This window comes from Pseudomonas sp. RGM 3321 (assembly GCF_022836805.1).
Lineage (GTDB): Bacteria > Pseudomonadota > Gammaproteobacteria > Pseudomonadales > Pseudomonadaceae > Aquipseudomonas.
The window spans coordinates 1-56469 of the sequence record NZ_JALHBH010000117.1 but is presented as its reverse complement, the minus strand read 5'-3'; the positions used below and the strand labels follow the sequence as shown (position 1 = coordinate 56469).

General features: G+C 58.7%; 57 protein-coding genes (1 of these 57 only partly in view). 35 read left to right on the top strand and 22 right to left on the bottom strand.

Translation table 11 applies throughout. The features are described 5' to 3' along the window. The 6 genes from infB to RGM3321_RS20410 form a co-directional block, all read left to right on the top strand. Window positions 1-552 carry the final stretch of a translation initiation factor IF-2 gene (infB, locus tag RGM3321_RS20435; RefSeq protein ID WP_244394603.1) on the top strand. It extends 1974 nt beyond the left edge of the window, so only the last 552 of its 2526 coding nucleotides appear in the window; its start codon lies off the left edge, out of view; it ends in the stop codon at window positions 550-552. A 159-nt stretch (window positions 553-711) separates the two neighbouring features. Further along, on the top strand, window positions 712-1128 hold the full coding sequence (gene rbfA / locus RGM3321_RS20430) for a 30S ribosome-binding factor RbfA (RefSeq protein WP_054987359.1): 417 nt from the start codon (window positions 712-714) through the stop codon (window positions 1126-1128). A 3-nt stretch (window positions 1129-1131) separates the two neighbouring features. Beyond that, window positions 1132-2049, top strand: coding sequence for a tRNA pseudouridine(55) synthase TruB (gene truB / locus RGM3321_RS20425; RefSeq protein ID WP_004416157.1), 918 nt, complete (start codon window positions 1132-1134; stop codon window positions 2047-2049). 159 nt (window positions 2050-2208) lie between these two features. Then, complete coding sequence (gene rpsO, locus RGM3321_RS20420; protein WP_002555121.1) at window positions 2209-2478, top strand: 30S ribosomal protein S15; 270 nt, start codon at window positions 2209-2211, stop codon at window positions 2476-2478. Window positions 2479-2653: 175 nt separating this feature from the next. Then, entirely contained in the window at window positions 2654-4759 is a 2106-nt protein-coding gene (gene pnp, locus RGM3321_RS20415; protein WP_055006285.1) for a polyribonucleotide nucleotidyltransferase, read from the top strand. A 290-nt stretch (window positions 4760-5049) separates the two neighbouring features. Further along, window positions 5050-5403: a BON domain-containing protein gene (locus RGM3321_RS20410; protein ID WP_002555119.1), complete on the top strand. Its 354-nt coding sequence runs from the start codon at window positions 5050-5052 to the stop codon at window positions 5401-5403. Window positions 5404-5542: 139 nt separating this feature from the next. On the opposite strand, the gene RGM3321_RS20405 is transcribed toward RGM3321_RS20410, so the two are convergent. From RGM3321_RS20405 to RGM3321_RS20395, 3 genes are all read right to left on the bottom strand, one after another. Further along, complete coding sequence (locus RGM3321_RS20405; RefSeq protein WP_244394602.1) at window positions 5543-5917, bottom strand: DUF2845 domain-containing protein; 375 nt, start codon at window positions 5915-5917, stop codon at window positions 5543-5545. Next, a complete protein-coding gene (locus tag RGM3321_RS20400) occupies window positions 5877-8849 on the bottom strand; it encodes a DUF748 domain-containing protein (protein WP_244394601.1) in 2973 nt (990 codons plus the stop codon). Before RGM3321_RS20400 ends, RGM3321_RS20405 begins: the two co-directional genes overlap by 41 nt. A 123-nt stretch (window positions 8850-8972) precedes the next feature. Then, the gene (locus RGM3321_RS20395; protein WP_244394600.1) at window positions 8973-9989 is read right to left on the bottom strand and encodes a class I SAM-dependent methyltransferase; all 1017 of its coding nucleotides are present in this window, start codon (window positions 9987-9989) and stop codon (window positions 8973-8975) included. Between the two features lie 157 nt (window positions 9990-10146). Here RGM3321_RS20395 and RGM3321_RS20390 point away from each other — a divergent pair, with 157 nt between their 5' ends. Beyond that, window positions 10147-11721 (top strand): alkaline phosphatase D family protein, encoded by a 1575-nt coding sequence (locus RGM3321_RS20390; RefSeq protein ID WP_244394599.1) that lies wholly within the window; start codon window positions 10147-10149, stop codon window positions 11719-11721. A gap of 105 nt (window positions 11722-11826) precedes the next feature. Continuing rightward, entirely contained in the window at window positions 11827-12768 is a 942-nt protein-coding gene (locus RGM3321_RS20385) for an AEC family transporter (RefSeq protein ID WP_244394598.1), read from the top strand. Here RGM3321_RS20385 and RGM3321_RS20380 read toward each other — a convergent pair. The 6 genes from RGM3321_RS20380 to gatC form a co-directional block, all read right to left on the bottom strand. Further along, window positions 12765-13148: a carboxymuconolactone decarboxylase family protein gene (locus RGM3321_RS20380; protein ID WP_005733046.1), complete on the bottom strand. Its 384-nt coding sequence runs from the start codon at window positions 13146-13148 to the stop codon at window positions 12765-12767. The genes RGM3321_RS20385 and RGM3321_RS20380 overlap by 4 nt on opposite strands. Window positions 13149-13179: 31 nt before the next feature. After that, window positions 13180-14211, bottom strand: a complete 1032-nt coding sequence (locus tag RGM3321_RS20375) for a calcium/sodium antiporter (protein WP_244394597.1) — start codon at window positions 14209-14211, stop codon at window positions 13180-13182. 77 nt (window positions 14212-14288) lie between these two features. After that, entirely contained in the window at window positions 14289-14657 is a 369-nt protein-coding gene (locus tag RGM3321_RS20370; protein WP_057402169.1) for a septal ring lytic transglycosylase RlpA family protein, read from the bottom strand. A gap of 350 nt (window positions 14658-15007) precedes the next feature. Continuing rightward, window positions 15008-16453, bottom strand: a complete 1446-nt coding sequence (gene gatB, locus RGM3321_RS20365; protein WP_244394596.1) for an Asp-tRNA(Asn)/Glu-tRNA(Gln) amidotransferase subunit GatB — start codon at window positions 16451-16453, stop codon at window positions 15008-15010. 10 nt (window positions 16454-16463) lie between these two features. Beyond that, a complete protein-coding gene (gatA, locus tag RGM3321_RS20360) occupies window positions 16464-17915 on the bottom strand; it encodes an Asp-tRNA(Asn)/Glu-tRNA(Gln) amidotransferase subunit GatA (protein WP_244394595.1) in 1452 nt (483 codons plus the stop codon). Window positions 17916-17929: 14 nt separating this feature from the next. Then, entirely contained in the window at window positions 17930-18217 is a 288-nt protein-coding gene (gatC, locus tag RGM3321_RS20355; protein ID WP_002555109.1) for an Asp-tRNA(Asn)/Glu-tRNA(Gln) amidotransferase subunit GatC, read from the bottom strand. A gap of 205 nt (window positions 18218-18422) precedes the next feature. Between gatC and mreB the strand changes: the two genes are divergently transcribed. From mreB to tldD, 8 genes are all read left to right on the top strand, one after another. Beyond that, entirely contained in the window at window positions 18423-19460 is a 1038-nt protein-coding gene (gene mreB / locus RGM3321_RS20350) for a rod shape-determining protein MreB (RefSeq protein ID WP_002555108.1), read from the top strand. Window positions 19461-19643: 183 nt separating this feature from the next. Then, on the top strand, window positions 19644-20765 hold the full coding sequence (gene mreC, locus RGM3321_RS20345; protein WP_347880981.1) for a rod shape-determining protein MreC: 1122 nt from the start codon (window positions 19644-19646) through the stop codon (window positions 20763-20765). Beyond that, a complete protein-coding gene (gene mreD / locus RGM3321_RS20340; protein ID WP_244394593.1) occupies window positions 20758-21249 on the top strand; it encodes a rod shape-determining protein MreD in 492 nt (163 codons plus the stop codon). Before mreC ends, mreD begins: the two co-directional genes overlap by 8 nt. 67 nt (window positions 21250-21316) lie before the next feature. Then, window positions 21317-21919 carry a Maf family protein gene (locus RGM3321_RS20335; protein WP_244394592.1) on the top strand — a complete coding sequence of 201 codons (603 nt, stop codon included), beginning with the start codon at window positions 21317-21319 and terminating at the stop codon, window positions 21917-21919. Beyond that, window positions 21916-23373 carry a ribonuclease G gene (rng, locus tag RGM3321_RS20330; protein ID WP_004666200.1) on the top strand — a complete coding sequence of 486 codons (1458 nt, stop codon included), beginning with the start codon at window positions 21916-21918 and terminating at the stop codon, window positions 23371-23373. Before RGM3321_RS20335 ends, rng begins: the two co-directional genes overlap by 4 nt. Window positions 23374-23554: 181 nt before the next feature. Next, window positions 23555-27370, top strand: coding sequence for a YhdP family protein (locus RGM3321_RS20325; protein ID WP_244394591.1), 3816 nt, complete (start codon window positions 23555-23557; stop codon window positions 27368-27370). 48 nt (window positions 27371-27418) lie between these two features. Then, the gene (locus RGM3321_RS20320; protein WP_244394590.1) at window positions 27419-28264 is read left to right on the top strand and encodes a carbon-nitrogen hydrolase family protein; all 846 of its coding nucleotides are present in this window, start codon (window positions 27419-27421) and stop codon (window positions 28262-28264) included. A gap of 2 nt (window positions 28265-28266) precedes the next feature. Then, entirely contained in the window at window positions 28267-29706 is a 1440-nt protein-coding gene (gene tldD, locus RGM3321_RS20315) for a metalloprotease TldD (RefSeq protein ID WP_002555101.1), read from the top strand. 48 nt (window positions 29707-29754) lie between these two features. Here the strand turns inward: tldD and yjgA are convergent, their stop codons facing one another. Next, window positions 29755-30276: a ribosome biogenesis factor YjgA gene (yjgA, locus tag RGM3321_RS20310; RefSeq protein WP_003364101.1), complete on the bottom strand. Its 522-nt coding sequence runs from the start codon at window positions 30274-30276 to the stop codon at window positions 29755-29757. A gap of 107 nt (window positions 30277-30383) precedes the next feature. On the opposite strand from yjgA, the gene pmbA reads away from it, so the two are divergent. The 5 genes from pmbA (at window position 30384) to RGM3321_RS20285 (ending at window position 34971) form a co-directional block, all read left to right on the top strand. Beyond that, on the top strand, window positions 30384-31730 hold the full coding sequence (pmbA, locus tag RGM3321_RS20305; protein WP_244394589.1) for a metalloprotease PmbA: 1347 nt from the start codon (window positions 30384-30386) through the stop codon (window positions 31728-31730). A 367-nt stretch (window positions 31731-32097) separates the two neighbouring features. After that, window positions 32098-32493, top strand: a complete 396-nt coding sequence (locus RGM3321_RS20300; RefSeq protein ID WP_005744985.1) for a hypothetical protein — start codon at window positions 32098-32100, stop codon at window positions 32491-32493. Continuing rightward, window positions 32486-33862, top strand: coding sequence for a class II fumarate hydratase (locus tag RGM3321_RS20295; RefSeq protein WP_244394588.1), 1377 nt, complete (start codon window positions 32486-32488; stop codon window positions 33860-33862). Before RGM3321_RS20300 ends, RGM3321_RS20295 begins: the two co-directional genes overlap by 8 nt. 34 nt (window positions 33863-33896) lie before the next feature. Beyond that, on the top strand, window positions 33897-34358 hold the full coding sequence (locus RGM3321_RS20290) for a DUF2753 domain-containing protein (protein WP_244394587.1): 462 nt from the start codon (window positions 33897-33899) through the stop codon (window positions 34356-34358). A 1-nt stretch (window position 34359) separates the two neighbouring features. Next, window positions 34360-34971 (top strand): superoxide dismutase, encoded by a 612-nt coding sequence (locus RGM3321_RS20285; protein WP_244394586.1) that lies wholly within the window; start codon window positions 34360-34362, stop codon window positions 34969-34971. A 183-nt stretch (window positions 34972-35154) separates the two neighbouring features. Here RGM3321_RS20285 and RGM3321_RS20280 read toward each other — a convergent pair whose 3' ends face one another. The 10 genes from RGM3321_RS20280 to RGM3321_RS20235 form a co-directional block, all read right to left on the bottom strand. Next, window positions 35155-35427, bottom strand: coding sequence for an HPr family phosphocarrier protein (locus RGM3321_RS20280; RefSeq protein ID WP_244394585.1), 273 nt, complete (start codon window positions 35425-35427; stop codon window positions 35155-35157). 16 nt (window positions 35428-35443) lie between these two features. Beyond that, window positions 35444-36301, bottom strand: coding sequence for an RNase adapter RapZ (rapZ, locus tag RGM3321_RS20275; protein ID WP_002555093.1), 858 nt, complete (start codon window positions 36299-36301; stop codon window positions 35444-35446). Window positions 36302-36303: 2 nt separating this feature from the next. After that, window positions 36304-36768, bottom strand: a complete 465-nt coding sequence (ptsN, locus tag RGM3321_RS20270; RefSeq protein WP_244394584.1) for a PTS IIA-like nitrogen regulatory protein PtsN — start codon at window positions 36766-36768, stop codon at window positions 36304-36306. Window positions 36769-36779: 11 nt separating this feature from the next. Further along, entirely contained in the window at window positions 36780-37088 is a 309-nt protein-coding gene (raiA, locus tag RGM3321_RS20265; RefSeq protein ID WP_002555091.1) for a ribosome-associated translation inhibitor RaiA, read from the bottom strand. Window positions 37089-37163: 75 nt separating this feature from the next. Beyond that, window positions 37164-38657: an RNA polymerase factor sigma-54 gene (locus tag RGM3321_RS20260; RefSeq protein WP_244394583.1), complete on the bottom strand. Its 1494-nt coding sequence runs from the start codon at window positions 38655-38657 to the stop codon at window positions 37164-37166. 182 nt (window positions 38658-38839) lie between these two features. Beyond that, complete coding sequence (gene lptB / locus RGM3321_RS20255) at window positions 38840-39565, bottom strand: LPS export ABC transporter ATP-binding protein (RefSeq protein ID WP_244394582.1); 726 nt, start codon at window positions 39563-39565, stop codon at window positions 38840-38842. Next, window positions 39566-40114 (bottom strand): lipopolysaccharide transport periplasmic protein LptA, encoded by a 549-nt coding sequence (gene lptA, locus RGM3321_RS20250; RefSeq protein WP_002555088.1) that lies wholly within the window; start codon window positions 40112-40114, stop codon window positions 39566-39568. After that, window positions 40101-40673 carry an LPS export ABC transporter periplasmic protein LptC gene (gene lptC, locus RGM3321_RS20245; protein ID WP_002555087.1) on the bottom strand — a complete coding sequence of 191 codons (573 nt, stop codon included), beginning with the start codon at window positions 40671-40673 and terminating at the stop codon, window positions 40101-40103. Before lptC ends, lptA begins: the two co-directional genes overlap by 14 nt. 8 nt (window positions 40674-40681) lie before the next feature. Beyond that, a complete protein-coding gene (locus RGM3321_RS20240; RefSeq protein ID WP_244394581.1) occupies window positions 40682-41221 on the bottom strand; it encodes an HAD family hydrolase in 540 nt (179 codons plus the stop codon). Further along, window positions 41221-42195: a KpsF/GutQ family sugar-phosphate isomerase gene (locus tag RGM3321_RS20235; RefSeq protein WP_122259132.1), complete on the bottom strand. Its 975-nt coding sequence runs from the start codon at window positions 42193-42195 to the stop codon at window positions 41221-41223. The genes RGM3321_RS20240 and RGM3321_RS20235 overlap by 1 nt, the downstream gene beginning before the upstream one ends. A 304-nt stretch (window positions 42196-42499) precedes the next feature. On the opposite strand from RGM3321_RS20235, the gene RGM3321_RS20230 reads away from it, so the two are divergent. From RGM3321_RS20230 to RGM3321_RS20180, 11 genes are all read left to right on the top strand, one after another. Then, entirely contained in the window at window positions 42500-43309 is an 810-nt protein-coding gene (locus RGM3321_RS20230) for an ATP-binding cassette domain-containing protein (RefSeq protein WP_004656592.1), read from the top strand. Continuing rightward, the gene (gene mlaE / locus RGM3321_RS20225; protein WP_244394580.1) at window positions 43309-44106 is read left to right on the top strand and encodes a lipid asymmetry maintenance ABC transporter permease subunit MlaE; all 798 of its coding nucleotides are present in this window, start codon (window positions 43309-43311) and stop codon (window positions 44104-44106) included. The genes RGM3321_RS20230 and mlaE overlap by 1 nt, the downstream gene beginning before the upstream one ends. Beyond that, window positions 44106-44573: an outer membrane lipid asymmetry maintenance protein MlaD gene (mlaD, locus tag RGM3321_RS20220; RefSeq protein WP_002555082.1), complete on the top strand. Its 468-nt coding sequence runs from the start codon at window positions 44106-44108 to the stop codon at window positions 44571-44573. The genes mlaE and mlaD overlap by 1 nt, the downstream gene beginning before the upstream one ends. 19 nt (window positions 44574-44592) lie before the next feature. Further along, entirely contained in the window at window positions 44593-45243 is a 651-nt protein-coding gene (locus RGM3321_RS20215) for an ABC transporter substrate-binding protein (RefSeq protein WP_058400705.1), read from the top strand. Continuing rightward, window positions 45240-45545 (top strand): STAS domain-containing protein, encoded by a 306-nt coding sequence (locus RGM3321_RS20210; protein WP_005744995.1) that lies wholly within the window; start codon window positions 45240-45242, stop codon window positions 45543-45545. The genes RGM3321_RS20215 and RGM3321_RS20210 overlap by 4 nt, the downstream gene beginning before the upstream one ends. Before the next feature lie 114 nt (window positions 45546-45659). Next, entirely contained in the window at window positions 45660-45899 is a 240-nt protein-coding gene (locus tag RGM3321_RS20205) for a BolA family protein (protein ID WP_002555079.1), read from the top strand. 23 nt (window positions 45900-45922) lie between these two features. Next, complete coding sequence (gene murA, locus RGM3321_RS20200) at window positions 45923-47188, top strand: UDP-N-acetylglucosamine 1-carboxyvinyltransferase (RefSeq protein WP_057403084.1); 1266 nt, start codon at window positions 45923-45925, stop codon at window positions 47186-47188. A gap of 154 nt (window positions 47189-47342) precedes the next feature. Then, window positions 47343-47978, top strand: a complete 636-nt coding sequence (gene hisG / locus RGM3321_RS20195; protein WP_002555077.1) for an ATP phosphoribosyltransferase — start codon at window positions 47343-47345, stop codon at window positions 47976-47978. A 124-nt stretch (window positions 47979-48102) separates the two neighbouring features. Beyond that, window positions 48103-49449 (top strand): histidinol dehydrogenase, encoded by a 1347-nt coding sequence (gene hisD, locus RGM3321_RS20190; RefSeq protein WP_244394579.1) that lies wholly within the window; start codon window positions 48103-48105, stop codon window positions 49447-49449. After that, on the top strand, window positions 49449-50501 hold the full coding sequence (gene hisC / locus RGM3321_RS20185; protein WP_244394578.1) for a histidinol-phosphate transaminase: 1053 nt from the start codon (window positions 49449-49451) through the stop codon (window positions 50499-50501). The genes hisD and hisC overlap by 1 nt, the downstream gene beginning before the upstream one ends. A gap of 283 nt (window positions 50502-50784) precedes the next feature. Continuing rightward, on the top strand, window positions 50785-51237 hold the full coding sequence (locus RGM3321_RS20180) for a thiol-disulfide oxidoreductase DCC family protein (RefSeq protein WP_244394577.1): 453 nt from the start codon (window positions 50785-50787) through the stop codon (window positions 51235-51237). A gap of 24 nt (window positions 51238-51261) precedes the next feature. On the opposite strand, the gene algW is transcribed toward RGM3321_RS20180, so the two are convergent. Then, a complete protein-coding gene (gene algW / locus RGM3321_RS20175) occupies window positions 51262-52422 on the bottom strand; it encodes a Do family serine endopeptidase AlgW (RefSeq protein ID WP_244394576.1) in 1161 nt (386 codons plus the stop codon). Between the two features lie 111 nt (window positions 52423-52533). Between algW and RGM3321_RS20170 the strand changes: the two genes are divergently transcribed. From RGM3321_RS20170 to cysN, 3 genes are all read left to right on the top strand, one after another. Then, complete coding sequence (locus RGM3321_RS20170) at window positions 52534-53292, top strand: Nif3-like dinuclear metal center hexameric protein (protein ID WP_002555072.1); 759 nt, start codon at window positions 52534-52536, stop codon at window positions 53290-53292. A 153-nt stretch (window positions 53293-53445) separates the two neighbouring features. Then, on the top strand, window positions 53446-54363 hold the full coding sequence (gene cysD, locus RGM3321_RS20165; protein WP_002555071.1) for a sulfate adenylyltransferase subunit CysD: 918 nt from the start codon (window positions 53446-53448) through the stop codon (window positions 54361-54363). Window positions 54364-54373: 10 nt separating this feature from the next. Beyond that, on the top strand, window positions 54374-56272 hold the full coding sequence (cysN, locus tag RGM3321_RS20160; RefSeq protein ID WP_244394575.1) for a sulfate adenylyltransferase subunit CysN: 1899 nt from the start codon (window positions 54374-54376) through the stop codon (window positions 56270-56272). Window positions 56273-56379: 107 nt separating this feature from the next. Here cysN and RGM3321_RS20155 read toward each other — a convergent pair. After that, window positions 56380-56469, bottom strand: a 90-nt coding sequence (locus tag RGM3321_RS20155) for an integrase core domain-containing protein (RefSeq protein ID WP_146226174.1), incomplete at its 5' end; no start/stop codon positions are given.

Here is a 56469-nt window from a genome sequence, read left to right as displayed (position 1 = left end):
GCCCTCGGCGGCCTGGGTAACGACGAAGTGCAAGTGCGCGTAGTCGGTGGCGGTGTCGGTGGTATCACCGAGAGCGACGCCAACCTGGCACTGGCCTCCAACGCTGTACTGTTTGGCTTTAACGTGCGTGCCGATGCTGGCGCGCGCAAGATTGTCGAGCAGGAAGGTCTGGATATGCGTTACTACAACGTGATCTACGACATCATCGAAGACGTCAAGAAAGCCCTCACCGGTATGCTTGGCAGCGACGTCCGGGAGAATATCCTGGGTATTGCCGAAGTCCGCGATGTGTTCCGTTCGCCGAAATTCGGTGCGATCGCAGGCTGTATGGTTCTGGAAGGCACTGTCTACCGAAACCGTCCGATTCGTGTTCTGCGCGAAGACATCGTTATCTTTGAAGGCGAGCTGGAATCCCTGCGCCGCTTCAAGGACGACGCTGCCGAAGTACGTGCAGGCATGGAATGCGGTATCGGCGTCAAGAGCTACAACGACGTCAAGGTCGGTGACAAGATCGAAGTCTTCGAGAAGGTCCAAGTGGCTCGCAGCCTCTAAATCGCGAGCTTCAGGAGTCATGGTGGGAGCCTCGCATGCAAATGCCCTGCTTCCCCCATGGGCTCTAAACGCAACGCCCGGTCTGGCAATTGTCAGGCCGGGCGTTTGCCGCTTTCAGACTGTCAGGGTTTGGTCCCGGATCAGTAACAGGTAACAAGCATGGCAAAAGAATACAGCCGTACCCAACGTATTGGCGATCAGATGCAGCGCGAGCTGGCGCAACTGATCCGTCGCGAAATCAAGGACCCACGTGTGGGTCTGGTCACTATCACCGCCGTAGACGTCAGCCGTGACGTGGGTCATGCCAAGATTTTCATGACCGTCATGGGCCAGGACAGCGCGGAAGAGATCGCACAGACCATCAAGGTGCTCAACTCTGCCGCAGGCTTCCTGCGCATGCAGCTGGCACGCGAAATGAAGCTGCGCAGCGTGCCTCAACTGCATTTCCACTACGACGAAAGCGTCGTGCGTGGCGCACATCTCTCGGCATTGATCGAGCGTGCTGTGGCGCAGGACGGCCAGCATCAGGAAGGCTCGGCATCGTCAGATGCAAAGCCTGAAAGCAACGAGGAATAAAGGGTGGCTCAGGTCAAGCGTATACGCCGCAATGTCAGTGGGATAATCCTGCTCGACAAGCCACTGGGTTTCACTTCCAACGCCGCTCTGCAAAAGGTTCGCTGGCTGCTCAACGCCGAGAAGGCCGGGCACACCGGCAGCCTCGACCCCCTGGCGACAGGTGTTTTGCCATTGTGCTTTGGTGAAGCGACCAAGTTCTCTCAATACTTGCTCGATTCGGACAAGTCCTACGAGACTTTGGCGCAACTGGGTAAGACCACTACCACCGCCGACTCTGAAGGCGAGGTTTTGCTCACGCGCCCGGTGACCGTTGGTCGCGACGATATCGAAGCGGTTCTGCCGCATTTTCGCGGGCAAATCAGCCAGATACCTCCCATGTACTCAGCCCTCAAGCGTGACGGCCAGCCACTTTACAAGCTGGCACGTGCAGGGGAAGTAGTGGAGCGCGAGCCCCGTTCTGTTACTATTGCGCGCCTGGAATTACTTGCTTGCGAAGGCGACACAGCACGTCTGTCCGTCGATTGCAGCAAAGGCACCTATATCCGTACGCTGGTCGAGGATATTGGTGAAAAGCTCGGTTGTGGTGCTTACGTCGCAGAGCTGCGCCGTACCCAAGCGGGGCCTTTCACGCTGGCTCAGACAGTTACGCTGGAAGAGCTGGAGCAAGTGCATGCCGACGGCGGCAATGAGGCGGTTGACCGCTTCCTGATGCCATCGGACAGCGGTCTGCTGGACTGGCCGCTGCTGAAGTTTTCGGAGCACAGTTCGTTTTACTGGTTGCACGGGCAGCCAGTGCGCGCGCCGGACGCACCGAAATTCGGTATGGTTCGTGTGCAGGATCACGAAGGTCGCTTCATCGGTATCGGTGAAGTCGCCGAAGACGGGCGTATTGCGCCGCGTCGATTGATTCGGTCAGAGTGACCGGAACCAGTCCGTCCGCAGGCTAGCCTGCGAGCGGGGTGGAATGAGGATGGCTGTCAACAGGCACGGTCATACCTCCTTTTTTAATACGAGGATCTGTCCTCGGCCTGTTGGAAACGTTTCTCCGGAAGCGCTTCCTTGAACAAAAGGATTGCCCACATGGCACTCAGCGTTGAAGAAAAAGCTCAGATCGTAACCGACTACCAGCAAGCTGTTGGTGATACTGGTTCGCCAGAAGTGCAAGTTGCACTGCTGACCGCCAACATCAACAAACTGCAAGGCCACTTCAAGGCCAACGGTAAGGACCACCACTCGCGTCGTGGTCTGATCCGTATGGTAAACCAGCGTCGCAAGCTGCTGGATTACCTGAAAGGTAAGGACGTTAGCCGTTACAGCGCCCTGATCGGTCGTCTGGGTCTGCGTCGCTAATAACGACGTTGCTAGAGGTTGGTTGTCTGTCACGATCCGTCGGGTTTACCCGGTGGGTCTGGCAGGCTCCCAGCCTCAAGTTTTATCTGGGCTGTGGAAGGGGCCGATTCCCCACGCTGCCCAAGAATTCGCAAGAAACCAGTTCCCCAAGAGCCACAAAGAAAGGTAGGAAACCGTGAACCCGGTAATCAAAAAGTTTCAGTTCGGTCAATCGACCGTAACCCTCGAGACAGGCCGTATCGCCCGTCAAGCCTCTGGCGCAGTATTGGTCACCGTTGACGATGACGTCAGCGTACTTGTGACTGTGGTCGGCGCCAAACAGGCTGACGCTGGCAAAGGCTTCTTCCCTCTGTCCGTGCACTATCAGGAAAAAACCTACGCTGCCGGCAAGATCCCTGGTGGTTTCTTCAAGCGTGAAGGCCGTCCTTCCGAGAAAGAAACCCTGACCTCGCGCCTGATCGACCGTCCGATCCGTCCGCTGTTTCCAGAAGGCTTCATGAACGAAGTGCAGGTTGTCTGCACCGTCGTTTCCACCAGCAAGAAGATCGATCCGGACATCGCTGCGATGATCGGTACTTCGGCTGCTCTGGCCATTTCCGGTATCCCGTTTGACGGTCCGGTTGGCGCTGCGCGCGTTGCTTTCCACGAAAGCACCGGCTACCTGCTGAACCCGACTTACGAGCAACTGCAGGCTTCGAGCCTGGACATGGTCGTAGCCGGTACTTCCGAAGCCGTTCTGATGGTTGAATCTGAAGCCAAAGAGCTGACCGAAGACCAGATGCTGGGCGCTGTGCTGTTCGCCCATGACGAATTCCAAGTGGTGATCAACGCCATCAAGGAACTCGCTGCAGAAGCCGCCAAGCCTACCTGGGCCTGGCAGCCGAAGCCTGAGGCGACCGCACTGCTGGGCGCTATCCGTGCCGAGTTCGGCGACGCGATCTCCCAGGCTTACACCATCACTGTCAAAGCCGACCGCTATGCGCGTCTGGGCGAGCTGAAAGATCAGGTCGTTGCCAAGCTGGCTGTCGAAGAAGGCAGCCCGTCTGCCAGCGAAGTCAAAGCTGCTTTCGGTGAAATCGAATACCGCACCGTTCGCGAAAACATCGTCAACGGTAAGCCGCGTATCGATGGTCGCGATACCCGCACTGTTCGCCCGCTGAACATCGAAGTCGGCGTTCTGCCGAAGACTCACGGTTCGGCACTGTTCACCCGTGGCGAAACTCAGGCGCTGGTTGTTGCCACGCTGGGTACTGCGCGTGACGCACAGCTGCTCGACACCCTTGAAGGCGAGAAAAAAGACCCCTTCATGCTGCACTACAACTTCCCTCCGTTCTCGGTGGGCGAGTGTGGCCGCATGGGCGGCGCGGGTCGTCGTGAAATCGGTCACGGCCGTCTGGCACGTCGCAGCGTACAGGCCATGCTGCCGGGCGCTGACGTATTCCCGTACACCATCCGTGTTGTGTCGGAAATCACCGAGTCCAACGGTTCCAGCTCCATGGCTTCGGTCTGCGGCGCTTCCCTGGCACTGATGGACGCTGGTGTTCCAATGAAGGCACCGGTTGCCGGTATCGCCATGGGCCTGGTCAAGGAAGGCGAGAAGTTCGCCATTCTGACCGACATCCTGGGTGACGAAGACCACCTGGGCGACATGGACTTCAAAGTAGCCGGTACCTCTAAAGGTGTTACCGCGCTGCAGATGGACATCAAGATCAAAGGCATCACCGAAGAAATCATGGAAATCGCCCTGGGCCAGGCCCTGGAAGCTCGCCTGAACATCCTCGGTCAGATGAACCAGATCATCGGTCAGTCGCGTAACGAACTGTCGGCCAACGCTCCGACCATGATCGCGATGAAGATCGACACCGACAAGATCCGTGACGTGATCGGCAAGGGTGGCGCAACCATCCGTGCCATCTGCGAAGAGACCAAGGCTTCGATCGATATCGAAGACGACGGCTCGATCAAGATCTTCGGCGAGTCCAAGGAAGCGGCTGAGGCAGCACGTCAGCGCGTTCTGGGCATTACCGCAGAAGCCGAGATCGGCAAGATCTACGTCGGCAAGGTTGAGCGCATCGTCGATTTCGGCGCATTCGTCAACATCCTGCCGGGCAAGGACGGCCTGGTGCACATCTCCATGTTGAGCGACGCTCGCGTAGAGAAAGTGACCGATATCCTCAAGGAAGGTCAGGAAGTCGAAGTACTGGTACTGGACGTGGACAACCGCGGCCGCATCAAGCTGTCGATCAAGGATGTAGCCGCAGCGAAAGCGTCGGGCGTCTGATTGATTTAAGCAGCACTTGAAAAAAGGACTCTTCGGAGTCCTTTTTTTATGAGCGCAATTAGAGGGTTACAAACGGGGGCATGCAAACTGCTCGGTATAAACATGCATCTTGCAAGCCCGGGTTTGGACGAACGGGCAATCTGCACGACTCGGCAAAACGGTGAAAAACATAAGCAATTGATTTTAAAGGTTATTTCTTCTGTCTCATTTTTGGCACAGCGCTTGCGATATACCTGTTAACCCTGCCACCACATGCTGGTGCAGATTTTGAGAAAAACAGGAGTTATCGTATGAAGAAGTTCGCTATTGCCGCTGCTACCGCTACTGCCCTGACTCTGACCATGGCCAACGCTGCTTTCGCACAGACCTCGGCCCAAGCGCCAATGGTTCTGGCAGCTAACACCACTACTCAAGAAGTCAAAGAAGATACTTCTGACACCTGGATCACCACCAAAGTCAAAGCTGACCTGCTGACCGAAAAAGGCATCCCAGGTTCGGACATCAAGGTTGAGACCAACAAAGGCGTGGTTTCCCTGTCCTCCATGGTAAAAGTTACCGAAGCTCAGAAAAACACCGCCGTCGCCATCACCAAGAAAATCAAAGGTGTTAAAGACGTATCGGCTGCTGGCCTGAAAGCCGAGTAATCGAATACTGCTCATGAACAGCCGCAGTCATTGATTGATGGAAGGTTCATGCGAGGCTACAAGGATGTAGCCATTAAAGGCCCCGACTGAAGAGTCGGGGCCTTTTCTATGGCGGTGACAAACAGGCGCGGCGGTATAATCAGTTACGACGCTTGCTTTCAATCCTGACCAGGCGACCACCTTCGAAGCGCAGGTACTGATACATGCCGTTATCAGGTCCGTAGATCCACTCCTCAATCCTCACAGCCTCGGACCTTCGGTAGTTGCTATTGAAGGTCTCTTGAGTGCCCAGCACCTCCTGGCTTACGGGCTCTCCGCATTTCTGCTGCACTTCAAATGCCCGGTCCCCTGTGCTGACCAGCTGGTTACCACAGCGCAGGGTTGAAGTGGCATGTGACGAGGTGGCAACTGACCCGGCCAGGGTGGCGAGGGTCAGGTTGATCAGCAGTTTGATTCGGGTACGTACCAAGGCTTCATTCACTGTCGAGGTGGAGGGGGCTGATGACTTTACCATCTGGCTGAGCCTGACCCAGGTGGGCGTCGACGAAGTACACACGGGCGTCTTCCAGTTTGCCCTTGTCTACCAGGTAATCCTTGATGCTGCTGGCTCTGCCCTGACCCAGTTCACGTAGCAATACCTCATTGCTGCTCCAGAACTTGAGTACGGCGGCACGCATCTGGCTTGTACGTTGTTCCTTGCCCAGGTTTGCCCATTCAGCAGGCGGTTGCTGTTTCAGGCGTGTGCGATAGATACCTTCAAGCATGGGCGCTTTTTCGTCTTCCGGGACCTGTATCAAACCGGCTCTGGCTGGAACCTTGTCGCCGCGTCGCTGGAGAATCTTGTAATACGTGTACTGGTATTCCCGCTCCAGTCGCTGTTGAGCGATCAATGGACCATCACTGCTGGCAGCGCTGGTGCCTTCGATCTCCAGCTTCAGGTCCGGACGCTCCTTGAGCGCGACCGAGAGCTTGTCCAGGGCACTTTGCGCCTCTGCCGACAAATCACTGGAGCCCGGCGCGAAACTCACGCTGCCGAGGTCCTCGGAGCTTCCACCGGCGACCAGGCCGCCGAGCATCTTGAACGGAGCCTGCGCAGCACGCAGCACGAGATTGCGCAGGGTCTGCCAGACAATCGGCATCACGCTGAACTGCGGATTGTTCAGGTCGCCCTCGATGGGCAGCTCCAGAGAAATTCGGCCCTGCGTATCCTTGAGCAGCGCGACAGCCAGACGAATAGGCAAGTCCAGAGCATCCGGGCTATCGACCCGTTCACCCAGTTGCAGTTGCTCTACCAGCACCTTGTTCTGAGCCTTGAGCTGACCTTTGGTGATCAGGTAGTGCAAATCGAGGTTGAGCCTGCCCTTGCGGATCCTGAAGCCGGCGAACTTGCCGGAGTAGGGCGTCAGATTGGTGAGCTCGACGCGCTTGAAGCTGGTGGTGATATCGAGGCTGGCCATCGGGTCGAACGGATTGAGACTGCCTTTGATCGTCACGGGCGCATAGCGATCCACCTTGCCCTCAATGTCCACGGGGGCCGGTATGGGCTTGCGGTTATCGATAGTGCCGATGCGGCCGTTGAGCTGCTGCACGGCGGTGGCAAAGTTAGGGGTCAGGGTCATGTCGGCAAAGTTTGCCGAACCATCCTTGATATTCACTTCGCCGACGTGGATGGCCAGAGGATTCTCTGCCTTGGCCTTGGGTTGTGTTCTGGCTGGTTTTGGCTGCGAGGCAGTCTTGTCATCGGCCTGAGGAATCAGCAGGTCATCGACGTTGGTCGTGCGGTCTTCGTTGATCATGAAGCGCGCATAAGGCTGATCCATGTCGACTTTGGCAATCGAAAGACCGGTGCCGTGCTGGTAGTCCAGCCCTTCGAGTTGCAGTTGCTGCCACTTCAGGAAATCGCGCTGTTTGAGCGTGTCGAGCGTGTGAAGCTGATTGACCTGCGCTTTGCCGGTAACGCTGAACGCCAGCGGTTCAGTGCTTTTCAGGTTGACCGCCAGATCGCTACCGAGCATGCCGCTGCGCAGCTCCAGACGAATGAACGGGCTTATGTAAGCCTGGGCGATGCGCAGGTCGATATCGCGCGAAGTTACGTTGAGTTGTGCGCTGACCGGGTTGAGGTTCACATTGCCTGCTGCGGTCAGGTTGCCCTGCTTGCCCAGTCCGGTATCGAGCTTGAGCGTAAAGGGTGCCTTGTTCAGGCTGTCGAAATTCTGGATGTCCAGATTCAGCGGGCCAACATCCAGTGCAACGGGCTCTTGAGGTGCGCGATCTGCCAGATGGACCATGTAATTGCGCAGTTGCACATCGCGCAGCAACACCTGCCAGGGCTTGTTCTGGGCAACAGGTTGCGCGTTGGCTTTGGCAGCGTTCTCGGCAGTGGCGGGTGCTTCGGCAGCCTTTTCATCCACAGCCGGTGTTTGCGGTGCTGCTGGCCTGGCTGGCTGGCCGGCGAACAGTTTCTGCCAATCCAGTTGCCCGTCGGCTTCGCGCGCTGCCCAGGTTTCCAGCTTCTGGCTGCGGACCTTGCCTACGTTGACCAACTGCTTTGCCAGATCGACCGATGTTTCGCTGACGTCCAGGCGTTGCAGGCGTACCAGCGGGCGGCCGTCGGGGGCGTTCAGGGCGAAGGGTGCAACACTGGCCGAAACATTGGTCAGCTTGAGCTCGGTTTCCTTGGTCAGATTCAGGGTGTAGGCCGTGCTGAAATTCAGCACGCCGTCTTCAAGTGCCAGCGGCAAGGCATCACGCACGTAAGGCCACCACAGCTTCATCTTGCTGTCGGTGACTTTCAGCGTTCCATCGGAGGTGATCGGTATCAGACTGATACGGCCGACCCAGTCGATCTGCCCACCATCCGGACCTGCCGCGACCAGCGTCATGTCGGCATTGTCTTCGGGTAATGTGCTGAGGTTCTTGAGTTCGAAATTGAGTGTGTCGTAGAGAAATTCGATGGGCTGGCTGGGGCGCATATCCCGAAAGTGAACGTAGCCATCGGCCAGTTTGATTTCGTCGATACGCAGCGGGAAGGGTTTGCCGGGTGGCTCGTCCTTGGCAGGTTCGCTGGCTGGCAGCTTGAAAAGTTGCGCCAGATTGAGCTTGCCTTGCTTGTCGAACAACAGCTCGGTCTTGGGTTTGATCAGCTCGATGCGTTGCAGATGCAGGGCCCGTGTCCACAGGCTGTTGATTTGCAGGTTGGCATAAAGCTTTTCAAATGCGACCTGTTCCTTGCCCGGCGTGCCGATGTTCAGGCCCCAGAGCGTCAGCTCCAGTGTGTAGGGGTTGAATTCCAGGCGCTCAAGTTTCGCCGGCACGGTGGCGTAGTTGGCCAATTGCTGATTGGCGATCCGCAGAGCGACACCGGGAAGAATGAAGAACCCCAGCAAGCTGTAGAGCACGATCACAGTCAGCAAGGAGCCAAGTGTGCGTTTCAATCCTCTGGACATGGGCAGCGGCGTCTCTCTATTTTGGAAGCCCTTGGAGTATGGCATGCCTGTTCGGTTCCCAAGGCACTGCCGTCGCCGCTTGTAGGAACTTTCCGGCAGCGCTTTGCGATATCAGCCGCCGGGTCAGAGTTGCAGGATCAGCGTTTTCAGTGGTGGCCGATTATCCAGAGAAGGGAAGTCCTCGGCAGGAAGCATCTCCTGGCAGTCGCGTACCGGGCGTCCAGCCTTGGTGGCACAGCGTAATACCTGCTCACGCCAGTCCTGCATGCTGACCTTCGCAAGGTTGTTGCAGCAGATCAGTACCCCGCCGTCTGCCGTCGTCAACAGCGCTGGCTTGAGCAGGCTTTGATAGTCACGCAGCAGGTCAACGGTGCCGAACGCACTTTTGGCCCAGGCAGGAGGGTCAAGCAGGACCAGATCATACTGGCGCTGTTGCAGCTTCATGTAGCTGGGCAATTGTTGGCTACGGCGCGCTGCAATCGGCAGCCCTGCCAGTTGACGGATCGCCGGGAAATAATCCGACTGGATGAACTGCATGGGTGGCAGTTGCGGGTTAAGCGCGCCATTCTCTCGACCCACGGCCAGGTTGCCTTCGGCGAAGTCCAGATTGCACACCTCGCTCGCGCCACCGGCCGCAGCGCTGAGACCGACGCCGCAGGTATAGGCGAACAGGTTCAGCACGCTTTTACCGGCGCTGTGCTGTTTGACCCAGCCACGCGTGTTGCGCAGGTCCAGAAACAACAGCGGGTCCTGGCCTGCATGCCGGCCGCGGACCCGATAATTGAGTCCCCACTCATGCCCGATGTGGTCGGCCAGGGCCGCTTCGTCAGCCTTGTAGACGGTATCCTGGCGATCCACACGCGAGTTGCCTTGCGAGCGATCGTTATAGACCAGCAGCGTTTCCAGGCCCAGTCGCGCGTTTATCTGCTCGTGAAACGCAAGCAATGCATCGCGATCCAGGCGGGTGTGGAAGCTTTGTACCAGCAACTGCGGACCGTAGCGGTCGATGGTCAGCCCGCTGGCACCTTCCTGGCTGCCGTGAAACAGCCGATAGCAGTCCGTGCCCTGCTGATGCAGTTCGCCCAGCAACGATTGACGATTATCGAGGGCGACGCTGAGCGCCTGATTCAAGGAAGACATGCTGAGCGCCTCGGGCTGGAATAAGGCGCGGGAGTTTAACAGCTAGCGGGCGCTGAAGGTTTTTAGCGTCAGGTGCGTTATTCAGGCCCTGTGCTGTCATACAGCGCCAACATTCCCCTGTTACGGTACTTTTTTGCCTGTCAGCGAGGGGATAACCGTGAGCCAGTTCGATCTCAAGCGTCGCCGTGTCATCCAGGCCGTGGGGGCCGGTTTGCTGTTGCCGGGGCTTGCGCCTGCGGTGATCGCTTCGGTGCAGGACCGCCCGAAAATGGTCGATGGTGTGCAGTCCGGAGATGTGCTCGGCGACAAGGCCATGGTCTGGAGCCGCAGCGACCGGCCTTCGCGGATGGTGGTCGAATGGGACACACGCAGTATGTTTACTCAGCCCCGGCGCGTGGTGTCGGCGCTCGCCGATCAGCGTACCGACTTCACTGCGCGGGTCGAATTGAGCGGGCTGCCGGTCGATCAGGCGATTTTCTACCGCGTCTCGTTCGAGGATGCCCAGAGCGGTGTTGCCAGCGAACCCTGGTTCGGCCATCTGCGCAGCACGCCACAACAGCGTCGTGACATCCGCTTCGTCTGGAGTGGCGACACTGTGGGGCAGGGCTTTGGTATCAACCCTGACATTGGTGGTATGCGTATCTATGAGGCGATGCGCTTGCGTTTGCCGGACTTTTTTATCCACAGCGGTGAAACCATTTACGCCGACGGGCCAGTGCCCGAGCAGATCACCACAGAAGGCGGGCGGATCTGGCGCAACCTGACCACCGAGGCGAAAAGCAAGGTGGCGGAGACCCTCGACGAGTACCGTGGCAATTACCGCTATAACCTGATGGATGAAAATCTGCGCCGCTTCAACGCAGAAGTGCCGCAGATCTGGCAATGGGATGACCACGAAGTCACCAACAACTGGTCGCCCAGCAAGCAGCTTGATGAGCGTTACAAGGTCAAGGACATCCAGTTGCTGTCCTCGCGGGCCCGCCAGGCTTATCTGGAGTACGCGCCGCTGCGCTTGCAGGAAGCCGACAATGGCGGGCGCATTTACCGCAAGATTCCCTACGGTCCGATGCTCGATGTGTTTGTCCTCGATATGCGCAGCTACCGCGATGGAAATGATGCCAATCTGGCCGAAAAACCGGGCCCTACCACTGCGTTTCTTGGCCGCGAGCAACTTGACTGGCTCAAGCGCGAACTCAATGCGTCACGCGCGCAATGGAAGGTCATTGCTGCTGACATGCCCATCGGCCTTGGCGTACCGGATGGCGAGGTGAGCCCCGGTGTGGCGCGCTGGGAAGCCATCGCCAACGGCAATGACGGCCCGGCGCTTGGCCGCGAGCTGGAAGTTGCCGAATTGCTGGCGTACCTGCGCGTGCAGAAGATCCGCGATTGTGTCTGGCTGACGGCCGATGTCCATTACTGCGCCGCGCATCATTACCAGCCGGATCGTGCCGTGTTTCAGGACTTCGACCCGTTCTGGGAATTCGTCGCCGGGCCACTGAATGCGGGCAGCTTCGGTCCCAATGTACTGGACAAGACGTTCGGCCCGGAGCTGGTGTTCCAGAAAGCGCCTCCTGCGCAGAACACCTCGCCTTTCGCGGGTTATCAGTTCTTTGGCGAAGTGAACATCGACGGGCAGACCGGCGAGATGTCCGTTGCCCTGCGCGATCTTGATGGCGTTTCAGTATTTGAGCGCAAATTGCAGCCGACCGTGGAGGTCAGCCGTATTGTCTGACAGAAAATCGGGGTGGGGCAGGTAGGGCTTTCGGAAATTCCTTGCAACATGCTGGTCGTGTGTGGCCTATCATGAGCTACCTAACGACGGGACCGGGTGTGTTGCATGCTGGCTATTTTTCTCCAAACCCTGAACATCACCGCCCCGGTGTTTGCCATGCTGTTTCTGGGCGTATTGCTCAAACGCATCGGTGCTATCAACGACGCGTTTATCGTCGCGGCTTCCGGGCTGGTGTTCAACGTCACGATGCCTGCGCTGCTGTTTCTGGGCATCATTCACGCTGATTTGCACGCGGCTCTGCAACCCAGGCTGCTGATCTTTTTCAGCGTCGCGACGCTGCTGAGTTTCGCATTCGCCTGGGGCTGGGCGATCTGGCGCTGCCCGCAAGAAGAGCGTGGCGTTTACGTTCAGGGCGCGTTTCGTGGCAACAACGGGGTAATCGGCCTGGCGCTGGCGGCCAGTATGTACGGCCCTTATGGCATTTCCTTGGGGGCGATTCTGGCCGCGCTGGTCATCGTCTTCTACAACACGTTGTCGACAATTGTGCTGGCGGTTTACAGCCCGGTGATCAAGTCCGACCCGTGGAGCGTGTTCAAAAGTGTGCTGGCCAACCCGCTGATCATCAGCGTCATCATCGCCTCGCCTTTTGCTTACTTCAGCATAGGCCTGCCCAAGTGGCTGGAGACGTCCGGCAGCTACCTGGCGCAAATGACCCTACCGCTGGCGCTGATCTGCATCGGTGGCACGCTGTCGCTGGCCTCACTGCGTAAAAGTGGCAGTCTGGCGATCAGTGCCAGCGTCATGAAAATGATCACGCTGCCGCTGCTCTGCACGCTGGCCGCCTGGCTGGTCGGTTTTCGCGACGCGGAACTGGGCATTCTGTTCCTGTACTTCGCGAGCCCGACGGCCGCTGCCAGCTACATCATGGCGCGCACCGCCAACGGCAACTACGAACTGGCCGCCGCGATCATCGTCATCACCACACTGGCCGCAGCGGTCACCACCAACGTGGGAATTTTCATTCTGCAATGGGGCGGCTGGATCTAGTCCGGCTTTACGTAGCTGTCGATGACTTCCTGTGCTGCACGGAACGCGTCGATGGCTGCTGGCACGCCGGCATACACCGCGCAGTGCAGCAGCGCCTCGCGAATTTCCTCCACCGTGCAACCGTTGTTCAGTGCCCCACGAACATGGCCCTTTAACTCTTGCGGGCATTTCAGGGCGGTGAGGGTGGCCAGGGTGATCAGGCTGCGGGTTTTCAGCGGCAAACCCTCACGACTCCAGACGCTGCCCCAGGCATGTTCGTTGACGAAGTCCTGCAGCGGCTGGCTGAACTCGGTCGCGTTACCCAGCGCTCGGTCGACGTAGACATCGCCCATTACCTGACGACGGATCTGCTCGCCTTCGCTGATTGTCTTGTCTGTCATGGCATTCCCCTTGTATCGATGCGGGTTGAGGTCAGTGCTGGCGTCGCCATGCGCGGATCGTGCCCCAGGCAACGACAACGCCGAGCACAGGCAGAGCCAGGGTAAGCATTTTTGTCTCGAGCCTTTCGGCCAGTGCCATTCCGGTGCTGATCGCTAGAATATGCAGCCCGTACGTCAGGTACAACGACAGCAGAAACAGACCTTCCATGCGGTCTATCCGGTAGCCGGAATAGAACAGCGGCACACAAAGCAGCGAAACACCGAGCATGATCGGCAGGTCGAACACCATCGCATTCGGAGAGATCGTCAGCGGCACCGGGGCGAACAGTGCGGTCACTCCCAATACCCCCAGCAGGTTGAACAGGTTGCTGCCGATCACGTTCCCCACTGCAATATCCCGTTCGCCACGAAACGCCGCGATCATCGAGGTCATCAGGGCAGGCAGTGAGGTGCCAATGGCGATGATGGTCAGGCCGACAATGCGCTCGGAAAGCCCCAGATGGATGGCGATCACGACCGAAGCATCAACCAGCAGGTGCCCGCCAGCGGTCAGCAGCAGCAAGCCTGCGGCAAGCATGAGGATGCGCGTGAAGGTACGTGGTTTCTCTGTTGTTTCGGCATGGCCGTGGCGCGGTGTGTGACCGCCCTGGCGGATGATGACGATCAGGCAGACCAACAGCCCGGTCAGCAGCAGTGCACCGTCAAATTTGCTGAATTCGCCGTTCCATGATAGGCCGATGGCCAGCAGGCAGGCGCCGATCATCAGCGGAATATCGATGTGCAGCACCTGGCGGGCAACGCGTAACGGAATGATCAGCGCGCATACGCCAAGAATCACCAGGACATTGAAAATGTTACCGCCGATGACGCTGCCTACGGCGATGTCGGTGTTATCGGCAAACGCCGCTTGCAGGCTTACCGCCATTTGCGGCGCACTGGTGCCCATCGCCACCACGGTCAGGCCGATGATCAGTGGCCTGACCTTGAAAATCGCCGCCAGATGCACTGCCGCACGCACTGAAAGTTCTGCCCCGATCAGCAGCAATAGCAGGCCGCTGAGCATTTGAATGAGCGCGGGGGCGGGCAGGGCCGATAGCTGGAGAATACGAGTGTCCTTGTTGGTGTTGATCGGGGGTAAGGCTAATCGAGGGCCTGAACACGCACTGGCGCGGTGCCGCTACGCAGCATACCCAGTTGTTCGGCTGCTTCGCGAGAGACATCAATCAAACGACCACGCGTGTGAGGGCCGCGATCATTGATGCGTACGACCACTGACTTGTCGTTGTCCAGGTTAGTGACCTTGACGCGCGTGCCGAATGGCAACTGCCTGTGGGCGGCAGTCAGGGCGTTCTGATTGAAGGGTTCGCCACTGGCTGTGCGATTGCCATGATGGCGGGCACCGTAATAGGCGGCTGTGCCGGTTTCGTCATAACCGTGAGGGTCGATGATGTGATTGGCGCACCCTGCCAGTAACGTCAGCAGGCTGCAGGCAAAAATAAGGCGGCGCATGGGTTGGGTTCCTGAGTGCCGGAGTAGTTGTGGTTGACTCTCGTGCCAAGGCTCCATGCTGGCATGCATTTCCTGACGCTCCGCGTCACGACTCGGTGTCGCAGCGAGTACGCAACAGCGGACGCAGAGCGTCCAGAACTGCATTCCCACGCGGAGCGTGAGGAACGATAGGTGCGCGTGTTGCACCGCGTACCCAACAGTGGACGCAGAGCTTCCAGAACGGCACCCCCACGCTGGAGCGTGAAGCACGGTAGGTGCGCGCGAGGACGCCTATCGTGCCAATGCTCCGCGTTGGCATGCATTTCGTGACGCTCCGCGTCACAACTCTGTGTTGCACCGCGTACTCGGGATCAGCCTTCCAGCTTGGCCTTCAGCAGCTCGTTGACCTGCTGCGGGTTGGCCTTGCCTTTGGAGGCTTTCATTGCCTGACCGACGAAGAAACCGAACATCTTGCCGCGCTTGGCTTCATCAGCGGCGCGATATTGTTCGACCTGCTCCGCGTTGGCAGCCAGCATCTCGTCGAGCATCGACTCGATGGCACCGCTGTCGGTTACCTGCTTCAGGCCGCGTTTGTCGATGACTTCATCGGCACTGCCTTCGCCATTGGCCATCGCCTCAAACACCATTTTCGCGATCTTGCCGGAAATGGTGTTGTCGGTGATGCGCTTGAGCATGCCGCCCAGTTGTTCGGCACTGACCGGCGACTGTTCGATTTCCAGGTCCTGTTTGTTCAGCAGGCTGCCCAGTTCGACCATTACCCAGTTGGCGGCCAGCTTGGCGTCACCGCTGATGCTGACCACCTGCTCGAAGTAATCAGCCTGCTCGCGGCTGGAGGCCAGCACACTGGCATCGTAAGTCGACAGGCCGAACTGACTCTGGAAACGTTCGCGCTTCTGCGGTGGCAGTTCCGGCAATGTGGCGCGGGTTTCCTCGAGGAACGAATCCTCGATGATCACCGGCAGCAGGTCGGGGTCGGGGAAGTAACGGTAGTCGTTGGCTTCCTCCTTGCTGCGCATGGCGCGGGTTTCGTTGGTGTTTGGGTCGTACAGGCGGGTCTGCTGGATAACCTTGCCACCGTCTTCGATCAGATCGATCTGGCGCTGGATCTCGCTGTTGATCGCCTTCTCGATGAAGCGGAACGAGTTGACGTTCTTGATCTCGCAACGTGTGCCGAACTCGACCTGGCCCTTCGGGCGAATCGACACGTTGCAGTCGCAACGCAGCGAGCCTTCGGCCATGTTGCCGTCACAGATGCCCAGGTAACGGACAATCGCATGGATGGCCTTTACATAGGCCACGGCTTCCTTGGCACTGCGCATGTCCGGCTCGGAAACGATTTCCAGCAGCGGCGTGCCGGCACGGTTCAGGTCTATACCGGTCATGCCCTGGAAGTCTTCGTGCAAGCTTTTGCCTGCGTCTTCCTCAAGGTGCGCACGGGTGATACCGATGCGCTTGACCGTACCGTCTTCCAGAGTTATGTCCAGGTGGCCCTTGCCGACAATCGGCAGCTCCATCTGGCTGATCTGATAGCCCTTGGGCAGGTCGGGGTAGAAGTAGTTCTTGCGGGCGAACACGTTGTGCTGGCCGATTTCGGCGTTGACGGCTAGGCCGAACTTGACGGCCATGCGCACGGCTTCCTTGTTCAGCACCGGCAATACGCCAGGCATGCCCAGATCGACGAGGCTGGCCTGCGTGTTGGGCTCGGAGCCGAACGTGGTCGCGCTACCGGAAAAAATCTTTGATTGGGTCGAAAGCTGGGTATGAATCTCCAGCCCGATGACGACTTCCCATTGCATGTGTTTCTCCTCAGAAGCCTTCAGGTGCGCGAGTGTGCCAGTCGGTGACTTGCTGATACTGATGCGCCACATTCAAGAGACGGCCTTCCTGGAAATACGGAGCGAGCAGTTGCACGCCGACCGGTAGACCGTCGACGAAGCCAGCAGGCATCGACAAGCCGGGCAGGCCCGCCAGGTTGGCGGTGATGGTGTAGAAGTCTTCCAGGTATTCGGCAATCGGATCGTTGGTCTTGGCGCCGATCTTCCAGGCCGGGTTGGGCGTGGTCGGGCCGAGAATCACGTCGACATCGGCGAACGCGCTCATGAAGTCGTTCTTGATCAGGCGACGGATTTTCTGCGCTTGCAGGTAGTAAGCGTCGTAGTAGCCCGCCGACAGCGCATAGGCGCCGACCATGATGCGGCGCTGGACTTCCGGGCCAAAGCCTTCGGCGCGGGAGCGCTTGTACAGGTCGGTCAGGTCTTTCGGGTCTTCGCAGCGGTAGCCGAAACGCACGCCGTCGAAACGCGACAGGTTGGACGATGCCTCAGCCGGAGCGATGACGTAGTAGGCCGGAATTGCGTGTTGCAGGTTTGGCAGGCTGACTTCCTTGACGACCGCACCGAGTTTTTCCAGCTCCTTGACGCTTTCATGCACCAATTGCGCGATACGCGGGTCCAGGCCCGCGCTGAAATACTCTTTCGGCACGCCAATACGCAGGCCCTTGAGCGAGGTGTTGAGGCAGGCTGAGTAGTCCGGAACCGGCTCGTCGATGCTGGTCGAGTCCTGTGGGTCGAAGCCGGCCATGCCTTGCAGCAGCAGTGCGCAATCTTCAGCGGTGCGCGCCATTGGCCCTGCCTGATCGAGGCTTGAAGCGTAGGCAATCATGCCCCAGCGCGACACACGACCGTAGGTAGGTTTGAGGCCGGTGAGGTTGGTCAGTGCCGCAGGCTGGCGAATCGAGCCGCCGGTGTCGGTGCCGGTTGCCGCAGGTAGCAGGCGTGCAGCAACCGCCGCAGCCGAACCACCGGAAGAACCACCGGGCACGCATTCCAGATTCCACGGGTTTTTCACCGCGCCGTAATGGCTGGATTCGTTGGCCGAACCCATGGCGAATTCGTCCATGTTGGTCTTACCCAGCGTCACCGTACCGGCAGAGGCCAGTCGCGAAACCACAGCGGCGTCATACGGGGCCTTGAAATTGTCGAGCATCAGCGAGCCGCAGCTGGTACGAATGCCCTGGGTGCAGAACAGGTCCTTGTGCGCCAGCGGGGCGCCGAGCAGTGGGCCGTTCTCACCGGCGGAGCGCCGAGCGTCTGCCGCCTGGGCCTGAGTGATGGCCAGGTCTTCGGTGAGGCTGATGAAGCTGTTGAGCTGCGGGTCGAGCGTCGCGATACGCGACAGCAGAACGCGGGTCAGCTCTTCAGAAGAAAACTTTTTTTCGGCGAGTCCGCGAGCGATCTCGGCCAGAGTCATTTGATGCATGCAGGCGCTTTCCCTTACTCGATGACTTTCGGAACCAGATAGAGGCCGTCTTGGACCGCTGGTGCGATGGCTTGGTAAGTGTCACGGCGATTTCGCTCGGTGACGGCGTCTTCGCGCAGGCGCTGGGTGGCTTCCAGCGGGTGAGCCAGCGGCTCGATGCCAGTGGTGTCGACCGCTTGCATCTGATCGACCAGCCCAAGAATGCTGTTCAGTGCTTCGGTGGTACGCGGGATATCGGCGTCATTGAGACCCAGTCGGGCCAGATGAGCGATCTTTTCCACGTCGGAGCGTTCAAGCGCCATGGGGTATCTCCAGTGGAATGCTTATGGATTTGCTTTGTTGCCAATTGCGGAACACTATCGCGTTATTACTGTCTCAAGCCGCTAACGTCGAGGGTCGTGTTCGGAAAACCGCCAATTTAGCATATTGGCTCCTTGCCCAAAATCCCTGTCGTTGTTAGAGTTTGCCGCACTTTTTTTACCACGCGTTCCCTAGGGTCCCTTTCCCATGTTCAAGAAACTGCGTGGCATGTTTTCCAGTGATCTATCCATCGACCTGGGCACTGCCAACACCCTTATCTACGTGCGTGAGCGCGGTATCGTTCTGAATGAACCCTCTGTCGTTGCCATTCGTACTCACGGCAACCAGAAGAGTGTCGTAGCCGTCGGTACCGAAGCCAAGCGCATGCTGGGCCGTACTCCAGGCAACATTGCAGCCATTCGTCCCATGAAAGACGGCGTTATCGCCGACTTCAGCGTCTGCGAAAAAATGTTGCAGTACTTCATCAACAAGGTCCACGAAAACAGCTTTCTGCAGCCCAGCCCTCGTGTGCTGATCTGCGTTCCGTGCAAATCCACCCAGGTTGAGCGTCGTGCCATTCGCGAATCTGCCCTGGGTGCAGGTGCACGTGAAGTATTCCTGATCGAAGAGCCGATGGCTGCTGCAATCGGTGCCGGTCTGCCGGTGGAAGAAGCTCGCGGTTCGATGGTTGTCGACATCGGTGGCGGCACCACCGAAATCGCCCTGATTTCCCTGAACGGTGTGGTGTATGCCGAATCCGTACGTGTCGGCGGTGACCGTTTCGACGAAGCGATCATCACCTATGTGCGTCGTAACTACGGCAGCCTGATCGGCGAGTCCACTGCCGAGCGTATCAAGCAGGAAATCGGTACGGCCTACCCGGGCGGTGAAGTACGTGAAGTCGACGTCCGCGGCCGCAACCTGGCTGAAGGCGTGCCACGTGCGTTCACCCTGAACTCCAACGAAGTGCTCGAAGCGCTTCAGGAGTCACTGGCGACCATCGTTCAGGCGGTCAAGAGCGCTCTGGAGCAGTCGCCTCCGGAGCTGGCTTCGGACATCGCCGAGCGTGGTCTGGTCCTTACCGGTGGCGGTGCATTGCTGCGTGATCTGGACAAATTGCTGGCTCAGGAAACAGGTCTGCCGGTGATCGTTGCCGAAGACCCGCTGACCTGCGTGGCGCGCGGCGGTGGCCGTGCGCTGGAAATGATGGATAAGCACACCATGGATCTGCTCTCCAGCGAGTAATTCGCCGGGGTGCCTTTCACGGAGTCTTTTGTATGCAGGTAGCGTATGTGCTACCTGTATGCGTCGTGCTGACACCGAAACAGGGTGCCTATCCCTTTCATTTGTCCAGGCCGGTTACATACCGCATGAATAATTGCCAATCGAAGTTCGATCCAACGATCGTATGCCCCGGAGGAGCGGCCTATTAAACCGCTTTTCGCAAAAGGCCCGTCGCTGGGCGTACGTCTGCTGGTGCTGACCGTTCTGTCGGTTGCGTTGATGGTTGTCGACGCCCGCTTTACGATCCTCAAGCCCGTGCGCAGCCAGATGTCGATGGTGCTCATGCAGTCCTACTGGATCGTTGATCTGCCGCAACGTTTGTATCAAGGCGTTGCCAGTCAGTTCGGCAGCCGCACAGAGCTGATCGCCGAAAACGAAAAACTCAAGACCGAAGCGTTGCTCCTGCAAGGTCGCCTGCAAAAGCTGGCGGCACTGACCGAGCAGAACGTTCGTCTGCGTGAGTTGCTGAATTCTTCTGCGCTGGTCAACGAAAAGGTCGAGGTCGCCGAGTTGATTGGCATGGACCCGAACCCCTTCACCCATCGCATCATCATCAACAAGGGCGAGCGCGACGGCGTTGTGCTGGGCCAGCCGGTGCTCGATGCGCGTGGCCTGATGGGCCAGGTTGTCGAGTTGATGCCGTACACCTCGCGGGTCCTGCTGCTGACTGATACGACCCACAGCATTCCGGTGCAGGTGAATCGCAATGGTCTGCGCGCCATCGCCAGCGGCACCGGCAACCCCGAACGGCTGGAGCTTCGGCATGTGGCAGATACTGCCGACATCAAAGAGGGCGATCTGCTGGTCAGTTCCGGTCTGGGTCAGCGCTTCCCGGCTGGCTACCCGGTGGCAACGGTCAAGGAAGTGATTCACGACTCCGGCCAGCCGTTCGCAATCGTGCGTGCCGTGCCTACCGCCGCATTGAATCGCAGCCGTTATCTATTGCTGGTGTTCTCGGACGGTCGTTCGCCGGAAGAGCGCGCTGCCGACGCAGCACAAGCGCAGGAATCCATCGACAAGGGCATCGAGCCTTCGGTAATGGCGACCCTGCCGCCGCCGACACCTGCTTTCCCGATGTGGCCGCAGGCAACTGTTCCGGTATTTCCGGGCAGCACTGCAACGCATAAGCCTGCTGCGCAATCGACGACGCCAGCACAAGCACCAGCGGCAACGCCTGTGACACCGGCAAGGCCAGCCGCCCGGCCTGCTGCTTCCCAGCCGCCTGCTTCAAGACCTTCCACTGCTCGGGAGCCTATCGATGGTTAGTCATGTTTCCGGGCGCAATGGTTGGGTGGTCTGGCTGACGTTTGCGATCGGTCTGTTGCTGAGCGTTTCGCCGTTGCCGCAATTCATGGAAATCTTCCGGCCCTTGTGGCTGGCCCTGTTGCTGACCTTCTGGGTTCTGGCGCTGCCGCACAAATACGGTATGACCACTGCGTGGATACTGGGGCTGATGGAAGATGTGCTGTATGGCACATTGCTTGGCCAGAATGCGCTGATACTCAGCCTGATCACGTTTCTGGTGATGTCCCTGCAGCAGCGACTGCGTATGTTCCCCATGTGGCAGCAATGTCTGGTGCTGTTGGTCGTATTCGGTGTGGCGCAGCTTGCGCAGCTGTGGCTGAGTGCATTGACCGGTAACCGTCAGCCTACGCTGGCGCTGGTTTTACCCGCGTTGGTCAGTGCCCTGTTGTGGCCCTGGATCAGCTATGGCCTGCGTGGATTGCGCAAACGTTTGAAAATCAATTAAGCGCAAGGTGAGCGCGACGCCCCGCTGCGTCCCTGGCGTTCACCCGAACAGACACGGAGATGTCCTTATGCCCTCGCTTTATCTGGCTTCTGGCTCGCCGCGCCGCCGCGAACTTCTGACTCAGATCGGTGTGCCTTTTACCGTACTGAACGCTCAGATTGACGAAACCCCCTTCGACCACGAAACCCCGGCTGCCTACGTCGAGCGTCTTGCGCTTGGCAAGGCTCAGGCCGGGCTGTCTGTGCTGGCGGCCGAACAACAGGCCTGCGTCATGGGCGCGGACACGGCGGTGGTGCTTGATGGGCGCATTCTCGGCAAGCCGGTCGATGAGGCGGATGCTCTGGCCATGCTGACGGCGCTGTCCGGGCGCGAGCATGAAGTGATGACTGCCGTCGCGCTCAGTGATCGGCATCGCAGTGAAACCCGTATTGTGACCAGTCGCGTGCGTTTTCGCCCGATTCAACCCGGTGAGGCACAAGCCTACTGGGCCAGTGGCGAGCCTGCTGACAAGGCCGGAGGCTATGCCATTCAAGGGCTGGCAGCGATTTTCGTCGAGGGCCTGCAAGGCAGCTATTCTGGGGTGGTTGGTCTGCCTCTGTGTGAAACCGCAGAACTGCTTGGCCATTTCGGCATACCCTGCTGGCAATGCCTGGAAGGTGACGAGTCATGAGTGAAGAGATCCTGATCAACATCACCCCGATGGAATCACGGGTGGCAGTGGTAGAAAACGGTGTTCTGCAAGAGGTGCACGTCGAGCGTACCCAGCGCCGGGGCATCGTCGGCAATATCTACAAAGGCAAGGTAGTGCGGGTGCTTCCCGGCATGCAGGCGGCGTTCATCGACATCGGTCTGGACCGCGCGGCATTCATTCATGCATCGGAAATATCCATGCGTGAAGGGCCTGCCGTCGAGAGCATTGCGTCGCTGGTGCATGACGGCCAGAGCCTGGTGGTGCAAGTCACCAAGGACCCCATCGGCAGCAAAGGCGCGCGGCTGACTACCCAGCTCTCCATTCCGTCACGGTATCTGGTGTACATGCCGCGCACTGCGCATGTAGGCATTTCCCTGAAAATCGAGGACGAGGCCGAGCGTGAGCGACTGAAAAAAGTTGTCAGCGATTGCGTCGCCCTGGAAGGTATCAAGGAGGCCGGAGGCTTTATTCTGCGCACCGCTGCCGAAGGTGCCGGTGCTGACGAAATTCTCATGGATATCCGCTATCTGCGCAGGCTCTGGGATCAGATCGGCGAGCAGATCAAGACCGTCAGCCCGCCGACAGTGATTTACGAGGACTTGGGCCTGGCCCTGCGTACCTTGCGTGACCTGGTCAGCCCGCGCATCGAGAAAATCCGCATCGACTCGCGGGAAACCTTTCAGAAAACCACCCAGTTCGTGGCCGAGCTGATGCCGGAAATTGCCGACAGGCTGGAGCATTATCCGGGCGAACGGCCGATCTTCGACCTCTATGGGGTCGAGGATGAAATCCAGAAAGCTCTCGAGCGCAAGGTGCCGCTCAAGTCCGGTGGTTATCTGGTGGTCGATCCGGCCGAGGCGATGAGCACCATCGACGTCAATACCGGTGCGTTTGTGGGGCATCGCAACCTTGAAGAAACCATCTTCAAGACCAACCTGGAAGCCGCGACAGCCATTGCCCGGCAGCTGCGCCTGCGCAATCTGGGCGGCATCATCATTATCGATTTCATCGACATGGAAGACGGTGAACACCAGCGTCAAGTGTTACGCACGCTGGAGAAACAGCTGGAGCGCGATCACGCCAAGACCAATATCATCGGTATCACCGAGCTTGGCCTGGTGCAGATGACCCGCAAGCGCACCCGTGAAAGTCTTGAGCAAGTGCTCTGCGAGCCCTGCCATTGCTGTGCGGGCCGGGGCAAGCTGAAAACCCCTGAGACCATTTGCTATGAAATCTTTCGCGAGATCCTGCGAGAAGCCAGAGCCTATCAGGCGGTCGGTTATCGGGTTCTGGCCAATCAGCGTGTGGTTGACCGCTTGCTCGACGAGGAGTCGGGCAATGTGGCTGAACTGGAGAGCTTCATTGGCCGGACCATCCGTTTTCAGGTAGAAACCATGTACTCGCAGGAACAATACGACGTGGTGCTGCTCTGAGGGTGCTGATCGTTTGAAATATGATGACAAGTGCCCTTCGGGTTTCTGGCAGGTATGCCGTTTGATCGAGAATGATGCGTGGGAAACGAGCAAAACCTGTACCTGAACGCACCTGCACACCTGAGCCGGAATCGATTCGCCGATTCCGCTGCTTGCATCCCGCAGCGGAGGGCATCCTGAGATGGGACGTCTTCCTCGTTTTGTTGCAACCCTGACCCGTTGGGGTCTGAGCCTGTGCGCACTGATTTTGGTGCTCGCGGCGTTGTACGTAAGTCTCGGGCGTCAGCTTGCGCCGCTGGTTGCCGAATACCGTGTCGATGTGGAAACCAGGGCCAGCAGCGCGCTGGGCATGCCGTTGAGTATTGGCAGCCTGGAAGGCAGCTGGAGCCGGTTTGCCCCGGTATTTCTGGCCCACGACGTCATGGTCGGAGAGGGTTCCAGTGCTGTGCGTCTTGATCGTGTGAGGGTTGTTCCCGACCTCTGGGAAAGCCTGCTGGCGCGTCAAGTGCGTATTGCTCATCTCGAGGTGGACGGCCTGCAGTTCATGCTCAGGCAGGACAAGGAGGGCAACTGGTCGGTACAGGGCTTGCCAGTGCGCAACGACAGCCCGTTCGACCCCGGGCAAGTGCTTGAGCAGATGCAGATGGTCTCGCACTTGTCGCTGCTCGACAGCCAGGTCACTGTGCAACCGTTTGACGCTGCGCCGCTGACCCTGACCTATGTAAACCTCAGTCTGGCCACTGGCAGTTATCACCAGCGCCTTGATGCGCGCCTGACGCTGCCGGATGGCCAGCCGTTTGCGCTGAATGTGCGTTCGCGTATCCAGGCCAGTCAGTGGAAGGACGGCGAGGCAGATGTCTATGCCAGCCTGCCGCAAAGCGACTGGGCCAAGTGGCTGCCAAAAAGCCTCACGCGGGAATGGACACTGTCGAAGCTGCAGGCCGGTGGCGAGCTGTGGATGAGCTGGGGCAAGGGCACTGTGCAAAGTGCGACTGCGCGGCTTAATGCGCCGCATGTCAAAGGCGCTTATGCCGGTCGCAAACCCTCGACGGTCGACAACCTCGCGCTCAACGCCTGGTTTGCGCGCACCGACACAGGTTTCGACCTGAAACTCGATTCACTGGCGATGAGTCTGGGCGACAAGCGCTGGGAAAGCCGCCTGCAACTCACGCAAACCGCTGCGACGCCCGACAGCGAAGAACTCTTGCATGTGCAGGCCGATCGCCTGGACCTTACACCGCTCACGCCGCTGATCGACTCCCTCGCGCCGTTGCCGGAGAAAGCCATGGCAGTGGTCGACGGCCTCAAGGTGACGGGCGGGCTGCGTAACGTGTTGCTGGATTACCGGCCACAGGCAACCGGCGACAAGCGCTTGGGCTTTGCCGCCAATCTGGACAAGGTGGGTTTCAACGCCTATCGCGGGGCCCCGGCGGCCGAAAATGTCACCGGCGCCATCAGCGGCGATCTGGGCCATGGCGAACTGCGGCTCGACACCAATGACTTTATGCTTCATCTGGACCCTATCTTCGCCAAGCCCTGGCGCTACCAGAAGGCCAATGCCCGTCTGAACTGGAAACTCGATGATCAGGCGTTCACCCTGATCGCTCCGTATATCAAGGTGCTCGGCGACGAAGGCAAGATCGCGGCAGACTTTCTGATCAGGATTCATCTCAGCCATGATCAGGAAGACTACATGGACCTGCGGGTCGGCATGGTCGACGGCGATGGTCGTTACACCAGCAAGTATCTGCCTACAGCCCTCAGTCCCGAGCTCGATCGCTGGTTGCGTACCGCTGTGGTGAGTGGTGCGGTCAAGCAGGGCTTCTTTCAGTATCAAGGGTCGCTGAACAAGAGTTCGCCCGACACCGCGCGCGTCATCAGCCTGTTTTTCGATGTCAGCAACGCAACGCTGGCTTTCCAGCCGGGCTGGCCTTCGTTGACCGGTGTCGACGGCAAGGTCTACGTCGAAAACAGCGGCGTGCGAGTCAAGGCAAGCAAAGGGCAGTTGCTCGATACCAAAATAAGCAACGTGCTGGTCAATATTCCCCACGTCCCGGCAGGTCAGGACAGCCACCTGCTGGTCGATGGCAGTTTCTCCGGCAATCTGATCGATGGCCTGAAGATTCTCCAGCAAGCGCCCATCGGCACGGCCAGCACGTTTGCCGGATGGACCGGGGAAGGTCCGCTGGATGGCAAGCTGAAGCTTAATATCCCGCTGGCCAAGGGCGTCGAGCCAAAGGTTGTGGTGGATTTCAGTACCGACAATGCGCGTCTGAAGCTGGTCGACCCGGTGCTGGAATTGACCCGCCTCAAGGGCGATTTCCGCTTTGACAGCGCCAAAGGGCTGAGCGGCAAGGGCATCAAGGCGCAAGCATTTGATCGTCCCGTGACCGCAGAAATCTCCGCCGAAGGCAAGCCAGGCGACAACGTGACACGCATTGTGGCAAGCGGGCAGATTACCGTGAAGCGCCTGACCGACTGGTTGAGCGTTACCCAGCCGCTGCCGGTGTCGGGTGACTTGCCGTATCAGCTGCAATTGACTCTGGACAGCAAGGACAGCCCACTGGTGATCAACTCCACACTCAAGGGCGTGGCAATCGATCTGCCTGCACCGTTTGGCAAGACTGCCGAGGAGGAGCGTCCCAGCGAATTCCGCATGACCCTGCAAGGCGCGGAGCGCAGGCTTGGTGCGGCGTATAACGATCAGGCCAACTTTGCTTTTGCCGCACCGAATGGCAAATTTGCCGACGGTCGCGGCGAGCTTTATCTCGGGCGCGGCGGGGCGATAGTGCCGGACTCCAAAGGGCTGCGGATTCGTGGCGAATTGTCTGAGCTGGACGTAGCGCCCTGGCAGGAACTGGCTGGACGATATACCGGTAATGATCCGGGCGGCAGCGCAAAACAACTGCTTAACAGCGTCGACCTACAGATCGGCAAGCTGACGGCGATGGGCACCACGCTGGATAACGTGCGTGTTCAATTGCAGCGCAATGCCGCGGCATGGGCCTTGTCGCTGGACAGCGCGCTGGCCAAGGGCACTGCCTTGCTACCCGACGCGAAGTCCGCGCCGATCGGTATCAACATGCTCTACGTGCGACTGCCTGCGTCTGATCCGAATGCGGCGGTGGTCGAGAACGCGCCTGACCCTCTGGCGGATATCGACCCGCACAATATTCCTGCGCTGGACGTGAAGATTGCCCAGCTGTTTCAGGGCGACCAGTTACTGGGTGCCTGGTCGCTTAAAACCCGCCCGACGGCGACCGGTATGCGCATGTCCGACCTGAGTCTGGGGCTCAAAGGTATTTTGCTCGAGGGCGATGGTGCCTGGGAGGGCACTCCGGGGTCTAGCAGCAGCTCGTTCAAGGGGCGTGTGGCAGGCAAGAATCTGGCAGACGTGCTCAAGGCCTGGAACTTCGCGCCGACGGTCACCAGTGAAAGTTTCGAAATGAATGTCGACGGACGCTGGCCAGGTTCGCCTGCCTGGGTGGGTCTCAAGCGCTATTCCGGCAGCCTGGATGCGACGTTGAACAGAGGCCAGTTTGTCGAGGTAGAAGGCGGTGCTCAGGCGCTGCGGGTATTTGGATTGTTGAATTTCAACTCCATCGGCCGTCGCCTGCGCCTGGACTTCTCCGACCTGCTGGGCAAAGGGCTCAGTTACGACCGGGTCAAAGGGCTGCTGGTCGCCAGTGATGGCGTTTATGTGACCCGCAACCCGATTACCCTGACCGGGCCATCGAGTAATCTGGAGCTCAACGGTACGCTGGACATGGTCCGCGACCGCGTTGATGCGAAGCTGCTGGTGACCTTGCCGGTGACCAATAACCTGCCGATCGCCGCACTGATTGTTGGCGCGCCCGCCATTGGCGGGGCGCTGTTTCTGGTCGACAAGTTGCTGGGCGACAGGGTTGCCCGTTTCGCCAGCGTGCAATACAAGGTCGAAGGGCCCTGGAAGGAGCCGAAGATCACGTTCGACAAGCCATTTGAAAAGCCCCAGTAGCGCCTCATGGAGTACAGTGGTGGCCAGGTCATCAAGGAGCGGGTTGCCATGTCCTTTGCTGTGATTCAGATGGTCAGCCAGAGTGATGTCCAGGCTAATCTGGCCAGTGCTCGCCGGTTGCTGGAGCAGGCAGCCGAAGGCGGCGCGCGGCTCGCGGTGCTGCCCGAAAACTTTGTTGCGATGGGTCGGCGTGACGTAGCCGACATCGGTCGTGCCGAAGCTCATGGGCAAGGGCCAATCCTGCCATGGTTGAAACTGGCCGCTCGCGACCTCAAGTTATGGATTGTTGCCGGAACCTTGCCACTGCCGCCGGATGAGCGACCCGATGGCAAGGTGACGGCGTGTTCGCTGCTGATCGATGAACACGGTGAGCAGGTGGCCCGGTATGACAAGCTGCACCTGTTTGATGTGGATGTCGCTGACAATCGGGGCCGCTACCGTGAATCCGATGACTATGCTCATGGAAACAATGTGGTGGTCGCCGATACACCCGTGGGGCGCGTAGGGCTGACAGTCTGTTACGACCTGCGCTTCCCCGAGCTGTACACCGCGCTGCGGGAGGCTGGTGCTGAGCTGATTACCGCGCCGTCAGCGTTCACTGCGGTAACGGGGGCTGCGCACTGGGATATTTTGATCCGGGCGCGCGCCATCGAAACCCAGTGTTACGTGCTGGCGGCGGCACAGGGCGGGGTCCATCCGGGACCTCGCGAGACTTACGGACACGCGGCCATCGTTGATCCATGGGGCCGCGTACTGGCCGAGCAGGCACAGGGTGAAGCCGTGCTGCTGGCCAAGCGCGACAGTCAAGAACAGGCGTCCATACGGGCGCGGATGCCGGTGTCCAGTCACCGGCGCTTTTTTTCGCAGGACGCCATGCGGCCTGCTTCGGAGTGAATATGAGTGATCTGTCCTCAGTCAGCGAACACCTTCTGGCACCCGGCGGCCTTAGCCTCGACAGCCTGCAATCGGTGCTCGGTGAGCTTGCCGGTCCTGGTATCGACGCGGCCGATCTGTATTTCCAAGGCATGATCTCCGAGTCCTGGTCGCTCGAGGACGGCATCGTCAAGGAAGGCAGTTTCAATCTAGATCAAGGCGTGGGCGTGCGCGCTCAGTCGGGCGAAAAGACCGGTTTCGCTTACAGCAACGCGATCACTGAGGACGCACTGCGCACCGCTGCCCGTGCTGCCCGTTCCATCTCCCGCGCCGGACAGAATGGCCGGGTGCAGGCCTTCACCTCGCAGGACGTGGCCCAGTTGTACGCCCCGGATAATCCCCTGGAAGTGCTGAGCCGCGCCGAGAAGGTCGAACTGCTCAAACGCATTGACGTCGCGACTCGCGCGCTGGACTCGCGTATTCAGCAGGTGTCGGTGAGCATGGCCGGTGTCTGGGAGCGCATTCTGGTGGCCGCCGCCGATGGCAGTCTGGCCGCCGATGTGCGTCCGCTGGTGCGCTTCAACGTCAGTGTCATCGTCGAGCAGAACGGCCGCCGCGAGCGGGGCGGGCATGGCGGTGGCGGGCGTACGGATTACCGTTATTTCCTGACCGATGATCGTGCCATGGGCTACGCGCGCGAAGCGTTGCGTCAGGCGCTGGTCAACCTGGAAGCGATTCCGGCTCCGGCAGGCACATTACCGGTGGTACTGGGTTCCGGCTGGTCCGGCGTGCTGCTGCACGAGGCGGTCGGCCACGGTCTTGAAGGTGACTTCAACCGCAAGGGCAGCTCAGCCTACAGTGGGCGCATGGGCGAGATGGTTGCATCGAAACTTTGCACGATTGTTGACGACGGTACCCTCGCAGGGCGTCGCGGCTCGCTGAGTGTCGATGACGAAGGCACACCAACCGAGTGCACCACACTGATTGAGAACGGCGTGCTCAAGGGCTACATGCAGGACAAGCTCAATGCCCGCTTGATGGGTGTCGCACGCACTGGTAATGGTCGTCGCGAGTCCTATGCGCACCTGCCGATGCCACGCATGACCAATACCTACATGCTGGGCGGGCAGAGCGACCCGCAGGAAATCATCGCCTCGGTCAAGCGCGGTATTTACTGCGCCAATCTGGGTGGCGGTCAGGTGGATATCACCAGCGGCAAGTTCGTCTTTTCGACCAGCGAGGCTTATTTGATCGAGGACGGCAAGATCACTGCGCCGGTCAAGGGTGCGACCTTGATCGGTAACGGGCCGGAAGCCATGAGCAGGGTATCGATGGTGGGCAACGACCTGTCGCTGGACAGCGGCGTGGGGACGTGCGGGAAGGATGGCCAGTCGCTGCCGGTCGGTGTGGGTCAGCCGACGCTGAAAATCGATGCGATCACAGTGGGTGGCACGGGTAGCTGAAAGTGAGTCGGGGCTGGCCGCTTGCTGTTGCCGGCCCCGCGGTTGAAATCAACGCAAACCGCGTTGAAGTTCGTCCAGCTCACGGATGTATTTGAAGATTTTGCGGCTGGTGGCCGGCGGTTTGTTACGTGCGACTTCGTGTTGCGCCTGACGAATCAGCGAGCGCAGCTGCTGACGGTCGGCATCGGGGTATTCGACAACGAATTTCTCGAGGTCGGCGTCATCACCCGCGATCAGGCGATCACGCCAGCGCTCCAGATTGTGAAAACGTTCGTTGTATTGGCGAGTGGAGGCATCGAGTTGGTCCAGCAACACCAGAATGGCTTCCTGGTCCTGATCGCGCATCAGCTTGCCAATGAACAGAATATGCCGCTTTCGCGCGATGTTCGCCGTGTGCTTGGGCGCTTCGGCCAGGGCCTTGCGCAAAGCGTCGGTCAGCGGCAGCTTGGCCAGCACATCGGCTTTGAGTGTTGTCAGTCGCTCGCCGAGGTCGACCAGAGCATGCAGCTCTCGTTTGACCTGGGTTTTGCTTTTCTCCCCGTCGAGGGAGTCGTCGTAAGAATCAACCATGGGGGCAGTCCGCAAAGAAACGCCGCCATGATAACCAGTCGTGGGCCGCTTGTCCGGCCCGGTCGGTATTCGGCCTGTGCTGAAAGAAGAATTTGATGGAGAAAGTCATGAGTGCAACCCAAAGCGTCGGTCCGCAAGCCTTGCCCGAACTGCAGGAGCAGGTCGAGCAGATCATCGCCGAAGCCCGGCGTCAGGGCGCCAGCGCCTGCGAAGTCGCAGTGTCGGTGGATCGGGGGCTGTCGACATCGGTCCGTCAGCGTGAAGTTGAAACCGTCGAGTTCAACCGCGATCAGGGTTTCGGTATCACCCTGTATGTCGGGCAGCGCAAAGGCTCGGCCAGCACCTCGGCCACGGGTGCCGATGCCATTCGCGAAACCGTCGCCGCAGCACTGGCGATTGCCGAGCACACCTCCGAAGACGAAAGCTCCGGGCTGGCTGATGCTGCGCTGATGGCCAAAGAAGTCATGGATTTCGACCTTTATCACTCCTGGGACATAACGCCCGAGCAGGCCATCGAGAAAGCGCTGATCTGCGAAGCCGCGGCCTTCGACGCCGACAGCCGGATCAAGAACGCCGACGGCACCACCCTCAATACCCATCAGGGCTGCCGTGTGTATGGCAATAGCAATGGCTTCATTGGCGGTTACGCATCAACGCGGCACAGCCTCAGTTGCGTGATGATTGCCGAGGGTGAAGGCCAGATGCAGCGTGATTACTGGTACGACGTCAATCGCCAGGGCGAGTTGCTGGCAGACGCCCAGAGCATTGGTCGCAAGGCTGCGTTGCGTGCGGCGAGCCGCCTGGGTGCGCGTCCTGTGCCGACCTGTGAAGTGCCGGTGCTGTTTGCTGCTGAATTGGCAGGTGGTCTGTTCGGCAGCTTTCTCGGTGCCATTTCCGGTGGCAACCTGTACCGTAAATCGTCATTTCTGGAAGGTGCCCTGGGTCAGCGGCTGTTCCCTGAGTGGATGACCATTGATGAGCGTCCGCACTTGAAGCACGCAATGGGCAGTTCTGCGTTCGACAGTGATGGTCTGGCGACGTTTGCCAAGCCGTTCGTCGAAGGCGGCGATCTGGTTTCCTATGTGCTTAGCACTTATTCCGGCCGCAAGCTGGGCATGCCGAGCACCGCCAATGCGGGCGGGGTGCATAACCTGTTCGTCACCCATGGTTCGGAAGATCAGGCCGCGCTGATTCGACGTATGGGCCGTGGCTTGCTGGTGACCGAATTGATGGGCAGCGGACTGAACATGGTCACCGGCGACTATTCGCGGGGCGCAGCAGGTTTCTGGGTCGAGAACGGTGAGATACAATTCCCGGTTCAGGAAGTGACCATTGCCGGCAACATGCGTGACATGTTCAAGCAGATCGTCGCCGTTGGCAGCGATCTTGAACTGCGCAGCAACATCCGTACCGGCTCGGTGCTGATCGAGCGTATGACCGTAGCGGGTAGCTGAGCCAGGCGACGCTTCGCTGGTCCGCGATACCAGGTTTTGTAGGAGCGGACTCGTCCGCGAACTGCCGGGAACCGGCAGCAAAACCAGGCGCCTCGGTGCACCAGATACAGCCAAGGTGGCCTGTTTTAGGGCCGCTTTGCAGGCCTTCGCGGACAAGTCCGCTCCGACGCCCTCCGGGCCGAAGCAGCCCTTCGCTTGTCCAGGATATCCAGGTTTTGTAGGAGCGGACTCGTCCGCGAACTGCCGGGAACCGGCAGCAAAGCGGGCATCTCAGCACCTGTGTATGACGCACTCGCTCAAGATCACGCTTGTAATGATTCTTTATATCATTTAATAATGAATATCATTATTAAGATGAGCTGCGGTCATGGGGTCTGTTCTGCACGAACTGTCTTATCTGGAAAACTGGCGTGGATTGAGTCTGCGGATTCGTTGCGCCCTTGAGCCCGACGAGCCTCGGCTGATCGAGCATTACCTCGCCGAAGGGCGCTATCTGGCGCGTTTTACCGCCACGCCCCAGCCCATGATTGCCGAAACCACTTTCCGTCTTTTGATAGACACCGCACGCGATACGGCATTGCCGTGGCACTGGCGCTGCCTGTGTCTGGATCAGGCTTGGCGTCCGCTGCGTGATTTACAGGCAATCGCCTCCACGCCTGCGCGGCGTCAGCGCTGGCAAGCCTGTGTTCATCAACTGGCGACCTGCGTGCTACAGCCCTCGATTTCCCTCTCTGAACTGGTGCAAGGACATTGCGATGAGTAATACCCGTATCGAACGCGACAGCATGGGCCAGCTACAGGTCCCGGCCGAGGCCCTTTACGGCGCGCAGACTCAGCGTGCGGTGCAAAACTTTCCGATCAGCCATCAACGTATGCCCCGGCAATTCATTCGCGCCCTGTTGCTGGCCAAGGCGGCCGCAGCGCAGGCGAACCTGGAGCTGGAGCAGATCAGCGAGGGGCAGAGCGGGGCGATTGTCAGTGCCGTGAAGGACCTGCTGGCCAGTGACTACATGGCGCATTTTCCGGTCGATATCTTTCAGACCGGTTCCGGCACCAGTACCAACATGAACGCCAATGAGGTGATCGCCACACTGGCCACGCGCGTGCTGGGCGAAGAGGTCAACCCCAATGACCACGTCAACTGCGGGCAGAGCAGCAATGACATCATCCCGACCACGATTCATGTGAGCGCTGCACTGGCCCTGCACGAACAACTGCTGCCTGCGCTGGCCCATCTGGTGCAAGTGACTGAACACAAAGCCGAGCAGGTTCATGCCTTCGTCAAGACCGGCCGTACGCATCTGATGGACGCCATGCCCGTGCGCATGAGCCAGGTGCTCAACGGCTGGTCACAGCAGATTCGCGCCAACGTCGAGCATCTGCAAGGTCTCCAGCCGAGCCTGCAGTCACTGGCACAGGGCGGCACCGCAGTCGGTACCGGGATCAACGCGCATCCTGAGTTTTCGGTTCGTTTCGGTCGTCAGTTGAGCACGTTGACCGGTGTGCAATTCGCGCCCGGCAAGAACCTGTTCGCGTTGATCGGTTCGCAGGACACCGCGGTCGCGGTATCCGGCCAGCTCAAAGCCACGGCGGTGTCGCTGATGAAAATTGCCAACGACCTGCGCTGGATGAATTCGGGGCCACTGGCAGGGCTGGGTGAGATCGAGCTGGAGGCGTTGCAGCCGGGCTCATCGATTATGCCGGGCAAGGTCAACCCGGTCATTCCGGAAGCCACCGCCATGGTCGCCGCGCAAGTGATCGGCAACGACGCGACGATTACCGTGGCGGGGCAGTCCGGCAACTTCGAGCTTAACGTGATGCTGCCGATCATCGCCCAGAACCTGCTCAGCAGCATCGAACTGCTGGCCAACTCCAGTCGGCTGCTGGCTGACAAGGCGATTGCGAGCTTCAAGGTCAATGAATCCAAGCTCAAGGAAGCACTTTCGCGTAATCCGATTCTGGTGACGGCCCTCAACCCGATCATTGGCTATCAGAAAGCCGCCGAAATTGCCAAGACCGCTTACAAGCAGGGCCGCCCGGTCATTGACGTCGCCCTTGAGCACACCGATTTGCAACGCAGCGAACTGGAAGCGCTGCTCAACCCAGAAAAACTCACCGCTGGCGGTATTTGATTCCAGCCAGCCAACGTCCCCTGGAGGTATGACCATGCAGCATTGGAAACGCACCATCGAGCAGGCCAATCGCTGTTTCAATCTGGGCGAGTGGGTCGAAGCCCGCGAGCTGTACCTTCAGGCGCTGGCGTTGGCGCAAGTGTTGTTCGAGCGTTGGGCGGATGTCGACGAAGCCGTCGCAGCCTGTGTGATTTCTCACCACAACCTGGCTGACCTGCACCTGAGCCTCGGCCAGCCTGAGGAAAGCGCTGAATACCTGTGTGCCATTCATCAACATCTGTTGCGGACCATGCAGGATCAGCGTCTTCCTCCGGCGCTCCGTGAGGCAGCCTTGCGCCACAGCAGCAAAACCTACGCCGAGTTGCTGAGCTTTATCAGTGAACACGGCGAATACCCGCGCACTCATCGGCTGCTGAACAGCAGCAGCGAGCACGCGCGCTCATCGTTGCAGCGCCACTCGGCAGCCACTTCCGGACTTTTCTACGGAGCACATTGAAATGCCTTATACCTTGCCTACACTGCCTTACGCATACGACGCCCTGGAGCCGCACATCGATGCGCAAACCATGGAGATCCATTACACCAAGCATCACCAGACCTACATCAACAACCTTAATGCGGCGGTCGAAGGTACGGAGTTTGCTGACTGGTCCGTCGAGAAACTGGTGGCCAGCATCAAGCAGTTGCCTGAAAACCTGCGTCCGGCGGTCATCAACCAGGGTGGCGGCCACGCCAATCATTCGTTGTTCTGGGAAGTAATGGTGCCAGGCGGGGGCGGTTTGCCAAAAGGCCCTGTCGCCTTGGCCATCGACGAGCAGCTGGGCGGCTACGACAGCTTCAAAGCGGCGTTTACCAAAGCCGCATTGACTCGTTTCGGCAGCGGCTGGGCATGGCTGAGCGTCACCCCTGACAAAAAGCTGGTGGTTGAAAGCAGTGGTAATCAGGACAGCCCGCTGATGAATGGCAATACGCCGATTCTGGGTCTGGACGTATGGGAGCACGCTTACTACCTGCGCTATCAGAACCGTCGCCCCGAATACATCAACGCGTTCTACAACGTGATCAATTGGGATGAAGTGTCTCGACGTTATCAGGCCGCTCTGGTCTGACTCCAGTAACCGGGCCAAGGCAGCTTATGCGCTCAGGAGTATTCGCTATCAACGGTGTGCGGTTGTTGCGGCTCGTCGTAGGCACCGGGCTGCTGTTGGCCGGTATGGCGTTACTGATTGCTCACGGTTTGAGCTGGTTGCAGATGCACTGCTGGTGATCATGGAAGGGGCGTGTTTGAGGGCTTACTCGCCCTCATCAAACCTGTTGTTGATCAGTTCAACCAGGCCATCGAGCGCTTCCTGCTCGAATTCGCCTTCGGTTTTCAGATGGATCTCGGTGCCTTTGCCTGCCGCCAGCATCATCACGGCCATGATGCTTTTACCATCGACCATGGTCTGCTCAGAGCGGCCGACCCTTATCGTGCAAGGGAACTTGCCTGCGACGCCGACGAATTTGGCGGCAGCGCGGGCATGCAGGCCCAATTTGTTGATGATGGTGATTTGACGAGCGGGCATCGCAGTGAAAATCCTTTCAGCTAAGGTCGCGGTGGCGAACCTGAACGTTCTTGAGTGATTGTTGCAAGACCTGGCCGAGCCGTTCGGTCAGGTAGACGGAGCGGTGATGTCCGCCGGTGCAGCCGATGGCAATGGTAACGTAAGAACGGTTGCTGGCTGCAAACCGGGGCAACCATTTGTTCAGATAAGCGAAGATGTCCTGAAACATCTCTTCAACATCGGGCTGCACCGACAGATAGTCGATAACCGGTTGTTCAAGCCCGGAATGGTCGCGCAGTTCAGGCTTCCAGTACGGGTTGGGAAGGCAGCGCACATCGAACACCAGATCTGCGTCGACGGGCATGCCACGCTTGAAACCAAAGGATTCGATCAGAAACGCGGTGCCTGGCTCGGGTTTGTTCAGCAGGCGAAGCTTGAGTGCGTCGCGCAACTGATAGAGGTTCAGGTGGGTGGTGTTGATCTTCAGGTCGGCCAGATCGATGATCGGGCCCAGCAGCGTTGTCTCGTCGCGTATCGCCTCGGCCAGCGAACGATCTGCCGTACTCAAAGGATGGCGACGCCTGGTTTCCGAGAAGCGCTTGAGAAGGGTTGCTTCATCCGCATCCAGGTAAAGCACGTCGCACTGGATGTTGCGTGAGCGGACTTCATCCAGCATTTGCGGAAAGCGGGTCAGGTGACTGGGCAGGTTTCGCGCATCGATGGATACCGCCAGCAAGGGCTCGGCCAGTTCAGTATTGATCAGCGCTCGCTCGGCCAGTTCCGGCAGCAGTCCGGCAGGCAGGTTGTCGACACAGTAAAAACCGTTGTCTTCCAGCACGTCGAGGGCTGTACTTTTACCTGAGCCGGAACGGCCGCTGACGATGATCATGCGCATGTTCAGTTTCCGTTCTGCACGTCCAGCACTACTTGATAAAGCGCTTCAGCACTTTCGGCACCGCGCAGGCGCTTACGCATGTCTTTGTCATCAAGCATGCTGGCGATCTGGCGCAGTAACTCCAGGTGCTCATCGGTAGCAGCTTGCGGGACCAGCAATACGAACAGCAGGTCAACCGGCGCGCCGTCGATGGCGTCGAAATCCACGGGCGTAGCGAGGTGAATGACTGCACTGACAGGCTCGCTGCAGTCAGCAAGGCGACAATGAGGGATGGCAATACCGTTGCCGAAACCGGTCGAACCCAGTTTTTCGCGGGCAACAAGACTTGCGAATACCGTGTCCGAAACCATGCCCGGTACTTCACGACCGATCAGGTTGGCAATTTCTTCGAGTACACGCTTTTTACTGCCACCCGGCACGTTCACAAGCGAGCGGCCGGGGGTCAGGATATTTTCGATTCGGATCATTTAAATGGGCGTTAGCGAGCGGCCGCACCTTTGAGGATGCTTTGCTGCTTTTCCTTATGCTTGAGCAATTGTCGGTCTAGCTTGTCAGTGAGCAGGTCGATTGCAGCATACATGTCGTCATGTTCAGCATTGGCAACGACCTCTCCACCATGGATGTGCAACGTGGCTTCGATCTTCTGCTTGAGCTTTTCGACCGTCATCGTGACCTGCACGTTGGTAATCTTGTCAAAATGCCCCTCGAGCTTCTTGAGCTTGAGCTCAACGTATTCACGAAGGGGTTTGGTCACTTCCAGTTGGTGTCCACTGATGTTGACTTGCATACAGCTTTCTCCTTTGCCAGTGCATAAAGAGACAGGCATGGCGCCTGTCTCTGGGACGCTGTGGCTGGGCCTGCATCACATCAGTCGCTTACGCTCACTGGAAGGCGCTATCCCGAGTGACTCGCGGTACTTGGCGACTGTGCGACGGGCTACTTGAATGCCTTGTGCCTCCAGTAAACCAGCGATCTTGCTATCACTCAACGGCTTTTTCTGATTTTCCGCCGCAACCAGTTTTTTGATGATTGCGCGAATTGCCGTGGACGAGCATTCACCGCCCTCGGAAGTGCTCACATGGCTCGAGAAGAAGTATTTCAGCTCGTAAATGCCGCGTGGCGTGTGCATGAACTTCTGGGTGGTCACGCGCGAGATGGTCGACTCATGCATGCCCACTGCCTCGGCAATGTCGTGCAGGACAAGCGGCTTCATCGCCTCGTCGCCGTACTCAAGAAAGCCGCGCTGATGCTCGACGATCTGGGTGGCGACCTTCATTAGTGTCTCGTTGCGGCTTTGTAGGCTTTTGATGAACCAGCGCGCCTCTTGCAACTGGTTGCGCATGAAGGTGTTGTCTGCGCTGGTATCGGCCCGGCGCACAAAACCCGCGTATTGCGGATTGACGCGCAGGCGCGGTACGGACTCCTGATTGAGCTCAACCAGCCAGCGCTCGTTGTCCTTGCGCACGATTACATCGGGGATGACGTACTCGGCTTCTGTGGATTCGATTTGTGAGCCAGGGCGCGGGTTGAGGCTCTGGACCAGCTCGATGACCTGGCGCAGCTCATCTTCCTTGATCTTCATGCGCCGCATCAACTGGCCGTAGTCGCGGCTTCCCAGCAGGTCGATGTAGTCGGTGACCAGTCGCTGCGCTTCCGTCAGCCAGGGTGTTTTCGCTGGCAACTGGCGCAGTTGCAGCAGCAGGCATTCGCTCAGGTTTCGGGCACCGATGCCTGCCGGTTCAAACTGCTGGATGCGGTGCAGTACGGCTTCGATTTCGTCGAGCTCGATGTCCAGCTCGGGATCGAAAGACTCGAGAATTTCATCGAGGGTTTCGTCCAGATAGCCCTGGTTGTTGATGCAGTCGATCAGCGTGACAGCCACCAGGCGGTCCTTGTCGGACATCGGGGCGACGTTCAACTGCCACAGCAGGTGGCTTTGCAGACTCTCGCCTGCAGACGTGCGTGTGGTGAAGTCCCACTCGTCATCATCGTTGCTTGGCAGGCTGCTGGCGCTGGTCTGGTAAATGTCTTCCCAGGCGGTATCGACAGGCAGCTCATTGGGAATGCGCTCGCTCCATTCGCCATCTTCAAGGTTATCCACAGTAGGCGCGGATTCCTGATAGGTCGGCTCTTGAACGTCGGGATTGGGCTTTTGTTCGATGTTGTCGGCAAGCGGGTCGGAGTTGTCGAAGTCGTCGCCTTCTTCCTGCCGTTCCAGCATGGGGTTCGACTCCAGCGCCTCCTGGATCTCCTGCTGGAGGTCCAGTGTGGAAAGCTGGAGTAAGCGGATTGCCTGTTGCAGCTGCGGTGTCATCGTCAGCTGCTGGCCCATTCTCAAGACTAGCGATGGTTTCATGGCAGGGGCTAAACACCTTATTCGCCGGCGCGCATGCGCCATCTACTACAGGCGCCGAGGCGCCAACTTAAGCAAATTATATGCCTGAAACCTGTGCCTTTGCCTAGAGTGATATGACAAATAAAATATTGTCAACACACTGCACTGGCATCAATCGGCCGCCAAGCGCAAAGGGCAGTCGATTAAAGGCGGAATTCGTGGCCGAGGTAGACCTCTTTCACCAGTTGATTCGCCAGAATGGTCTCGGAATCGCCCTCTGCGATCAGCTGTCCATCGTTGACGATGTAGGCAGTTTCGCAGATGTCCAGCGTTTCACGGACGTTGTGGTCGGTGATCAGTACGCCGATACCCTTGGCCTTGAGATGGTGAATGATCTGCTTGATATCACCCACTGAAATAGGGTCTACGCCTGCGAACGGTTCATCCAGCAGGATGAATTTCGGCGCAGTGGCCAAGGCGCGAGCAATTTCCACACGGCGGCGCTCGCCACCCGACAGGCTCATGCCCAGGTTGTCGCGAATGTGGGTGATGTGAAACTCCTGCAAGAGGCTTTCGAGCTCCTTGCGGCGTGCTCCGGCATCGAGTTCGTTGCGGGTCTCGAGAATCGCCATGATGTTGTCTGACACTGACAGCTTGCGGAAAATCGAGGCTTCCTGCGGCAGGTAGCCGATGCCGGCTCGGGCGCGACCGTGCATGGGTTGATGGCTGACATCCAGATCGTCAATCAGCACGCGACCCTGATCAGCCTGGACCAGACCTACGATCATGTAAAAGCAGGTAGTCTTGCCGGCACCGTTGGGGCCCAGCAGCCCGACGATCTGGCCGCTGTCGATGGAAATGCTCACATCGCGCACTACCTGCCGGCTTTTGTAGCTTTTAGCCAGATGCTGGGCTTTGAGCGTCGCCATTTACTGGGCCTTCTGAGGTTGGTCGGTTTTCTTTTTCGGCTGGATGACCATGTCGATACGCGGACGTGGTGTTGTCACCTTGGCACCGCCATTGGCCCGACCGGCGCTGACGACCTGTCTGACCGTGTCATAGACGATTTTCTCGCCTTCGGAAGTGTTGCCATCATTGATGACCTTGGCCTTGTCGATGAGGACGATACGGTCCTGCCCGGCGTAGTACTGAATAGTGACGGCATAGGCCTGCACGATCGGTTTGTCTACGGCAGGCTTCTGCTCGTAATAAGCCAGATTGCCGACAGAGGTGAACACATCCACTTCACCCTGGGCATTACGCGTGATCGTCACAGTGTTACCGGTGATCTTCATCGAGCCCTGGGTGATGATGACGTTGCCCTTGTAGGTTGCTACGCCTTTCTTGTCATCAAGCTGAGCATCGTCAGACTGGATGTGGATCGGCTGATCGCGGTCGGTTGGCAGGGACCAGGCGCTCGCGCTTCCCAGTGCTGCGCCCAGGCCGAGCAATAAAGGAAGAGTTTTAACGAGCCTCATACTGTCCTCTTACGTTGGACAGCAGGTCCATCCTGCTGTCTTTCAAATATGCTTTCATTCCCTTGGCCGTGGTTACACCGCCGGCACCGTCGATTCTAACGTCTTGCTCGGTCTGCGCATATTGCTTCTGAGGGAATACGGTCATTCGACTGGTAGTGATAATAGTCGTACGTTGTTTTTCATCGGTACGCTCGACACGAACGGAATCGATCAGCTCGACCTGATCGCCGCCGGACGAAACCTCGCCTTTCTTGCTCTGTACATGCCATGGAAACTCGCCACCGCGGTACATGTGCAGGTCGGGCGTGGTCAACAGGGTCACGTCAGTTGCTTTCACGTGCTCGACCTTGTCGGAGGTCATGTCGTACTGGAGCGTGCCATCGGGCAGGTACTGCACGCTGTGCGCATTGATTGCATAGTAGTCGATGACCGTGTCGTCAACGGTCGATACCGGCTGATCCATAAAGCTTTCCGGGCTTATATTCCAGTAACCGACCGCTGCCAGCAGCAGCGCCAGTACCCCGAGCAGCAGGAACTTGCGAATTTTTTTAGTGAACATAATGGCTTCTATAAATAGACGGAGTGAGCCGCTTCAAGGTTGCCTTGTGCACTCAGAATCAGTTCGCAGAATTCGCGTGCCGCACCTTCGCCGCCCCGCGCCCTGGTTATTCCGTGTGCATGCTCGCGTACAAAACTCGCGGCATTGGCAACCGCCATGCCCAGACCGACGCGCCTGATGACTGGCAAGTCTGGCAGATCATCACCCAGATAGGCGACTTGTTCATAACCAAGCTGGAGTTCTGCGAGCAGTTTGTCCAGTACAACCAACTTGTCTTCACGTCCCTGAAACAGGTGTTCTATGCCCAGGCTCTTTGCCCGGCGCTCGACTATCGCAGTCTTGCGGCCGCTGATAATGGCTGTTGTGATGCCTGAGGCTATCAGCATTTTTATGCCTTGACCGTCGAGGGTGTTGAATGTCTTGATCTCGCTGCCATCTTCCATGAAATAAAGGCGGCCGTCGGTCAGTACGCCATCGACATCGAAAACGGCCAGCTTGATAGCCTTGCCGCGCTGCATGAGGTCCTGGGTCATCGTTTCGGTTTCCATTACATGACGCCTGCGCGCAAAAGATCCTGCAAGTTGAACGCGCCAACCGGCCGGTCGTACTGGTCTACGACAACAAGCGCACTGATTTTGTTGTCCTCCATGATTTTCAGCGCTTCGGCGGCCAGCATTTCTGCATGGGCCGTCTTGCCGTGAAGGGTCATGACTTCATCGATGATGGTCTGGCGAATATCGACAGGGCGGTCCAGTGTTCTGCGCAAATCGCCGTCGGTGAAGATACCGGCCAGTGTGCCGTCAGCTTCGACAATCGCGGTCATGCCCAGGCCCTTGCGGGTCATTTCCAGCAGCGCATCCCTGAGCAGGGTGCCGCGTTGAACGCTGGGCAGTGCGTCGCCGGAGTGCATGACATTCTCGACCTTGAGCAGCAGACGACGACCCAGCGCGCCGCCCGGATGGGAGAATGCAAAGTCTTCAGCGGTGAAGCCCCGTGCGTCCAGCAGCGCCACGGCCAGGGCATCGCCCATGACCAGTGCTGCGGTGGTCGAAGAGGTCGGTGCCAGATTGAGCGGGCAGGCCTCGTGCACGACGTGGGCGTTGAGATTGATATCGGCAGCCTTGGCCAGAATGGATTCGGGGTCGCCGGTCAGGCTGATCATCTTTATGCCCAGGCGCTTGATCAACGGCAGCAGGGTCACGATCTCGTTGGTGCTGCCGGAGTTTGACAGGGCCAGGATGATGTCATCGCGTGTGATCATGCCCATGTCGCCATGACTGGCTTCAGCTGGATGCACGAAAAAAGAGGTAGTGCCGGTACTCGCCAGCGTGGCGGCGATCTTGTTGCCGATGTGCCCGGACTTGCCCATGCCGACCACTACGACTCGCCCTTTGCTGGCGAGGATCATTTCGCACGCGCGCACAAAATCGCCGTCAAGACGTTCAAGCAAGCCTTGTATGGCTTCTATCTCAAGGCGAATGGTGCGTTGCGCCGATTGGATCAGGTCACTGGATTGGTTCATGTCTGGAAAGGGTCAGCCTGCTGAAAGGCGGCGATTATAGCGGTAATGAACGATTCCCTCACGTCTGATCGTCGTTGTGTTGTTTTTAAACGAATTTCCTACGCGCTTGAGGGTCTGTATCCACGCCTGATGCCACAACATTGTGGTACAGAATAATACAACGATTACCTGAACCGCTCGGTTCTCTTCTTGGGGGCGGGTGGCGGCGGTGGTATAGTTCGCGGCCTGTTCGGCGCGCCTGGACAGCTGGTCGGCCTCCAAGAACCGACGGCTGAGGGCGGAGGCTGTATCGCAAGGAGTTTAGATGAGTCCTGATGACGCCTATGCGGTCGAGTTGAAAGGTGTGTCTTTCAAACGCGGTACGCGCAGCATTTTCAATAACGTTGATATTCGTATTCCGCGGGGCAAGGTCACCGGGATCATGGGGCCGTCCGGTTGTGGCAAGACTACCTTGCTGCGCTTGATGGGGGCTCAGTTGCGTCCGAGCGAAGGGCAGGTGTGGGTCAATGGTCAGAACCTGCCTGAGCTGTCGCGCAGTGATCTGTTCGATGCTCGCAAGCAGATGGGCGTGTTGTTTCAGAGCGGAGCACTGTTTACCGATCTGGATGTTTTCGAAAACGTCGCTTTTCCCTTGCGCGTGCACACTGAACTGCCGGAAGAAATGATCCGCGACATCGTGCTGCTCAAGCTTCAGGCTGTGGGCCTGCGCGGTGCGGTCGAACTGATGCCCGACGAACTGTCGGGTGGCATGAAGCGTCGTGTCGCGCTGGCCCGCGCTATCGCTCTCGATCCGCAGATTCTCATGTATGACGAGCCCTTTGTCGGGCAGGACCCGATTGCGATGGGCGTGCTCGTACGCCTGATCCGCTTGCTCAACGACGCATTGGGCATTACCAGTATCGTGGTGTCCCATGACCTCAGCGAGACAGCGAGCATTGCCGACTATCTCTATGTAGTGGGCGACGGGCAGGTGCTGGGGCAGGGCACGCCTGAGGAACTGATGTCCTCGGACAATCCACGCATTCGTCAATTCATGACCGGCGAGCCTGATGGCCCTGTACCGTTCCACTATCCGGCGCCGGATTTTCGCGAAGATCTATTGGGGAAGCGCTGATGCGCAATAAGTCACTGATGGACCGGGTACGCCTGTTGGGGCGTTCGGCCATTGATATTGTTACTGTTCTGGGTCGTTCCGGTCTGTTTCTGGTAAACGCCCTGCTTGGCCGCGGCGGCGCAGGCAGCAGTTTTCAACTGCTGGTAAGGCAGCTGTATTCGGTCGGTGTCATGTCGCTGGTCATCATTGTGGTGTCCGGCATGTTCATCGGCATGGTGCTGGCGCTGCAGGGCTTCAGCATTCTGACCAAATACGGGTCCGAACAGGCGGTCGGCCAGATGGTCGCCCTGACCCTGCTGCGTGAGCTGGGCCCTGTGGTTACAGCCCTGCTGTTCGCCGGGCGTGCAGGTTCTGCGCTGACCGCCGAGATCGGCAACATGAAATCCACCGAGCAGTTGTCGAGCCTTGAGATGATCGGTGTCGATCCACTCAAGTACATCGTTGCGCCACGCCTATGGGCAGGTTTCATCTCGCTGCCGATTCTGGCGATGATTTTCAGTGTGGTCGGTATCTGGGGTGCTTCCTGGGTAGCGATCGATTGGCTGGGCGTCTATGACGGTTCTTTCTGGTCGAACATGCAGAACAGCGTTTCTTTCACGAACGATGTGCTCAATGGGGTGATCAAAAGCGTCGTATTTGCCTTCGTCGTGACGTGGATTGCCGTTTTCCAGGGGTACGATTGCGATCCTACTTCCGAGGGGATCAGCCGCGCGACGACCAGAACCGTCGTTTACGCCTCGTTGGCCGTGCTGGGACTGGACTTTATTTTGACCGCCTTGATGTTTGGAGATTTCTGATGCAAAACCGCGCCATCGAAACCGGAGTCGGTCTGTTCCTGCTGGCCGGGATACTGGCTCTGCTCCTGCTGGCCCTGCGAGTCAGTGGTCTGAGCACCAGTGCGAGCACCGACACCTATAAACTTTATGCCTACTTCGACAATATTGCCGGTTTGACTGTCAGAGCCAAGGTAAGCATGGCTGGCGTCACAATCGGCAAGGTGACGGCGATCGATCTGGATCACGACACCTTCACCGGTCGCGTCACGCTGGAGATACAGAAGAAGGTCGATAACCTGCCTTCCGACTCCACGGCGTCGATCCTGACTGCTGGCCTGCTGGGTGAGAAGTACATTGGTCTCAGCGTCGGTGGCGATGACAAGCTGCTCAAAGACGGTGCAACCATTCATGACACGCAGTCGTCGCTTGTGCTGGAAGACCTGATCGGGAAATTCCTGCTCAATACCGTAAGCAAAGACGCCAAGTAAGCCAAGTAAGGAGCTTTAAATGATCTCTATCCTGCGCCGTGGTCTGTTGATATTGCTGGCCACCTTGCCGATGCTGGCCAATGCTGCGGCAACGCCCTCAGCTCACGATCTGGTGGAACGTACCACCAAGGAACTGTTGAGCGACCTGGCTACCAATCGTGAACAGTACAAGTCCAATCCGAGTGCGTTCTATGATGCGCTGAACCGTATTGTCGGTCCGGTCGTCGATGCCGATGGTATTTCCAAAAGCATCATGACCGTCAAGTACTCCCGCAAAGCGACGCCTGAGCAGGTGAAGCGCTTTGAAGAAAACTTCAAGCGCAGCCTCATGCAGTTCTACGGTAACGCGCTGCTTGAGTTCAACAATCAGGGCATCACCGTAGCACCCGCCAAGGACGAAGGTGATGACCGTACCAGCGTGGATATGCAGGTCAAAGGCAACAACGGCGCGCTTTATCCGGTTTCCTACACGCTGGTCAAACTGAACGGCGAGTGGAAGGTGCGTAACGTTGTCATCAACGGTATCAATATCGGTAAGCTGTTCCGTGATCAGTTCGCCGACGCCATGCAGCGTAATGGCAACGACCTGGACACCACCATCAACAACTGGGCTGGCGAAGTTGCCAAGACCAAATCCACCGTAGACGCTGCGCAGAAGCCTGCACAATGACTGAGTCCGCCGTCCGTCTCGTCGGGCCTGGCGAGCTCAGGCTGATCGGTGTGCTGGATTACCGCACCGGGCCGCAGTTGCGCAAGCAGGGTGCGGCACTGATCAAGTCGGGTGATCTGGCCGATCTGACACTCGATTGCTCGGGTGTCGAGAAATCCAGCAGCGTGGGCCTTGCCCTGCTGCTGGCTTTCATGCGTGATGCGCAGGAGGCAGGCAAGTCGATCACCGTCCGCTCGCTGCCTGAAGACATGCGTCAGATAGCCCGTGTATCAGGTCTGACCGAGCTACTGGACACCCACTGACAGGCGTCATCGAAGAAGCCCTTTATCCGGGACCTGCTTGTCGGGCTTCGCATAACATGGGCTTTTTTGTATGATGGCCGACCCGCGCGCGTACAGCGCCGATCGAGGTTAAGCATGCAGGCCGTAGAAGTTAAAAGCTTCCTTGAAGGAAAGCTGCCGGAAATCAAGGTGGAAGTCGAAGGCGAAGGCTGCAACTTCCAGCTGAATATCATCAGCGACGAGTTGGCTGGCCTGAGTCCGGTCAAGCGTCAGCAACAGATTTATACCCATCTGAACCCCTGGATTGCCGATGGCAGCATCCACGCGGTGACCATGAAATTTTTCAGCCGCGCTGCATGGGCCGAGCGTTCCTGAGCCAAATTGGTGTCGAGACTCTAATGGATAAATTGATTATTACCGGCGGCGTTCGTCTTGATGGCGAAATTCGCATTTCCGGGGCAAAGAACTCTGCCTTGCCGATCCTTGCCGCCACGTTGCTGGCTGACGGGCCGGTTACTGTTCAGAACCTGCCGCACCTGCACGACATCACCACCATGATCGAGCTGTTCGGTCGCATGGGCATCGAGCCTGTGATCGATGAAAAGCTCAGCGTCGAGATCGACCCGCGCACCATCAAGACTTTGGTCGCTCCGTACGAACTGGTGAAAACCATGCGTGCGTCGATTCTGGTACTGGGTCCGATGGTCGCTCGCTTCGGCGAGGCCGAAGTGGCGCTGCCAGGTGGCTGTGCCATTGGTTCGCGTCCGGTTGATCTGCATATCCGTGGTCTTGAGGCTATGGGCGCGATCATCGATGTCGAGGGTGGCTACATCAAGGCCAAGGCACCTGAGGGTGGTTTGCGTGGTGCCCACTTCTTCTTTGATACCGTGAGCGTGACCGGTACTGAAAACATCATGATGGCCGCCAGCCTCGCCAATGGCCGCAGCGTTCTGCAGAACGCTGCTCGCGAGCCCGAGGTTGTCGATCTGGCCAACTTCCTGATCGCGATGGGTGCAAAAATTCATGGCGCAGGCACCGATACCATCACTATCGATGGCGTCAAACGTCTGGGCCCGGCCACCTACAAGGTCATGCCTGACCGTATCGAGACCGGCACCTACCTGGTAGCCGCTGCCGTTACCGGTGGTCGCGTCAAGGTCAAGGACACTGATCCGACCATCCTTGAAGCGGTGCTGCTCAAGCTTCAGGAAGCCGGTGCCGAAGTCACGACCGGTGAAGACTGGATCGAGCTGAACATGCACGGCAAGCGTCCGAAGGCTGTCAACGTACGTACCGCGCCTTATCCGGCGTTCCCGACCGACATGCAGGCGCAGTTCATTTCGCTCAATGCGATTGCCGAAGGTACGGGGGCGGTCATCGAGACCATCTTTGAAAACCGCTTCATGCACGTGTATGAAATGCACCGCATGGGCGCTCAGATCCAGGTTGAAGGCAACACTGCCATTGTCACCGGCACCGAAGTGCTCAAGGGCGCGCCAGTCATGGCGACTGACCTGCGGGCATCGGCAAGTCTGGTGATCTCTGCGCTGGTTGCCCAGGGCGATACGCTGATCGACCGCATCTACCACATTGACCGTGGTTACGAGTGCATCGAAGAGAAGCTGCAAATGCTGGGCGCCAAGATCCGCCGTGTCCCGGGCTAGTGGCGTGCGGCCCTGATGCTGCTGGCATCGGGGCCGCCTGTTCTGTCGCGGGTGTGATTTCTGATTCGTTTCACTTCAGGCCGAACAGGCCTGGGGGTTGTCACGCGCCGCTTGCGTCGTGACAAAAGTTTCCTGATAAGGACTTACGTTTCCCATGTTGACCATCGCACTGTCCAAGGGCCGCATCCTTGACGACACCCTGCCGCTTCTCGCTGAAGCGGGCATCGTGCCGACCGAGAATCCGGACAAGAGCCGCAAGCTCATCATCCCCACGACCCAGGCCGACGTACGCCTGCTGATCGTGCGTGCCACCGACGTGCCGACCTATGTCGAGCATGGTGCCGCCGATCTGGGCGTCGCGGGCAAGGATGTGTTGATGGAATATACCGGCCAGGGTCTTTACGAGCCTCTGGATCTGCAGATTGCCAAGTGCAAGCTGATGACCGCCGGTGCCATCGGTGCGGTCGAGCCCAAGGGCCGTCTGCGTGTGGCGACCAAGTTCGTCAACGTTGCCAAGCGTTACTACGCCGAGCAGGGTCGTCAGGTCGACATCATCAAGCTGTACGGCTCCATGGAGCTGGCACCGCTGATTGGTCTGGCAGACAAGATCATCGACGTGGTCGACACCGGTAACACCTTGCGAGCCAATGGCCTTGAGCCTCAGGAACTGATCGCTACCATCAGCTCGCGTCTGGTCGTCAACAAGGCTTCCATGAAGATGCAGCACGCACGCATTCAGGCCCTCATCGACACCCTGCGCAAGGCAGTGGAGTCGCGACACCGTAGCTGATTCATTCACGCAACGTTGAGTTGCGTCCAGCTATCCGTGTCATAGGCAAATTTCTCAGGTGCCTGCGCGGATAGCTTGGTAGCTTTAGGCTCCTGAGCATCCGCCAATTATTGAGGCCCCCGCTATGACCACGCCCACTGCAATTCGCCGACTCGACGCTGCTGACCCGGATTTCGCACGACATCTGGATCACCTGCTGAGCTGGGAAAGCGTGTCTGAGGACTCGGTCAACCAGCGCGTGCTCGACATCATCAAGGCGGTACGTGAGCGCGGCGACGCGGCGTTGGTCGAGTTTACCCAGAAGTTTGACGGGCTGCAGGTCGCGTCGATGGCCGATCTGATCCTGCCTCGCGAGCGTCTGGAGCTGGCGTTGACCCGCATCACGCCGGTCCAGTGCGAGGCACTGGAAAAAGCCGCCGAGCGTGTGCGCAGCTACCACGAGAAACAGAAACAGGATTCCTGGAGCTATACCGAGGCCGATGGCACGGTGTTGGGCCAGAAGGTCACACCGCTGGACCGTGCAGGCCTGTATGTGCCCGGTGGCAAGGCCTCGTATCCGTCTTCGGTATTGATGAATGCCATTCCGGCCAAAGTGGCGGGCGTGACCGAGGTGGTCATGGTCGTGCCGACACCGCGAGGTGAAATCAACGAGCTGGTGCTGGCGGCTGCGTGCATTGCGGGTGTCGACCGAGTGTTCACCATCGGCGGTGCGCAAGCTGTGGCAGCGCTGGCGTATGGCACCGAAAGCGTGCCAAAGGTCGATAAGGTTGTCGGCCCCGGAAACATTTATGTGGCCACCGCGAAGCGCCACGTATTCGGTCAGGTCGGGATCGACATGATCGCCGGTCCTTCCGAAATTCTGGTGGTGTGTGACGGTCAGACCGATCCTGACTGGATCGCCATGGACCTGTTCTCCCAGGCCGAGCACGACGAAGATGCCCAAGCCATTCTGGTCAGTCCGGATGCCGAATTCCTCGACAAGGTTGCCGCCAGCATCACCCGTCTGCTGCCAACCATGGAGCGCGCGGCCATCGTCGAAACGTCGATCAACGGCCGCGGCGCATTGATAAAAGTGGCAGACATGGCGCAAGCCATCGAAGTTGCCAATCGTATCGCGCCCGAGCACCTTGAATTGTCGGTCGCCGATCCGGAAGCCTGGCTGCCGCAGATCCGCCATGCGGGTGCGATCTTCATGGGGCGCCACACCTCCGAGGCACTGGGCGACTATTGCGCAGGTCCCAACCACGTACTGCCGACCTCCGGCACGGCGCGTTTTTCCTCGCCGCTGGGCGTGTACGATTTTCAGAAGCGCTCGTCTATCATCTACTGCTCGCCGCAGGGTGCGTCCGAGCTGGGCAAGACAGCGTCGGTGCTGGCTCGTGGCGAATCCCTGAGCGGCCATGCCCGCAGTGCTGAATATCGAATTACTGATCCCGACTGGAAAGCAGGCAATACAGAGGACGGCAAATAATGAGCAAATTCTGGAGTCCTTTCGTCAGCGGTCTGGTGCCTTATGTGCCGGGCGAGCAGCCGAAGCTGACCAGGCTGGTCAAGCTCAATACCAATGAAAACCCGTATGGCCCGTCGCCCAAGGCTGTCGAGGCCATGCGTGCCGCGCTGACCGACGACTTGCGTCTGTACCCGGACCCCAACAGCGACCTGCTCAAGCACGCTGTTGCCGGTTATTACAAGGTGCAGCCCAATCAGGTGTTCCTGGGCAACGGTTCAGACGAAGTGCTGGCGCACATCTTCCACGCCTTGTTTCAGCACGATGCGCCGCTGCTGTTTCCGGACATCAGCTACAGCTTCTATCCGGTCTACTGCGGTCTGTATGGGATCGATTACGAAATGATCGCGCTGGATGATCAGTTCCGGATTCGTGCCGAAGACTACGCCAGGCCCAATGCCGGGATCATCTTCCCTAACCCGAATGCGCCGACCGGGTGCCTGCTCGGTCTGGACAAGGTCGAGCAGATTATCAAGGCCAGCCCGGATTCAGTGGTCGTCGTTGACGAAGCGTACATCGACTTCGGTGGCGAGACCGCGATCACGCTGGTTGATCGCTACCCGAACCTGCTGGTCACGCAGACCTTGTCAAAGTCGCGCTCGCTGGCCGGTCTGCGTGTCGGCCTGGCGGTGGGGCAGCCTGATCTGATCGAAGCGCTGGAGCGGGTCAAGAACAGCTTCAACTCCTATCCGCTGGACCGTATGGCCAATGTGGGTGGTGCGGCAGCTTTCGAGGACCGCGAGCACTTTGAGTCGACGCGCAACAAGGTCATCGAAAGTCGCGAGGCGCTGGTCGAGCAGTTGCAGGGCAAAGGCTTCGAAGTGCTGCCCTCGGCTGCGAACTTCATCTTCGCCCGCCACCCGCAGCACGATGCTGCAGCCCTGGCTGCGAAACTGCGCGAGCAGGGCGTCATCGTCCGCCACTTCAAACAGCAGCGCATCGCCCAGTTCCTGCGCATCAGCATCGGCACGCCAGAGCAACATCAGGCGTTGCTGGAAGGGTTGAGCGATATCTGAGCTGGTTGCGCGGATCACCTGTCGTAACCACGCTTCGCGCTTGGCGTTATATAAAAATCCAACTGACTATCGTGCCAATGCTCTGCGTTGGCACGCCGCTCTGGATGCCCTGCGTCCTCTTTGCGACGCCGAGCGTCGCGAACTTCACTCCCACGCTGGAGTGAGGAACGATGATCTCCACTCTCGTGCCGATGCGTCGGCGCAGACCCTGTGACGCTCCGCATCGCATGCTAACCTGCAGCGGTCCGGGCAATCCGGGCCAGGCCCGCAAAGGAGTGAAGTCATGCAGTCGAACAATATTCAGCTTGAACCTGCTCCCTTCCTGAAGGCGGGTGAAACAGTCGTGCTTTACGATGGCGTCTGCAAGCTATGCGGCGGTTGGGCAAAATTCATTATTCGTCATGACCGCGAGCGGCGGATAAGACTGGCGACCGTTCAGTCGCCGGAAGGGCAGGCGCTGCTGGAATGGGCTGGCCTTCCACTGGATCGTTTTGACACGATGGCGGCAGTCACCGGTAATCGGCTTTATGTTCGCTCCGAAGCATTTATCGCCGTCATATCGGACTTTCCCGCACCCTGGCGCTGGCTGGGAGTGCTGCGCCTCTTCCCTGCGTTTATGCGCGACTGGTGCTATGACAGGATCGCCCTGAATAGATACCGGCTGTTTGGTCGTCATGACGTCTGCCTGCTGCCATCACCCGATCACGAGCGGCGCTTTCTGAAAGCGGGCTCGTGAGCGAACTCTAGCGCACCACCCTCATTACTCAGGCGCTGCGGCAGGTGTCGGTGCAGGTGGCGGGCGCAGGCCGACCTCGGCGCTCAAGCGCATTTCCTTGCCGTTGCGCATCACGCCTATAGCAATCTTGTCCTTGGGTTTGGTACGCGCCACCTGATTCATCGAGCGACGACCGTCGCCAGCGGGTTCGCCATTGATGCTCAGGATCACGTCACCCAGTTGCAGGCCGGCTTTCTGCGCAGGTCCATCGCGGAAGATACCCGCGACGACAATGCCGGGACGATCCTTTAGTCCGAACGATTCGGCCAGTTCCTGGGTCAGCGGTTGAACTTCGATGCCCAGCCAGCCACGAATGACCTGACCGTGTTCGATGATCGACTTCATGACGTCCATCGCCAGCTTGGTCGGAATGGCAAAACCGATGCCCTGCGAGCCGCCGGACTTGGAAAAGATCGCGGTATTGATACCGATCAGGTTGCCGCTGGCGTCCACCAGTGCACCGCCCGAGTTGCCGGGGTTGATGGCCGCGTCGGTCTGGATGAAGTCTTCGTAGGTATTGAGGCCCAATTGATTGCGCCCGGTGGCACTGATAATGCCCATGGTCACAGTCTGACCTACCCCGAACGGATTACCGATGGCCAGCGCAACGTCGCCGATGCGAATGCCGTCAGAGCGCGCGATGGTGATTGCCGGGAGGTTTTTCAGGTCGATCTTGAGCACTGCCAGATCGGTTTCCGGGTCGTTGCCTATAACTCTGGCAATGGTTTCACGGCCGTCCTTCAGTGCCACCACGATCTGGTCCGCGCCGGTGGTGACGTGGTTATTGGTCAGTATGTAGCCTTCGGGGCTCATCATGACGCCAGAACCAAGGCTTGACTCCATGCGCTTCTGCTTAGGTGTGTTGTCGCCGAAGAAGCGCCGGAACTGCGGGTCTTCGAAAAGCGGGTTGTTGCCCTTGTTGACCATCTTGGTGGTGTAGAGGTTGACCACCGCGGGCGCTGCGGCAATGACCGCATCGGCATAGGACGACGGACCTTGCATGACGTTGGTGGTCTGCGGAGCCTGTTGCAGATTGACATCCAGGCTCGGCAGGCCGACCCACTGCGGATAGCGCTGAATAATCAGCATGGCGATAAGCACGCCAGCCAGCAATGGCCAGCCGAAAAAACGCAGTGCCTTGAACATTTAACAAGTCCTGATGGTTGCGGGCGCAGAAAGTTTTGCCACGGGTGCGCCATAATGGCGGGCATTATACGAGTACAACGCAGCTCTGAACTGCATATTTAGGAGTCTTTTATGGCTGTTGCCCTGAGCACCCTGGTCGAAGAAGCCGACCGCTATCTGAACAGTGCCCGGATTCAGGATTATTGCCCTAATGGCCTGCAGGTCGAGGGTCGGCCTCAAGTGATGCGCATCGTCAGCGGCGTGACGGCGAGCCAGGCATTGCTGGACGCTGCCGTAGAGGCCCAGGCTGATCTGATTCTGGTTCATCACGGTTATTTCTGGAAAGGCGAAAACCCCTGTGTGGTCGGTATGAAGCAGCGCCGCCTGAAAACCCTGCTCAAGCACGACATCAGCCTGCTTGCCTATCACCTGCCGCTGGATGTGCACCCCGAAGTGGGTAATAACGTGCAACTGGCGCGTCAGCTGGATATCACTGTCGAAGGGCCGCTGGACCCTGAAAATTCGCGAGTGGTCGGCTTGATAGGTTCGTTGTCCGAACCCATGACCCCGCGGGATTTTGCCCGTCGCGTACAGGATGCGCTGGGCCGTGAGCCGTTGCTCATCGAAGGCTCCCAGATGATTCGCCGTGTAGGCTGGTGCACCGGTGGCGGTCAGAACTACATTGATCAGGCAGTGCTGGAAGGCGTTGATCTTTTCCTGAGTGGCGAAGCGTCAGAGCAGACATTCCACAGCGCGCGGGAGAACGACATCAGCTTCATCGCGGCCGGTCATCACGCCACCGAGCGGTATGGGGTTCAGGCCCTGGGTGATTACCTGGCCCGACGCTTTGCGCTCGAGCATATCTTCATCGACTGCCCGAACCCGATCTGATCGATCAAACGGCAGGGCATATGCATAGATCGTTTCGATCTAGCTGCATCGCTGATTAGCGATATCACGCATGTTAAAGTGCGCGGCTCGAATACGGCCCGCAGGCCGCCCCGGGGTTTCCCGGTCCATAACGAACGCAATCCGTGAGTAGCCATGGTTGACAAACTGACGCATCTGAAACAGCTGGAGGCGGAAAGCATCCACATCATCCGCGAGGTCGCTGCCGAGTTCGATAACCCGGTGATGCTGTACTCGATCGGCAAGGATTCGGCCGTGATGCTGCACCTGGCGCGCAAGGCATTCTTCCCCGGTAAATTGCCATTCCCTGTCATGCACGTCGATACTCGCTGGAAATTCCAGGAGATGTATCGTTTTCGCGACAAGATGGTCGAGGAAATGGGCCTGGACCTGATCACTCATATCAATCCTGATGGCGTGGCGCAGGGCATCAACCCCTTCACCCACGGCAGCGCCAAACATACCGACATCATGAAGACCGAGGGCCTGAAGCAGGCGCTCGACAAGCATGGTTTCGATGCCGCTTTCGGCGGTGCCCGACGCGACGAAGAGAAGTCCCGGGCCAAGGAGCGCGTCTATTCGTTCCGCGACAGCAAGCACCGCTGGGACCCGAAAAACCAGCGCCCCGAGCTGTGGAATGTCTACAACGGCAACGTCAACAAAGGCGAGTCTATCCGTGTATTCCCGCTCTCCAACTGGACCGAGCTGGACATCTGGCAGTACATATACCTTGAAGGCATCCCGATCGTGCCGCTGTACTTCGCCGCCGAGCGCGACGTTATCGAGAAGAACGGCACGCTGATCATGATCGACGACGAGCGCATCCTCGAGCATCTCACCGATGAAGAGAAGTCGCGCATCGTCAAGAAAAAGGTCCGTTTCCGCACCCTGGGTTGCTACCCGCTGACCGGTGCCGTCGAGTCCGAAGCGACCAGCCTGACCGACATCATTCAGGAAATGCTGCTGACGCGAACTTCCGAACGCCAGGGCCGGGTCATTGACCACGACGGTGCAGGCTCGATGGAAGAAAAGAAACGTCAGGGTTATTTCTAAGGGGTGTCACATGTCGCATCAATCTGATTTGATCAGCGAGGACATCCTCGCCTATCTGGGCCAGCACGAACGCAAGGAAATGCTGCGCTTTCTTACCTGTGGCAACGTCGATGACGGCAAGAGCACGCTGATCGGGCGTCTGCTGCATGACTCGAAGATGATCTACGAAGATCACCTGGAAGCCATTACCCGTGACTCGAAGAAGTCCGGCACCACTGGCGATGACGTCGATCTGGCGTTGCTGGTGGATGGTCTGCAGGCCGAGCGGGAGCAGGGCATCACTATCGATGTCGCCTATCGCTATTTCTCCACGGCCAAGCGCAAGTTCATCATTGCCGATACGCCGGGTCATGAGCAGTACACTCGCAACATGGCGACTGGCGCTTCGACCTGTGACCTGGCGATCATTCTGGTGGACGCGCGCTATGGCGTGCAGACCCAGACCCGTCGTCACAGCTACATCGCTTCGCTGCTGGGCATCAAGCACATCGTCGTGGCCATCAACAAGATGGACCTCAACGGCTTCGATGAGGGCGTGTTCGAATCGATCAAGGCCGATTACCTGAAGTTCGCCGAGGGCATCGCGTTCAAGCCGACCACCATGGCGTTTGTTCCAATGTCGGCGCTCAAGGGCGACAACGTGGTGAACAAGAGCGAGCGTTCGCCCTGGTACACCGGTCAGTCGCTGATGGAAATTCTTGAAACTGTCGAAATCGCCAGCGACCGCAACTATGCGGACCTGCGTTTCCCGGTGCAGTACGTTAACCGTCCGAACCTGAACTTCCGTGGTTTCGCCGGCACGCTGGCCAGCGGTATCGTGCACAAGGGCGACGAGATCGTCGTGTTGCCGTCGGGCAAGAGCAGCCGCGTGAAGTCCATCGTCACTTTTGAAGGCGAGCTGGAGCAGGCCGGTCCGGGTCAGGCCGTGACGCTGACCATGGAAGACGAGATCGACATTTCCCGCGGTGATCTGCTGGTGCATGCCGACAACGTCCCGCAGGTCAGCGATGCGTTCGACGCCATGCTGGTGTGGATGGCCGAAGAGCCCATGCTGCCGGGCAAGAAATACGACATCAAGCGCGCTACCAGCTATGTGCCGGGCTCTATTGCCAGCATTACTCATCGGGTCGATGTGAACACGCTGCAGGAATGCCCTGCCAGCTCGTTGCAGTTGAACGAGATCGGCCGCGTCAAAGTCAGCCTTGATGCGCCTATCGCGCTTGACGGCTATGACAGAAACCCCACCACTGGCTCGTTCATCGTCATCGATCGTCTGACCAATGGCACTGTTGCTGCGGGCATGATCATTGCCAAGCCGGTTTCAGGCGGTGGTTCGCAGCATCATGGCGAGCTGGCCCACGTCTCTACTGAAGAGCGTGCGCAGCGTTTCGGCCAGCAACCGGCCACCGTATTGTTCAGCGGCCTGTCCGGCGCAGGCAAAAGTACGTTGGCGTACGCAGTTGAGCGCAAGTTGTTCGACATGGGCCGTGCGGTCTATGTGCTGGACGGTCAGAACCTGCGTCATGACCTGAACAAGGGCCTGCCACAGGACCGCGCCGGGCGTACCGAGAACTGGAGCCGTGCCGCCCACGTGGCGCGCCAGTTCAACGAAGCGGGTCTTCTGACCCTGGCTGCTTTCGTTGCACCGGATGCCGAGGGCCGTGAGCGCGTCAAGGCGCTGATCGGCAAGGATCGTCTGCTGACCGTCTATGTTCAGGCGTCGCCAGCGGTCTGCCGCGAGCGTGACCCGCAAGGTTTGTATGCCGCTGATGGCGACAACATTCCTGGCGAGTCCTTCCCGTATGACGTGCCGCTGAATGCCGATCTGGTGATCGACACGCAGGCACTCAACCTGGAAGAAAGCGTTAAACAGGTGCTGGATCTGCTGCGCAGTCGCGGCGCGATCTGATACGTATGCAGGCGTGAAAGACCAATGGTTTTCAGCGCCTGCACTGGCCTCATCGCTCGCGAAGGGGTAGTGTCTAGTCCTGAAATAGGTTTACACCTGTTTCACGCTCAAAACGCCCGATGCACCGCATCGGGCGTTTTGTATTTCAGGGATAAGTGTGGCCGCTCCCTATTGTAGATCTGCACCGATTCATCCAC

Coding starts and splice junctions, on each gene's coding strand:
- rbfA (WP_054987359.1), top strand. CDS start 712: ATGGCAAAAGAATACAGCCGTACCCAACGTATTGGCGATCAGATGCAG.
- rpsO (WP_002555121.1), top strand. CDS start 2,209: ATGGCACTCAGCGTTGAAGAAAAAGCTCAGATCGTAACCGACTACCAG.
- RGM3321_RS20410 (WP_002555119.1), top strand. CDS start 5,050: ATGAAGAAGTTCGCTATTGCCGCTGCTACCGCTACTGCCCTGACTCTG.
- RGM3321_RS20405 (WP_244394602.1), bottom strand. CDS start 5,917: ATGGTAAAGTCATCAGCCCCCTCCACCTCGACAGTGAATGAAGCCTTG.
- RGM3321_RS20400 (WP_244394601.1), bottom strand. CDS start 8,849: ATGTCCAGAGGATTGAAACGCACACTTGGCTCCTTGCTGACTGTGATC.
- RGM3321_RS20395 (WP_244394600.1), bottom strand. CDS start 9,989: ATGTCTTCCTTGAATCAGGCGCTCAGCGTCGCCCTCGATAATCGTCAA.
- RGM3321_RS20385 (WP_244394598.1), top strand. CDS start 11,827: ATGCTGGCTATTTTTCTCCAAACCCTGAACATCACCGCCCCGGTGTTT.
- RGM3321_RS20380 (WP_005733046.1), bottom strand. CDS start 13,148: ATGACAGACAAGACAATCAGCGAAGGCGAGCAGATCCGTCGTCAGGTA.
- RGM3321_RS20375 (WP_244394597.1), bottom strand. CDS start 14,211: ATGCTCAGCGGCCTGCTATTGCTGCTGATCGGGGCAGAACTTTCAGTG.
- RGM3321_RS20370 (WP_057402169.1), bottom strand. CDS start 14,657: ATGCGCCGCCTTATTTTTGCCTGCAGCCTGCTGACGTTACTGGCAGGG.
- gatB (WP_244394596.1), bottom strand. CDS start 16,453: ATGCAATGGGAAGTCGTCATCGGGCTGGAGATTCATACCCAGCTTTCG.
- gatA (WP_244394595.1), bottom strand. CDS start 17,915: ATGCATCAAATGACTCTGGCCGAGATCGCTCGCGGACTCGCCGAAAAA.
- gatC (WP_002555109.1), bottom strand. CDS start 18,217: ATGGCGCTTGAACGCTCCGACGTGGAAAAGATCGCTCATCTGGCCCGA.
- mreB (WP_002555108.1), top strand. CDS start 18,423: ATGTTCAAGAAACTGCGTGGCATGTTTTCCAGTGATCTATCCATCGAC.
- mreD (WP_244394593.1), top strand. CDS start 20,758: ATGGTTAGTCATGTTTCCGGGCGCAATGGTTGGGTGGTCTGGCTGACG.
- RGM3321_RS20335 (WP_244394592.1), top strand. CDS start 21,317: ATGCCCTCGCTTTATCTGGCTTCTGGCTCGCCGCGCCGCCGCGAACTT.
- rng (WP_004666200.1), top strand. CDS start 21,916: ATGAGTGAAGAGATCCTGATCAACATCACCCCGATGGAATCACGGGTG.
- RGM3321_RS20325 (WP_244394591.1), top strand. CDS start 23,555: ATGGGACGTCTTCCTCGTTTTGTTGCAACCCTGACCCGTTGGGGTCTG.
- RGM3321_RS20320 (WP_244394590.1), top strand. CDS start 27,419: ATGTCCTTTGCTGTGATTCAGATGGTCAGCCAGAGTGATGTCCAGGCT.
- tldD (WP_002555101.1), top strand. CDS start 28,267: ATGAGTGATCTGTCCTCAGTCAGCGAACACCTTCTGGCACCCGGCGGC.
- yjgA (WP_003364101.1), bottom strand. CDS start 30,276: ATGGTTGATTCTTACGACGACTCCCTCGACGGGGAGAAAAGCAAAACC.
- pmbA (WP_244394589.1), top strand. CDS start 30,384: ATGAGTGCAACCCAAAGCGTCGGTCCGCAAGCCTTGCCCGAACTGCAG.
- RGM3321_RS20300 (WP_005744985.1), top strand. CDS start 32,098: ATGGGGTCTGTTCTGCACGAACTGTCTTATCTGGAAAACTGGCGTGGA.
- RGM3321_RS20295 (WP_244394588.1), top strand. CDS start 32,486: ATGAGTAATACCCGTATCGAACGCGACAGCATGGGCCAGCTACAGGTC.
- RGM3321_RS20290 (WP_244394587.1), top strand. CDS start 33,897: ATGCAGCATTGGAAACGCACCATCGAGCAGGCCAATCGCTGTTTCAAT.
- RGM3321_RS20285 (WP_244394586.1), top strand. CDS start 34,360: ATGCCTTATACCTTGCCTACACTGCCTTACGCATACGACGCCCTGGAG.
- RGM3321_RS20280 (WP_244394585.1), bottom strand. CDS start 35,427: ATGCCCGCTCGTCAAATCACCATCATCAACAAATTGGGCCTGCATGCC.
- rapZ (WP_002555093.1), bottom strand. CDS start 36,301: ATGCGCATGATCATCGTCAGCGGCCGTTCCGGCTCAGGTAAAAGTACA.
- ptsN (WP_244394584.1), bottom strand. CDS start 36,768: ATGATCCGAATCGAAAATATCCTGACCCCCGGCCGCTCGCTTGTGAAC.
- raiA (WP_002555091.1), bottom strand. CDS start 37,088: ATGCAAGTCAACATCAGTGGACACCAACTGGAAGTGACCAAACCCCTT.
- RGM3321_RS20260 (WP_244394583.1), bottom strand. CDS start 38,657: ATGAAACCATCGCTAGTCTTGAGAATGGGCCAGCAGCTGACGATGACA.
- lptB (WP_244394582.1), bottom strand. CDS start 39,565: ATGGCGACGCTCAAAGCCCAGCATCTGGCTAAAAGCTACAAAAGCCGG.
- lptA (WP_002555088.1), bottom strand. CDS start 40,114: ATGAGGCTCGTTAAAACTCTTCCTTTATTGCTCGGCCTGGGCGCAGCA.
- lptC (WP_002555087.1), bottom strand. CDS start 40,673: ATGTTCACTAAAAAAATTCGCAAGTTCCTGCTGCTCGGGGTACTGGCG.
- RGM3321_RS20240 (WP_244394581.1), bottom strand. CDS start 41,221: ATGGAAACCGAAACGATGACCCAGGACCTCATGCAGCGCGGCAAGGCT.
- RGM3321_RS20235 (WP_122259132.1), bottom strand. CDS start 42,195: ATGAACCAATCCAGTGACCTGATCCAATCGGCGCAACGCACCATTCGC.
- RGM3321_RS20230 (WP_004656592.1), top strand. CDS start 42,500: ATGAGTCCTGATGACGCCTATGCGGTCGAGTTGAAAGGTGTGTCTTTC.
- mlaE (WP_244394580.1), top strand. CDS start 43,309: ATGCGCAATAAGTCACTGATGGACCGGGTACGCCTGTTGGGGCGTTCG.
- mlaD (WP_002555082.1), top strand. CDS start 44,106: ATGCAAAACCGCGCCATCGAAACCGGAGTCGGTCTGTTCCTGCTGGCC.
- RGM3321_RS20215 (WP_058400705.1), top strand. CDS start 44,593: ATGATCTCTATCCTGCGCCGTGGTCTGTTGATATTGCTGGCCACCTTG.
- RGM3321_RS20210 (WP_005744995.1), top strand. CDS start 45,240: ATGACTGAGTCCGCCGTCCGTCTCGTCGGGCCTGGCGAGCTCAGGCTG.
- RGM3321_RS20205 (WP_002555079.1), top strand. CDS start 45,660: ATGCAGGCCGTAGAAGTTAAAAGCTTCCTTGAAGGAAAGCTGCCGGAA.
- murA (WP_057403084.1), top strand. CDS start 45,923: ATGGATAAATTGATTATTACCGGCGGCGTTCGTCTTGATGGCGAAATT.
- hisG (WP_002555077.1), top strand. CDS start 47,343: ATGTTGACCATCGCACTGTCCAAGGGCCGCATCCTTGACGACACCCTG.
- hisD (WP_244394579.1), top strand. CDS start 48,103: ATGACCACGCCCACTGCAATTCGCCGACTCGACGCTGCTGACCCGGAT.
- hisC (WP_244394578.1), top strand. CDS start 49,449: ATGAGCAAATTCTGGAGTCCTTTCGTCAGCGGTCTGGTGCCTTATGTG.
- RGM3321_RS20180 (WP_244394577.1), top strand. CDS start 50,785: ATGCAGTCGAACAATATTCAGCTTGAACCTGCTCCCTTCCTGAAGGCG.
- algW (WP_244394576.1), bottom strand. CDS start 52,422: ATGTTCAAGGCACTGCGTTTTTTCGGCTGGCCATTGCTGGCTGGCGTG.
- RGM3321_RS20170 (WP_002555072.1), top strand. CDS start 52,534: ATGGCTGTTGCCCTGAGCACCCTGGTCGAAGAAGCCGACCGCTATCTG.
- cysD (WP_002555071.1), top strand. CDS start 53,446: ATGGTTGACAAACTGACGCATCTGAAACAGCTGGAGGCGGAAAGCATC.
- cysN (WP_244394575.1), top strand. CDS start 54,374: ATGTCGCATCAATCTGATTTGATCAGCGAGGACATCCTCGCCTATCTG.